The sequence below is a fragment of the Sporosarcina sp. Y1011 genome, from assembly GCF_057669885.1.
On sequence record NZ_JBYHFP010000020.1, the window covers coordinates 1 to 57,671 of the forward strand.

57 protein-coding genes, 5 tRNA genes, 2 pseudogenes and 1 riboswitch (1 of these 65 running past the window's edge) are annotated in these 57,671 nt (G+C 42.1%); of the genes and pseudogenes, 46 read left to right on the forward strand and 18 right to left on the reverse strand.

Going from position 1 to position 57,671, the window contains the following annotated elements; translation table 11 throughout:
• Positions 1-90 precede the first annotated feature (90 nt).
• Entirely contained in the window at positions 91-753 is a 663-nt protein-coding gene (locus tag AC25Y5_RS16125) for a polysaccharide deacetylase family protein (protein ID WP_488141194.1), read from the reverse strand.
• 193 nt (positions 754-946) lie between these two features.
• Here AC25Y5_RS16125 and AC25Y5_RS16130 point away from each other — a divergent pair.
• The 13 genes and pseudogenes from AC25Y5_RS16130 to AC25Y5_RS16190 all read left to right on the forward strand — a co-directional run bounded on the left by AC25Y5_RS16130 (position 947) and on the right by AC25Y5_RS16190 (position 9,793).
• Positions 947-1,021 (forward strand) — tRNA-Asn (locus AC25Y5_RS16130).
• A gap of 3 nt (positions 1,022-1,024) precedes the next feature.
• A tRNA-Thr gene (locus AC25Y5_RS16135) sits at positions 1,025-1,100 on the forward strand.
• A gap of 121 nt (positions 1,101-1,221) precedes the next feature.
• Positions 1,222-1,293: transfer RNA gene (locus AC25Y5_RS16140), tRNA-Glu, on the forward strand.
• A gap of 96 nt (positions 1,294-1,389) precedes the next feature.
• A tRNA-Tyr gene (locus tag AC25Y5_RS16145) sits at positions 1,390-1,473 on the forward strand.
• 120 nt (positions 1,474-1,593) lie between these two features.
• Positions 1,594-1,668 (forward strand) — tRNA-Gln (locus AC25Y5_RS16150).
• 246 nt (positions 1,669-1,914) lie between these two features.
• Positions 1,915-3,511 (forward strand): annotated as a pseudogene (locus tag AC25Y5_RS16155) (putative bifunctional diguanylate cyclase/phosphodiesterase).
• Positions 3,512-3,591: 80 nt separating this feature from the next.
• Positions 3,592-4,497: an arginase gene (rocF, locus tag AC25Y5_RS16160; RefSeq protein ID WP_488141195.1), complete on the forward strand. Its 906-nt coding sequence runs from the start codon at positions 3,592-3,594 to the stop codon at positions 4,495-4,497.
• 170 nt (positions 4,498-4,667) lie between these two features.
• Positions 4,668-5,231 (forward strand): RNA polymerase sigma factor SigW, encoded by a 564-nt coding sequence (gene sigW / locus AC25Y5_RS16165; protein WP_488141196.1) that lies wholly within the window; start codon positions 4,668-4,670, stop codon positions 5,229-5,231.
• An 11-nt stretch (positions 5,232-5,242) separates the two neighbouring features.
• Complete coding sequence (locus AC25Y5_RS16170; protein ID WP_488141197.1) at positions 5,243-5,878, forward strand: anti-sigma factor family protein; 636 nt, start codon at positions 5,243-5,245, stop codon at positions 5,876-5,878.
• 129 nt (positions 5,879-6,007) lie between these two features.
• Positions 6,008-6,844 carry a diadenylate cyclase CdaA gene (gene cdaA / locus AC25Y5_RS16175; protein WP_482101557.1) on the forward strand — a complete coding sequence of 279 codons (837 nt, stop codon included), beginning with the start codon at positions 6,008-6,010 and terminating at the stop codon, positions 6,842-6,844.
• Positions 6,837-8,156: a CdaR family protein gene (locus AC25Y5_RS16180; protein WP_488141198.1), complete on the forward strand. Its 1,320-nt coding sequence runs from the start codon at positions 6,837-6,839 to the stop codon at positions 8,154-8,156. The genes cdaA and AC25Y5_RS16180 overlap by 8 nt, the downstream gene beginning before the upstream one ends.
• A gap of 39 nt (positions 8,157-8,195) precedes the next feature.
• The gene (gene glmM / locus AC25Y5_RS16185; RefSeq protein ID WP_488141199.1) at positions 8,196-9,545 is read left to right on the forward strand and encodes a phosphoglucosamine mutase; all 1,350 of its coding nucleotides are present in this window, start codon (positions 8,196-8,198) and stop codon (positions 9,543-9,545) included.
• 83 nt (positions 9,546-9,628) lie between these two features.
• Positions 9,629-9,793 carry a diguanylate cyclase gene (locus tag AC25Y5_RS16190; RefSeq protein ID WP_488141244.1) on the forward strand — a complete coding sequence of 55 codons (165 nt, stop codon included), beginning with the start codon at positions 9,629-9,631 and terminating at the stop codon, positions 9,791-9,793.
• A gap of 234 nt (positions 9,794-10,027) precedes the next feature.
• On the opposite strand, the gene pstB is transcribed toward AC25Y5_RS16190, so the two are convergent.
• The 5 genes from pstB to AC25Y5_RS16215 form a co-directional block, all read right to left on the reverse strand.
• Entirely contained in the window at positions 10,028-10,801 is a 774-nt protein-coding gene (pstB, locus tag AC25Y5_RS16195) for a phosphate ABC transporter ATP-binding protein PstB (RefSeq protein ID WP_488141245.1), read from the reverse strand.
• 61 nt (positions 10,802-10,862) lie between these two features.
• A complete protein-coding gene (gene pstA, locus AC25Y5_RS16200) occupies positions 10,863-11,735 on the reverse strand; it encodes a phosphate ABC transporter permease PstA (RefSeq protein ID WP_488141200.1) in 873 nt (290 codons plus the stop codon).
• 1 nt (position 11,736) lies between these two features.
• On the reverse strand, positions 11,737-12,675 hold the full coding sequence (gene pstC / locus AC25Y5_RS16205; RefSeq protein WP_488141201.1) for a phosphate ABC transporter permease subunit PstC: 939 nt from the start codon (positions 12,673-12,675) through the stop codon (positions 11,737-11,739).
• Positions 12,676-12,763: 88 nt separating this feature from the next.
• Positions 12,764-13,720, reverse strand: a complete 957-nt coding sequence (locus AC25Y5_RS16210; protein ID WP_488141202.1) for a PstS family phosphate ABC transporter substrate-binding protein — start codon at positions 13,718-13,720, stop codon at positions 12,764-12,766.
• 648 nt (positions 13,721-14,368) lie between these two features.
• On the reverse strand, positions 14,369-14,809 hold the full coding sequence (locus AC25Y5_RS16215; protein ID WP_482101550.1) for a YtoQ family protein: 441 nt from the start codon (positions 14,807-14,809) through the stop codon (positions 14,369-14,371).
• 107 nt (positions 14,810-14,916) lie between these two features.
• Between AC25Y5_RS16215 and AC25Y5_RS16220 the strand changes: the two genes are divergently transcribed.
• From AC25Y5_RS16220 to AC25Y5_RS16290, 15 genes and pseudogenes are all read left to right on the forward strand, one after another.
• A complete protein-coding gene (locus tag AC25Y5_RS16220) occupies positions 14,917-16,542 on the forward strand; it encodes an amidohydrolase (protein WP_488141203.1) in 1,626 nt (541 codons plus the stop codon).
• Between the two features lie 191 nt (positions 16,543-16,733).
• Positions 16,734-16,925 carry a YwbE family protein gene (locus tag AC25Y5_RS16225; RefSeq protein ID WP_340793105.1) on the forward strand — a complete coding sequence of 64 codons (192 nt, stop codon included), beginning with the start codon at positions 16,734-16,736 and terminating at the stop codon, positions 16,923-16,925.
• Positions 16,926-17,030: 105 nt separating this feature from the next.
• A complete protein-coding gene (locus AC25Y5_RS16230; protein WP_488141204.1) occupies positions 17,031-18,188 on the forward strand; it encodes a PstS family phosphate ABC transporter substrate-binding protein in 1,158 nt (385 codons plus the stop codon).
• 312 nt (positions 18,189-18,500) lie between these two features.
• Positions 18,501-19,049: a copper resistance CopC family protein gene (locus tag AC25Y5_RS16235; RefSeq protein ID WP_488141205.1), complete on the forward strand. Its 549-nt coding sequence runs from the start codon at positions 18,501-18,503 to the stop codon at positions 19,047-19,049.
• Positions 19,046-20,134: a copper resistance D family protein gene (locus AC25Y5_RS16240; RefSeq protein ID WP_488141206.1), complete on the forward strand. Its 1,089-nt coding sequence runs from the start codon at positions 19,046-19,048 to the stop codon at positions 20,132-20,134. Before AC25Y5_RS16235 ends, AC25Y5_RS16240 begins: the two co-directional genes overlap by 4 nt.
• Positions 20,135-20,246: 112 nt before the next feature.
• Positions 20,247-21,239 (forward strand): annotated as a pseudogene (locus tag AC25Y5_RS16245) (NAD(P)H-dependent flavin oxidoreductase).
• A gap of 61 nt (positions 21,240-21,300) precedes the next feature.
• A complete protein-coding gene (locus AC25Y5_RS16250; protein ID WP_482104699.1) occupies positions 21,301-22,182 on the forward strand; it encodes a DMT family transporter in 882 nt (293 codons plus the stop codon).
• An 86-nt stretch (positions 22,183-22,268) separates the two neighbouring features.
• Positions 22,269-23,282 (forward strand): STAS domain-containing protein, encoded by a 1,014-nt coding sequence (locus AC25Y5_RS16255; protein WP_488141207.1) that lies wholly within the window; start codon positions 22,269-22,271, stop codon positions 23,280-23,282.
• Positions 23,283-23,340: 58 nt separating this feature from the next.
• Positions 23,341-23,760: a GyrI-like domain-containing protein gene (locus AC25Y5_RS16260; protein ID WP_488141208.1), complete on the forward strand. Its 420-nt coding sequence runs from the start codon at positions 23,341-23,343 to the stop codon at positions 23,758-23,760.
• A 148-nt stretch (positions 23,761-23,908) separates the two neighbouring features.
• Positions 23,909-24,715, forward strand: a complete 807-nt coding sequence (locus tag AC25Y5_RS16265) for a hypothetical protein (RefSeq protein WP_488141209.1) — start codon at positions 23,909-23,911, stop codon at positions 24,713-24,715.
• Positions 24,716-24,790: 75 nt separating this feature from the next.
• On the forward strand, positions 24,791-25,513 hold the full coding sequence (locus AC25Y5_RS16270; protein WP_488141210.1) for a MerR family transcriptional regulator: 723 nt from the start codon (positions 24,791-24,793) through the stop codon (positions 25,511-25,513).
• Between the two features lie 361 nt (positions 25,514-25,874).
• Entirely contained in the window at positions 25,875-26,477 is a 603-nt protein-coding gene (locus AC25Y5_RS16275) for a hypothetical protein (RefSeq protein ID WP_488141211.1), read from the forward strand.
• A gap of 106 nt (positions 26,478-26,583) precedes the next feature.
• Positions 26,584-28,650, forward strand: coding sequence for a DUF2339 domain-containing protein (locus AC25Y5_RS16280; protein ID WP_488141212.1), 2,067 nt, complete (start codon positions 26,584-26,586; stop codon positions 28,648-28,650).
• A gap of 102 nt (positions 28,651-28,752) precedes the next feature.
• Positions 28,753-29,949, forward strand: a complete 1,197-nt coding sequence (locus AC25Y5_RS16285) for a class I SAM-dependent rRNA methyltransferase (protein ID WP_488141213.1) — start codon at positions 28,753-28,755, stop codon at positions 29,947-29,949.
• Between the two features lie 118 nt (positions 29,950-30,067).
• Positions 30,068-30,688, forward strand: a complete 621-nt coding sequence (locus AC25Y5_RS16290) for a LysE/ArgO family amino acid transporter (RefSeq protein WP_488141246.1) — start codon at positions 30,068-30,070, stop codon at positions 30,686-30,688.
• Between the two features lie 43 nt (positions 30,689-30,731).
• Here the strand turns inward: AC25Y5_RS16290 and AC25Y5_RS16295 are convergent, their stop codons facing one another.
• The 4 genes from AC25Y5_RS16295 to AC25Y5_RS16310 are packed head-to-tail and all read right to left on the reverse strand — an operon-like array spanning position 30,732 to position 33,121.
• On the reverse strand, positions 30,732-31,142 hold the full coding sequence (locus AC25Y5_RS16295; protein ID WP_488141214.1) for a DUF3021 domain-containing protein: 411 nt from the start codon (positions 31,140-31,142) through the stop codon (positions 30,732-30,734).
• Complete coding sequence (locus AC25Y5_RS16300) at positions 31,139-31,597, reverse strand: LytTR family DNA-binding domain-containing protein (protein WP_488141215.1); 459 nt, start codon at positions 31,595-31,597, stop codon at positions 31,139-31,141. The genes AC25Y5_RS16295 and AC25Y5_RS16300 overlap by 4 nt, the downstream gene beginning before the upstream one ends.
• A 47-nt stretch (positions 31,598-31,644) precedes the next feature.
• On the reverse strand, positions 31,645-32,388 hold the full coding sequence (locus AC25Y5_RS16305; RefSeq protein WP_488141216.1) for an ABC transporter permease: 744 nt from the start codon (positions 32,386-32,388) through the stop codon (positions 31,645-31,647).
• A 13-nt stretch (positions 32,389-32,401) separates the two neighbouring features.
• Positions 32,402-33,121 carry an ABC transporter ATP-binding protein gene (locus AC25Y5_RS16310; RefSeq protein WP_488141217.1) on the reverse strand — a complete coding sequence of 240 codons (720 nt, stop codon included), beginning with the start codon at positions 33,119-33,121 and terminating at the stop codon, positions 32,402-32,404.
• 199 nt (positions 33,122-33,320) lie between these two features.
• Between AC25Y5_RS16310 and AC25Y5_RS16315 the strand changes: the two genes are divergently transcribed.
• The 12 genes from AC25Y5_RS16315 to AC25Y5_RS16370 all read left to right on the forward strand — a co-directional run bounded on the left by AC25Y5_RS16315 (position 33,321) and on the right by AC25Y5_RS16370 (position 45,629).
• Positions 33,321-34,136: a VanW family protein gene (locus tag AC25Y5_RS16315; RefSeq protein WP_488141218.1), complete on the forward strand. Its 816-nt coding sequence runs from the start codon at positions 33,321-33,323 to the stop codon at positions 34,134-34,136.
• A gap of 2 nt (positions 34,137-34,138) precedes the next feature.
• On the forward strand, positions 34,139-35,689 hold the full coding sequence (locus AC25Y5_RS16320) for a GNAT family N-acetyltransferase (RefSeq protein ID WP_488141219.1): 1,551 nt from the start codon (positions 34,139-34,141) through the stop codon (positions 35,687-35,689).
• Between the two features lie 147 nt (positions 35,690-35,836).
• Entirely contained in the window at positions 35,837-36,217 is a 381-nt protein-coding gene (locus AC25Y5_RS16325; protein WP_488141220.1) for a hypothetical protein, read from the forward strand.
• Positions 36,218-36,456: 239 nt separating this feature from the next.
• The gene (locus tag AC25Y5_RS16330) at positions 36,457-37,068 is read left to right on the forward strand and encodes a TerD family protein (protein ID WP_488141221.1); all 612 of its coding nucleotides are present in this window, start codon (positions 36,457-36,459) and stop codon (positions 37,066-37,068) included.
• A gap of 30 nt (positions 37,069-37,098) precedes the next feature.
• A complete protein-coding gene (locus AC25Y5_RS16335; protein ID WP_482101524.1) occupies positions 37,099-37,677 on the forward strand; it encodes a TerD family protein in 579 nt (192 codons plus the stop codon).
• A gap of 64 nt (positions 37,678-37,741) precedes the next feature.
• Positions 37,742-38,320: a TerD family protein gene (locus AC25Y5_RS16340; RefSeq protein ID WP_488141222.1), complete on the forward strand. Its 579-nt coding sequence runs from the start codon at positions 37,742-37,744 to the stop codon at positions 38,318-38,320.
• Between the two features lie 109 nt (positions 38,321-38,429).
• Positions 38,430-39,608, forward strand: a complete 1,179-nt coding sequence (locus tag AC25Y5_RS16345) for an HpcH/HpaI aldolase/citrate lyase family protein (RefSeq protein ID WP_488141223.1) — start codon at positions 38,430-38,432, stop codon at positions 39,606-39,608.
• Complete coding sequence (locus tag AC25Y5_RS16350; RefSeq protein WP_488141224.1) at positions 39,571-40,947, forward strand: phosphoribosyltransferase family protein; 1,377 nt, start codon at positions 39,571-39,573, stop codon at positions 40,945-40,947. Before AC25Y5_RS16345 ends, AC25Y5_RS16350 begins: the two co-directional genes overlap by 38 nt.
• 16 nt (positions 40,948-40,963) lie before the next feature.
• The gene (locus AC25Y5_RS16355; protein ID WP_488141225.1) at positions 40,964-42,064 is read left to right on the forward strand and encodes a cysteine protease StiP family protein; all 1,101 of its coding nucleotides are present in this window, start codon (positions 40,964-40,966) and stop codon (positions 42,062-42,064) included.
• Entirely contained in the window at positions 42,061-42,864 is an 804-nt protein-coding gene (locus tag AC25Y5_RS16360; protein ID WP_488141226.1) for an HAD family hydrolase, read from the forward strand. The genes AC25Y5_RS16355 and AC25Y5_RS16360 overlap by 4 nt, the downstream gene beginning before the upstream one ends.
• Positions 42,865-42,924: 60 nt before the next feature.
• Positions 42,925-44,544: a YceG family protein gene (locus tag AC25Y5_RS16365; protein ID WP_488141227.1), complete on the forward strand. Its 1,620-nt coding sequence runs from the start codon at positions 42,925-42,927 to the stop codon at positions 44,542-44,544.
• A 68-nt stretch (positions 44,545-44,612) separates the two neighbouring features.
• A complete protein-coding gene (locus AC25Y5_RS16370) occupies positions 44,613-45,629 on the forward strand; it encodes a toxic anion resistance protein (RefSeq protein WP_488141247.1) in 1,017 nt (338 codons plus the stop codon).
• A 54-nt stretch (positions 45,630-45,683) separates the two neighbouring features.
• Here the strand turns inward: AC25Y5_RS16370 and AC25Y5_RS16375 are convergent, their stop codons facing one another.
• The 6 genes from AC25Y5_RS16375 to AC25Y5_RS16400 form a co-directional block, all read right to left on the reverse strand.
• On the reverse strand, positions 45,684-46,700 hold the full coding sequence (locus tag AC25Y5_RS16375) for a ThiF family adenylyltransferase (RefSeq protein ID WP_488141228.1): 1,017 nt from the start codon (positions 46,698-46,700) through the stop codon (positions 45,684-45,686).
• Positions 46,697-47,470, reverse strand: coding sequence for a thiazole synthase (locus tag AC25Y5_RS16380; RefSeq protein WP_488141248.1), 774 nt, complete (start codon positions 47,468-47,470; stop codon positions 46,697-46,699). Before AC25Y5_RS16380 ends, AC25Y5_RS16375 begins: the two co-directional genes overlap by 4 nt.
• Positions 47,467-47,673 carry a sulfur carrier protein ThiS gene (gene thiS, locus AC25Y5_RS16385; RefSeq protein ID WP_482101516.1) on the reverse strand — a complete coding sequence of 69 codons (207 nt, stop codon included), beginning with the start codon at positions 47,671-47,673 and terminating at the stop codon, positions 47,467-47,469. The genes AC25Y5_RS16380 and thiS overlap by 4 nt, the downstream gene beginning before the upstream one ends.
• The gene (gene thiO / locus AC25Y5_RS16390) at positions 47,636-48,736 is read right to left on the reverse strand and encodes a glycine oxidase ThiO (RefSeq protein ID WP_488141229.1); all 1,101 of its coding nucleotides are present in this window, start codon (positions 48,734-48,736) and stop codon (positions 47,636-47,638) included. Before thiO ends, thiS begins: the two co-directional genes overlap by 38 nt.
• Positions 48,720-49,322 (reverse strand): thiamine phosphate synthase, encoded by a 603-nt coding sequence (locus tag AC25Y5_RS16395; protein WP_488141230.1) that lies wholly within the window; start codon positions 49,320-49,322, stop codon positions 48,720-48,722. Before AC25Y5_RS16395 ends, thiO begins: the two co-directional genes overlap by 17 nt.
• A 731-nt stretch (positions 49,323-50,053) precedes the next feature.
• A riboswitch (TPP riboswitch) is annotated at positions 50,054-50,162 on the reverse strand.
• Positions 50,163-50,235: 73 nt separating this feature from the next.
• Positions 50,236-50,955 carry a YebC/PmpR family DNA-binding transcriptional regulator gene (locus AC25Y5_RS16400; protein WP_488141231.1) on the reverse strand — a complete coding sequence of 240 codons (720 nt, stop codon included), beginning with the start codon at positions 50,953-50,955 and terminating at the stop codon, positions 50,236-50,238.
• Between the two features lie 318 nt (positions 50,956-51,273).
• Between AC25Y5_RS16400 and AC25Y5_RS16405 the strand changes: the two genes are divergently transcribed.
• From AC25Y5_RS16405 to AC25Y5_RS16425, 5 genes are all read left to right on the forward strand, one after another.
• Entirely contained in the window at positions 51,274-51,957 is a 684-nt protein-coding gene (locus AC25Y5_RS16405) for a phosphoribosylaminoimidazolesuccinocarboxamide synthase (RefSeq protein ID WP_488141232.1), read from the forward strand.
• Positions 51,958-52,105: 148 nt separating this feature from the next.
• The gene (locus AC25Y5_RS16410; protein ID WP_488141233.1) at positions 52,106-52,588 is read left to right on the forward strand and encodes an RrF2 family transcriptional regulator; all 483 of its coding nucleotides are present in this window, start codon (positions 52,106-52,108) and stop codon (positions 52,586-52,588) included.
• A gap of 24 nt (positions 52,589-52,612) precedes the next feature.
• Complete coding sequence (locus AC25Y5_RS16415; RefSeq protein ID WP_488141234.1) at positions 52,613-52,852, forward strand: DUF896 domain-containing protein; 240 nt, start codon at positions 52,613-52,615, stop codon at positions 52,850-52,852.
• Positions 52,849-53,841 carry an LLM class flavin-dependent oxidoreductase gene (locus tag AC25Y5_RS16420; RefSeq protein ID WP_488141235.1) on the forward strand — a complete coding sequence of 331 codons (993 nt, stop codon included), beginning with the start codon at positions 52,849-52,851 and terminating at the stop codon, positions 53,839-53,841. The genes AC25Y5_RS16415 and AC25Y5_RS16420 overlap by 4 nt, the downstream gene beginning before the upstream one ends.
• Positions 53,842-53,951: 110 nt before the next feature.
• Positions 53,952-54,506 (forward strand): superoxide dismutase family protein, encoded by a 555-nt coding sequence (locus AC25Y5_RS16425; protein ID WP_488141236.1) that lies wholly within the window; start codon positions 53,952-53,954, stop codon positions 54,504-54,506.
• 463 nt (positions 54,507-54,969) lie between these two features.
• Here the strand turns inward: AC25Y5_RS16425 and AC25Y5_RS16430 are convergent, their stop codons facing one another.
• Together AC25Y5_RS16430 and AC25Y5_RS16435 are read right to left on the reverse strand one after the other, a co-directional pair.
• On the reverse strand, positions 54,970-56,109 hold the full coding sequence (locus AC25Y5_RS16430) for a zinc-dependent alcohol dehydrogenase (protein WP_488141237.1): 1,140 nt from the start codon (positions 56,107-56,109) through the stop codon (positions 54,970-54,972).
• 71 nt (positions 56,110-56,180) lie between these two features.
• Positions 56,181-57,308 (reverse strand): CAP domain-containing protein, encoded by a 1,128-nt coding sequence (locus tag AC25Y5_RS16435; protein ID WP_488141238.1) that lies wholly within the window; start codon positions 57,306-57,308, stop codon positions 56,181-56,183.
• A gap of 175 nt (positions 57,309-57,483) precedes the next feature.
• Here AC25Y5_RS16435 and AC25Y5_RS16440 point away from each other — a divergent pair, with 175 nt between their 5' ends.
• On the forward strand, positions 57,484-57,671 hold the 5' end (the start) of the coding sequence (locus AC25Y5_RS16440) for a methyltransferase domain-containing protein (RefSeq protein WP_488141239.1). 682 nt of this gene lie beyond the right edge of the window; only the first 188 of its 870 coding nucleotides appear in the window; its start codon is at positions 57,484-57,486; the stop codon falls past the right edge of the window.

A 57,671-nucleotide genomic window follows, 5' to 3' on the forward strand; every position in this document is an offset into this window, starting at 1 on the left:
CCCAAAAGTTAGATTTTGACTCTAACTTTTGGGGTGCACAACAGAACTGTACTGTTTTTTAAAATTCGGGGTATAATACAACCGAAATGGTCATTTGGGTATCTTCTTAACCTTCACTTTTGTTTCAAACAGCATTGTTTCCACCGAAATAAATGTTCGATCTTTGTTTAGTTTCTTCAATTCGGCTAAATTTATACGATCTTCACGATGGTGGGGAATAGATAGAATTTCCCCTTTAGTAACTGGTGGAAGATCACCACCTCGCCAAACTACAGATGAACCAAGAGCATTAATTTCCGCCTCCCAGAGCATGTTATGTAATGCTACTGGAAATACTTCATCACGCGTTCGAAACCAAAGAGGTTTAAGACCGAATGTTTTTTCAAAACGCTCCAGCTGATCAATGAACAATGGTGTATTTTGTTCGTAAGCCATTCCTTCGTCCCCAAGAAGTCCGACTGGAATATTTTTTTCTTTGATAAGCTGTACAGTTTCAGGGAAGCGATCAGCCCACTTCATATCTACAAAAATGAGTGGATAAGGTTTACCTAATTCTTGGAACCACTGCTCGACTTCACTATCTCCAAATGAAATATTCACGGTTAGTGCAGAGCCGCTAGCACCGCGTACGATTACGGCAGGCTCCTCCGTTACTCGGAAGACAGATACTAAGGACATCTGTTTAGGTAAAGCAGGGAGGAGCAGGAGAAGCGCACAGCAGACGATAGCGGTGAAGAAGTATTTGTTTCTCATATGTTGTCCCCTTTAAACAATGTATAATATACTTTATGAAAGACAGTTGACTAATATGAAAAAGATGTGGTAATATATAAAAGTTGCTGTCGGGAACAAGCATACAAACAAATTTTAAAAAAGACTTGATATTTATTTTCTTCTTGTTATAATGGAATTTGTCGTAATGGCAATAACGTCTATACTTAATTATTCCGCAGTAGCTCAGTGGTAGAGCAATCGGCTGTTAACCGATCGGTCGTAGGTTCGAGTCCTACCTGCGGAGCCATATGCTTCCATAGCTCAGTAGGTAGAGTGCTTCCATGGTAAGGAAGAGGTCGTCGGTTCGATTCCGGCTGGAAGCTCCAGAGAAGTACTTGTTCCTATAACTATATCTTCATTAGGACTGGAGTAAGAAGACGCAGGAATGCGCCGCAAATTATAATTATTACGACTAGTAACACTTAGTTGAAAGTTATTATTTAATGAGGCCCCTTGGTCAAGCGGTTAAGACACCGCCCTTTCACGGCGGTATCACGGGTTCGAATCCCGTAGGGGTCATTAAAACTTTTTCATTACGTTGTAGTGAAATTAGTTTACCTTAAGTACTTAAATCTAATTTGTTAGGTTTAAAACTTAATTCTTTATACTATACTTGGTGGGGTAGCGAAGTGGCTAAACGCGGCGGACTGTAAATCCGCTCCTTCGGGTTCGGCAGTTCGAATCTGCCCCCCACCACCAAAACTTTTTCAACGCGTAGCGTTGAAAAGAGTTTACCTCGAACTTAGAGCACGAAGTGTTGAATAGAGTTATCCCTGAATTATTTACACAAAGTGTTGAAAAGAGTAATCCTTCTATCATTGGGGTATAGCCAAGCGGTAAGGCAACGGACTTTGACTCCGTTACTCGTTGGTTCGAATCCAGCTACCCCAGCCATTTTTTTTGCTTTACCAAACCATGTGAAATCCAAATAGCTTTATTAAACCCTTCTGGAAATTTGAGAAGGGTTTTTTTGTTTTATTTCAGTCTAGTACTTTAGCATTCATTTAATATACACTATTGAAAAGTATTGTTTTTTGTCGAATTGTAAAGGAAACCTTAGAGAGAAGTGATTGTATGCCAGAAAATAATAAAATGATAGACGATTTAATACGTCATGATAGCAGTCACAGTCCGGAAAAAATGCTCAGAGATTTAGCCTATGCACTTGATCAGTCAGCCATTGTGGCCATTACAGATCGCACTGGCAAGATAGTCTATGTCAATGCGCTATTTACAAAAATAGCACAGTACAGCGTTGAAGAGCTTGTTGGTGCCAACCACCGAATTATTAACTCAGGCTATCATTCGCGTGCGTTTTTCAAGGATATGTGGGGCACCATAGGTCGCGGGAATAACTGGCGCGGTGAAATCTGTAATAAAGCTAAAGACGGGTCACATTATTGGGTGGATACGACAATCGTTCCGTTTCTGAATGAAAAAGGAAACCCTTATCAATACATTTCAATTCGCTATGATATCACAGCGCGTAAAGAGTCAGAACAACTGGTACGGAAACTGGCTTACAATGATCAATTAACAGATTTGCCGAACCGGACTTCCTTTAGGAAGATATTTCCAGAAGAAGTAGAGAAGTCTAAGGAACATCGTACAAATCTGGCAATTGTCTATCTAAATATCGATCGACTACGCTATGTCAATAATTCACTTGGTCATGAGGCAGGTGACTATGTTTTGTCTGTTGTTGCAAAGAGATTAAAAGATAGCCTCCAAGGAGAACAAGTTGTTGGCAGGATTTCGGGTGACGAGTTTGCAATACTTCTAAAGAATATACGAAATGCAGCACATGCAGAACAGCTTACACGAGAATTGCAACAATTGCTGGAGGAGCCGATTGAAGTAATGGATCAGCAGCATACACTTTCATTTAGTTTTGGCATCGCTCTTTATCCTGAGCATGCTAAAAAGTCTTCTGAACTGAGGATAAAAGCGGAAAAGGCCCTATCCATCGCAAGAGCGAATGGCGGCGGTGGCGTTGAAGTCTATCAACACGGCACAGCGTCTAATACCTTGGAACGGATTTTATTGGAGAATGAATTGAGAAAAAGTGTCGTTCTCGGTCAATTGCATTTAGATTATCAACCTAAGGTAAACTTGAAGACTGGAAAATTAGTGGGTGTTGAAGCACTCGTACGGTGGAATCATCCGGATCTCGGCAGGATTTCGCCAGATAAGTTCATCCCGGTCGCGGAAGAAACGAGGATATGCGCCTTTACCGATTGCTGTCAATATGTCCGCCGTCCAATTGGAAGAACCGGAGATTGTCAAAACCGTAAAAATGATACTCGATGAAACTGGCCTTTCCGCGAATTTAATCGAAATTGAATTAACGGAAAGTGCGTTTGCGGATAGGCAAGACATGCAAGAGAGAATTAGGGGAATAAGGGATTTAGGTATTACAGTATCCATTGATGATTTTGGGACGGGCTATAGCACGTTCAGTTACCTTAAAGAATTGCCGGTGGATACAGTGAAAATTGACATGTCTTTCGTACGGGATATACATATGAATGAAGACAGCCTTGCAATTGTCAAGGCCATTGTAACACTTGCGGATACATTTGGTCTGAACGTCATTGCTGAAGGCGTTGAGCAAGAAGAACAAGTGACCATTTTGAAGAATTTGGGATGTCGTGAAGGGCAGGGGTATTATTTCAGTAAACCTACCCCGCCAGATGTGTGTGAAAAGTTAATGGGAAAAGTAGATAGAAACGAATAATTATTCAGTTACTTGTCGAGTTGAGCCAAACCTAATTGTAGACTTACAATAGATATATAGAAAAGGGGGAGGTACTTGTCATGAAACGTTTAAATATATCGATAATAGGTGTTCCGCTCGATTTTGGACAAAGCCGTCGTGGAGTAGATATGGGTCCAAGCGCAATTCGATATGCAGGCATTGTTGATAGAATGGAATCGATAGGGCATGAGGTGACGGATGAAGGGAATATCCGTGTAAGTGTTGTGGAACAGAAAAAACATAATGATTCGAATTTGAAGAATTTAGACGAAGTCGTACAAGCGACCACGGATCTTGCGATGAAAGTAGCTGAAGTCTTGGATGCAGGTCGATTCCCACTCGTTTTAGGGGGGGATCATAGCATTGCAATCGGTACATTGGCGGGTCTTGCAAGTAAGTACAACAACCTTGGTGTAATTTGGTATGATGCGCATACTGATTTTAATACAGCTGAAATCTCACCATCCGGAAATATCCATGGGATGCCTCTTGCTGTAAGCGTAGGTCTTGGACATGAAAGTCTCGTCAATATACATAGTAAAGGGCAAAAAATTAAACCGGAAAACATTGTCGTTATTGGTGCGCGTTCGGTTGATCCTGAAGAACGTCTATTGATTAAGGAATCGGGTATTAAAGTTTTCACAATGCACGAAATAGACCGTTACGGAATGACAACAGTGATAGAAGAAGCCATCGCTTACTTACGCTCACGTGAAGTTGACGGTGTCCACTTGTCCCTGGATCTTGATGGATTGGATCCGCTATACACACCGGGAGTCGGGACGCCTGTGCCGGGTGGTATTAGCTACAGAGAAAGCCACCTGGCAATGGAGATGCTGGAAGACTCAGGAATAATTACTTCCGCCGAATTCGTAGAAGTAAATCCAATTCTTGACGAAGGAAATAAAACTGCTGATGTTGCAGTAGGTTTAATGGGTTCATTGTTTGGAGAAAAGCTACTTTAATCGGTATTGAAAGCCCATCCGGCTCCTAAGATGGGCTTTTTTCTTTTTTCCATTAATGGAGGAAGTATTTAGTAAACTCTGGTAAAATAAAATTAATATAAAAAATGAAACCTGTCGCCACCTTCAAACGTATAGAAGGGACAGCCGCATAGAGCGGAGGATGAAAAACATTGGATGAACTTATCAATAAACGAATAAATGAAGTTCTGAAAGGCGATCAAAATGCATTTGAGGAGATCGTAACGTTTTTTCAGCATCGCTTGTACCAAGTGTGTTACAGGATGCTCGGAAATGCGCAAGAGGCGGAAGATATTTCACAGGAAGCATTTGTCCGTGCATATATCAATATTCATACATTTGACCAAAAGCGGAAGTTTTCAACTTGGTTGTTTCGAATTGCAACGAATCTATGCATCGATCGTATCCGCAAAAAGAAACCTGCTTATTATCTTGATGCTAATGTACCAGGTACGGATGGTCTGAATATGTATTCGCAACTTGCTGCAACGGACGAACTTCCGGAAGATGAAGTTGAAAGAATGGAATTACAGCAACGTATCCATTATGAAATTGGTAGGCTCCCGGATAAATATCGTTCTGTCATCATTTTAAGATATATCGAAGAATTACCGCTGCAAGAAATTGGTGACATTTTAGGGCTACCTTTAGGGACCGTAAAGACCCGTGTTCATAGAGGACGGGAAGTGCTTCGGAAACAGATGGGTACCATGTAGGAGGGAATAATATGAATACGTGTCCGGAACAAATCGTTCACTATATGCACGCGTATTTAGATGGCGACATTAGCCGCGATGAAGAGCGGCAGTTGAAAGAACATTTAGATAGCTGCTCAGAATGCAGAGAAATTATGAATGGGTTAACCGAGTCCATTGCTTTTATAGGAAGTGCTGCTCAAATAAAAGCACCAGATAAATTTGTTGACGCTGTCATGGCGCGTCTTCCAAAAGAAAAGTCCCAAGCAGGTGCTCAGCGCTGGTTGCGAAAACATCCACTATTTGCGGCTGCTGCCTTATTTTTAGTCTTGATGAGCGCAACGCTTTTTTCAAGTTATGGGAATGAACAGCAATTTTCAGTGACAAAACAACCGAATTTAATCGTTGAGGGACAAACGGTACTCGTTCCTGCTGGGGAAACCATTGAAGGTGATATTGTTGTTAAAAACGGTAAGCTCCGAATTGATGGTAAAGTAGATGGCGATGTAACCGTTATTAGGGGTTCTAAATATATGGCATCTACGGCGGTTGTAACAGGCAAGAATGAGGAGATTGATAAAGTCTTTGATTGGCTCTGGTACAAAATGAAAGAAACAGCCAAGGCAATCATCCCATCGTCAACTGAAAAGAACCAAGACGGGGAGTAAACAGAGCGACCGATGCTACTGCCGCGAGCAGGGACGGTCGCTCTTTGTGTCTTGTGAGGAAAGACAGTCGAGTTACTGTTATGCTATACTGTACGCATAAGAAACTGTTTATGAAGGTAGGCGGAGCACATGCCCAAATGGCAAGAATTAATTGATTTCAGTCCAGTAGCGGCACTTATTAATATCATAGATGTGCTTCTAGTCTGGTTTGTTTTTTATAAACTGATTACGATTATAAAAGGAACGAAAGCCGTTCAACTTTTAAAAGGGATATTTGTGATTATCATCGTTCGATTTCTGACAGATATATTCGGTCTTGATACGCTCAGATTTTTAATGGATCAAGTACTCCCGTTCGGATTTTTGGCAATCATCATCATCTTCCAACCTGAGCTCAGGCGTGGACTTGAACAACTGGGACGAGGACGACTATTCGCTCGGACAAATATACAGGAAGAGGAAGAGCGGGAACGTCTCGTTGAAGCAATCATGAAATCGGTTAGCTATATGGCTAAACGTAGAATTGGTGCACTCATTTCCATTGAAAGGGAAACGGGGTTAAGTGAATATATTGAAACCGGTACTCGTATGGATTCCGCGATTAGCTCGGAACTTCTTATCAACCTATTCATCCCGAATACGCCACTTCATGATGGTGCAGTGATTATACAGCGTAACCGAATTGCGGCGGCAGGCTGTTACTTACCATTGTCAGAGAGCCCGTTCATTTCAAAAGAGCTCGGAACTCGACATAGAGCGGCAATCGGAATTAGTGAAGTAACGGATGCCGTGACAATTATCGTGTCGGAAGAAACGGGCGCGATCAGTTTAACTGCGAATGGAGATATTGATCGGAATCTTGAAATGGAGGAGTTTGAAGAACGACTGAAAAGAGTGTGGTTCGGTTCAACTCCTGAACTGAAAGAATCTTCTATCTGGAAGTGGAGGAGGAGAAATAATGGATAAGTTTATGGATAGACCATGGTTTCTTCGCTCCACAGCCTTAATCCTTGCACTCATCTTTTTCTTCTTCGTGCAAGCGGAAGAGAACTCCAATGGCAAAGCGGTTGGGGATGCGAGAGACAGCATTCGTGACGTGAATGTAGAAGTTTATTATGACAACGAAAACCTTGTTGTCACCGGAGTACCAGAAACGGTCAATATGACAATTGAAGGTCCGGCAAATATTGTACAATCAACGAAGTTAGTAAAAGATTTTACACTACGGGTTGACTTGTCGAGTTTGCCAATGGGTAAACATACTGTCAAGATCAAACATGAAAATATTTCCGAAAAGCTGGACGTACAGATTGATCCTGCGGAAATCGACGTTGTTATTGAAGAAAAGATAACACAGTCATTCCGCGTTGACCCTGAAATGAATGAGCGTTTGCTCGCAGAAAACTTCCATGTTGTAAAAATAGATGTTGATCCAACAACAATCGAAGTGACAGGTGCCAAGAGCGTGATTGAATCCATCAGTTTTGTAAAAGCCTCGATTACGGGGGACAAAGAAATTAACAAGACATTCGAGCAGGAAACTAGGGTCCGGGTGTTGGACAAGGATTTGACGAAGCTGAATGTGACAATTGTACCTGAACAAGTTAATGTCAAAGTCGAGATTGCAGAATACAGTAAAGAAGTGCCAATCGTACTTAAGTTGCAAGGGACTCCCGCTGAAGGTGTAACTGTCGATTCTATTGCGACTGAGAACAAATCAATTAGCTTATTCGGGTCACGTAAAGTGCTGGATCAAATCAAAGAATTCATCGTAGATGTGGATGTATCTAAAGTGAAGAAATCTGAAACATTGGATCTTGAGTTGAAAAAACCTAAAGGCGTTTCAGGGATGTCGTTGGATAAAATCAAAGTGAAAGTAGCGGCTAATGAAACGAATCCGGATTCAGAATCGGATTTAGAAGAGACCAATCCGGATGACTTGGAAGAGACAGATGATGCCGCTAGCACACCGAAGCCGGACGAGGATGTGAAAGTCTCTTCGAAAGATTTACGCGATATTCGCGTTGAGGTACAAGGATTGGACGAGAAATTCACCAGTTCATTTATAAAGCCGGCAGACGGGTTAGTCGTATTGACTGTCACTGCAGAACAGAATGTAATCGATGCATTGAAGAGTTCAGATTTTACTATCTATGTCGACGCGTCGGGAGCGACGGATGAAGGGGAACAGATTCTACCTATAGTAGTAGAAGGCCCTTCAGATGTACGATGGGAAATTTCCGATAAAGAAGTAACGATGCAAATTGAACTTGCCTGACATTCAGTTGAATGGATAGGATTGAAAAGGAGAATGAAAATGACAAAGTATTTCGGAACCGATGGTGTTCGTGGGATTGCAAATAAAGAATTGACGCCGGAGCTTGCTTTTAGGCTAGGAAGATTTGGAGGGCATGTGTTAACGAAAGAATTCCAAGGGAAGTCACAGGTACTTGTTGGAAGGGACACTCGTATCTCTGGTCACATGCTTGAAAATGCGCTAATAGCGGGTCTTTTATCAACGGGCGTTGAAGTGATGACTCTAGGGGTTATCAGTACACCGGGGGTCGCTTATTTGACACGTGTCATGAACGCCCAGGCCGGAGTTATGATTTCAGCTTCACATAATCCAGTCGAAGACAATGGCATTAAATTCTTTGGTGCGGATGGCTACAAACTGACGGATGAACAAGAAGAAGAAATTGAAAAATTGTTAAATGAACAGGAAGATACATTGCCACGTCCGACGGGAGCAGCAGTTGGTTCAATTACGGAATACTTTGAAGGCGGCCATAAATACATTCAGTATTTGAAACAGACAGTCGATGAAGAATTCGCAGGAATTCACGTTGTACTCGATTGTGCACACGGCGCTACGTCGACACTGGCGACGCATGTGTTTGCTGACCTTGATGCAGATCTAACAACGATGGGCGCTTCGCCGAATGGTTTGAATATTAATGATGGTGTCGGTTCAACACATCCAGAAGTATTGGCAAAACTCGTTGTTGAAAAAGGTGCTAATATCGGCTTGGCGTTTGATGGGGACGGGGATCGCCTCATTGCAGTAGATGAGCACGGAGAGGTTGTTGATGGTGATCAGATCATGTTCATCATTGCCCGCCATCTGAACTCGGAAGGCCGTTTGAAACAAGGCACGATTGTATCGACTATCATGAGCAATCTAGGCTTTTATAAAGCACTTTCAGATTACGGCATGAAAAGTGTGCAAACCGCAGTTGGAGATCGATATGTTGTCGAAGAAATGAGAAAAGGGAATTATAATTTGGGCGGAGAACAATCCGGTCATATTATATTCCATGACTATAATACGACTGGCGATGGTCTCCTCACAGGACTTCAACTTGTGAACATTATGAAGATTACTGGACGGAAGCTATCTGAACTAGCGGCTGAAATGAAAATATATCCACAGAAACTCGTGAACGTACGCGTACTGGATAAGCATGCAGTAACCGACAATGTACGTGTTGCAGGAGTAATAGCGGATGTGGAGAAAGAGCTTGCTGGAAACGGTCGCGTACTTGTACGGCCATCTGGTACTGAGCCACTCGTCCGGGTCATGGTGGAAGCACCTAACGAAGAAGAGTGTGTTCGCCTTGTTGACAGGATTGTTGATGTAGTGCGTGAAGAAATGGGAACGGAATAATTAACGAAAAAATTAATTGGAAACACCTAAATCTAGGGTGTTTCTTTTTTTATTTAAGTATTACAAAAGGGCAGACTAGAAATATCTTTTTTACGGAAAGGTATAACCAATCGGCTATTCCTTTTTCATGTGTCATGTTGGATCTTGACCATTTTAAACAAGTGAATGACTTGTTTGGCCACCTGACCGGAGATGAAGTGCTCCGAAAATTAGGAGAAGTGTTAAAGGCAAAAAAAGGAAACGGATGATGTGTTCAGGTATGGGGGAGAGGAATTCATTATACTATTGTCTGGAGTGGAATCCGTATTCAATTAGAAAGCGAATGAAAAAGGTCAACTGTACATTAGTGTAGTAGTTACTAATGTACAGTTGACCTTTTCTATTTTCCCTGCATTATCGAGGATGCCCTCTTGAAACACCGCTTAAATCTCAAACAAAAAAACAGTGGGGATGAGCCCCACTGATTGCGTATCACTTTTTAATTAACCAAATCTACCGTTAATGTAGTCATCCGTACGCTCGTCAGAGGGCGTGCTGAATAGGGTAGAAGTGCGGTCACATTCGACGATTTCACCATTTAAGAAAAAGGCGGTACGGTCTGAAATACGTGACGCTTGTTGCATGTTATGTGTGACGATTGTAATGGTCACATCGTTCTTGATATTGCGAATCAATTCCTCTACTTTATGTGTGGATACAGGATCTAGTGCTGACGTCGGTTCATCCATTAGAATTACTTCCGGGTCAATTGCGAGGCAGCGTGCAATACAGAGTCGCTGCTGCTGACCGCCGGAAAGACTGTAAGCACTTTTGTTAAGACGGTCCTTTACTTCATCCCACAAAGCCGCTTTACGCAAGCTGTCTTCTACAATGATGTCTAACATGGCTTTGTTGCGAATACCGTGAATTTTAGGTCCATACGCAACGTTTTCATAGATTGATTTTGGAAAAGGATTTGGCTTTTGGAATACCATACCAACCTTAGAACGAAGCAGTTCAACAGGCATTGATTTACCTAGGATATTATTGCCCATAAATGTAACGTTACCGGAAATCGTAACGTCACCTACATTTTCTACCATCCGATTTAATGTTTTTAAATAAGTTGATTTACCGCAACCAGATGGCCCGATGATTGCTGTTACTTCTTTTTCATTGATGGACAAGTCGACATTTTTAAGTGCGTGCGCCGTACCATACCAAAGATTTAAACCGTTTGTTTCATAAACCGCTTTTGTCCAATTTTCATTCTTCATGACTCGTAACTTGGCATCTGTATTCGTTCGGATGAGTGTTTTTGTCATCATAATCCTCCTATCAATTTTGAAGCTTTTTTTGTGATCTGTTTCTAAAGTAGATGGCAATTCCGTTCATGGTAATAAGCAAGATCATCAGGACGATAATACCTGCTGAAGCGGTATCCGCAAATTCGGGTTGGGGACGTTTTGCCCAATCGTAAATTTGCATGGGTAGCGCTGCAAATGTGCTGAGTGGACCAGTTGGTAGGAATTGAACAATAACCGGAATCCCCAGAACAATAAGCGGTGCTGTTTCACCGATTGCACGTGAGAAGGATAAGATACTGCCCGTCAAAATAGAACCGATTGCTGATGGGATAATCACATGGATGATTGTCTGCCATTTCGTTGCGCCCATACCGTAGGAAGCTTCACGAAGTGTATCTGGAACCGATCTCAAAGCCTCCTGAGTAGCGACAATGATAATGGGTAAGATAAGCAGACTCATCGTCAGTCCAGCAGCTAAGATGCTATTGCCAAGGGATAATGCACGAACAAAAACAGTTAATCCGAGAAGTCCGAAGACGACAGAAGGAACTCCGGCAAGGTTACTGATATTCATTTCAATAAAAGATGTCCATTTATTTTTTTTAGCATACTCTTCAAGGTAAATAGCCGAACACAGACCTAAGAACATGGATACCGGAATAACAACGGACATGAGGGCGAGTGTACCGACAAGTGCTGCTTTAATGCCCGCTTTTTCAGGGAAACGGGAACCGAAATTCGTAAAGAATGAAAGGTTTAACCGATCTACACCATCTGCACCAATACCGTAAAATAAGAAGAAAGTGATACCTAGCACTGCAGCGGCAATTGCACCAAACAGCCATTTCATCGCCGAGTCTTTGGATAGACGGCGATTTGTTTTTGATAGGAGAACGCGGTCCATATTAGTATTCCTCCCTATATTTCGTCTTGATGTATAAAGCAGCCCGATTCATAACGAACGTGAACAGGAACAGCATGAAACCGACAGCGTAAATGGAATAATAGATTGTAGTACCATAACCTGCGTCGCCAGTTGCGACTTGAACGATGTAGGAAGTCATTGTTTGAATGGAACCCGTAAAGTCCATATTAAATACCGGTGTGGAACCGGCAGCAAGAGAAACAATCATTGTTTCACCAACAGCACGTGAAGCTGCTAGGATAATGGATGCGGCAATCCCGGAAATCGCTGCTGGAAAGACGACTTTGATAGCTGTTTCAAATTTAGTGGAACCAAGTGCATAAGAACCCTCGCGGAATGAATCAGGAACAGCAGAAAGTGCGTCTTCCGAAAGTGAGATAATCATTGGCAAAATCATAATACCGACAACAATACCAGCACTTAGTGCGTTAAATAACTTTAATTGTGGAATGAATGACTGAAGCCATGGTGTCACGACTGCTAATGCGAAGAATCCGTAAACAATCGTTGGAATACCAGCCAGTAACTCAATAATTGGTTTGGTAAATTTTTTGACTTTGGGTGATGCATATTCACTGAGGAAAATCGCACATGCAAGACCGAAAGGGACCCCGATGAGAAGTGCGACGGCTGCAATTTTTAATGTACCGAGTACTAAGGGAAGTACCCCGAATGCCTGATCAGCATTGGAGAAAGGTGCCCATTCTGTGCCGAAAAGGAAGTCAGTTATCTTTATTTCTTGAAAGAAGATGAATGTTTCTTTCAGCAGTGTGTAAATGATCCCAAATGTCGCAAGTACAGCAACAGAGGTAACAGCGAGTAAGAGATGGGGAATGATTTTTCCGAAATGCTCTTTCTTCTTGGCAGCAGCAATGACATCGCGTGTCCGCATCTTTTCTGTCGGTTTAAATGAAGTCAATCGATGGACCTCCTACTTGAAAGTGTGATGGCTGCCCCTACAATGCGGGGCAGCCGAGAATGTTTATAGGTTGAATAGAGTTAGGTTATTATTTAATAGCATCTAATGTTTTACGTGCTTCTTCGTAGTCTGCATCAGGAAGTTGTACATAACCGACGGCTTCTGCCATTGCTGCCGAGTTGTCGATAACGAATTCCATGAAGTTACGAACTTCTTCTTTTTCTTTTACTGCTTCGTTACTAACATAAACGAATAGCGGACGTGAGAACGGTGTGTATTCGCCGGACTCGATTGTTTCAGCGTTCGGTTCAACACCATCGATCAATACTGCATTCAAAGCATCTTTGTTTGATTCATAATACGCATATCCGAAAAATCCGATTGCATTTTTGTCGCCTTTAATGCCTGTTACAAGGACGTTGTCATCTTCAGAAAGTGTTGCAGATTTTACAAGGTCAGTATCTTCTAAGACAACTTCATTGAAGTAGTCATATGTACCAGAATCTGTACCTGGTGAATAGAAGACGATTTCTTCTTCAGGCCAGCTAGGATCGATGTCAGACCATTTTTTTGCTGTTCCATCTTCTGCCCACATTTTCTTAAGGTCTTCAACAGTTAGTGAATCGACCCAAGTGTTTTCTTTATTAACAACGATTGTCAAACCATCGTTTGCAATTTTAAGTTCAGTGTAGTCAACGCCTGCTTCTTCAAGCTTAGTTTTCTCTTCATCTTTAATTGGACGAGATGCATTTGAAAAGTCTGTTGAACCAGCGATGAATTTCTCAAATCCGCCACCAGTACCAGAAACACCTACAGAAACTTTAACGTCTTTTTCAGCTTGTGCATATTCTTCAACAATCGCTTCCATGATTGGTGCAACTGTTGACGATCCGTCACCTGCTATACTACCGCTTAGTGCAGGAGTATCGCTATCGGAAGAACTGCTTCCGTCGGTATCTGTATTTCCTGTATCTGTACCACCACAAGCTGCTAGGAAAATCGAGCTTGCAAGTCCAAGTGTTGCTAGAAACTTAAAGTTCTTCATCTGTTGTTGTCCCCCTAAAGTGTGTTTTAACTACAACTCATATGATAGAGGTGAAATGTTGAGGATGTGTGAAGGCATTGTAAAGGTTTTGTAAATGGGGCGTGGGTCTATATGATTGGCGCGCTAGGTTATATGATCGGTCTTTTGACATGTATGGTTGGTGTAGAAATCATTCAAAAGAATGTGTATGTAAGTAGATATCCACATCACACAGTCATCCCTGGATGAATCTAGGGACTTCTGAGGATCAGAATTTCTGCCCTGATGAGTGATCCAACAATAGCTAGTTGACGTATACGTTACCGAAAACTGCGGTTTCATGGTCGCATTTTCTTCCTTACGGGTATAGTGTGCCATTGCCAATTATTTATCCACTGTTCGAATGATAAATCATTTTCTTCAAGATGAAATAACTTTTTCGAGCCGAACGTGGCCGTATAATTTCTTGGAGAATAGTCATCTTAATTGTCGAATTATATATTCAGATACCCATTACCCTAGCAGGTTAAACACCATTTCTATTGAATAACTAGATCGGTAATTTGGAATTTCTTCGTATGTCTATTTAAAATGGTAACTTCTGTAAACCTTCTTAAACGCAAAAAAAGGCAAGCCCTTGAGAGGGGCAGCCCGTATGAAGGTATAGGTTCATTCGAAAATATAATGCAATGCTTTTACAGCCTGATCGACCGTTTCGACGGTGGCGTTTGCTTTGCGGGATAATTCCTTCAGTGCGTGATGATGTGTTTCATTGCGAATAAGGATAAGTGGTTTGCCAAACGCGACGGCGGCACTCGCGTCCATGGCGGTGTTCCACTGCTTATATTTCTCCCCGAATAAAGCGATGACAAGATCGGCTTGCTTCATCAATAGCTCAGTGCGCAAATTGTTAAAGCTCGATGCCGCTGCATCTTTGGATATTGCATCTTGCTGCTTGCCTAGAATATCTTCCCCGATGTTATCAGAACGGTCGTGATCTTCCATGGGACCGACGAAATCGATTGGCAAATTAAGTGCCGCAACTTTCATCTTCACTTCCTCGCGCCATGAACTATGAATTTCCCCTGCTAGGTAAACAGTTAATCTCAACTAAATCCCTCCTAATCATTAGTCTTAATTGTAACATTGATATTCAAAATGTTGCTCACTAATGACCGAAAGTTTAGACTATACCTATAGAGATAGGGGGAATTTGGATGAAAACACTTTGGTATAACGGCACAATGTATACAATGGAACAAGAAGGCGGCCAAGTTGAGGCGCTGCTCACAGAAAACGGTAAGATTAGCGCAGTTGGTGCGTATGAGGATTTAAAAGTACTAGCAGATACTGCAATAGATTTACAAGGTACCGTTCTATATCCAGGATTCGTCGATAGTCATATGCATATGATTGGTCACGGCGAAAAATTACTAAGTCTGGACTTATCGGAGGCATCGTCCGCTGATGACATGATGGATATGCTGATGAATGCTCATCCTGATTTGAAATCAGACGAATGGTTTATTGGGGAAGGATGGAATGAAAACAATTTCCCAGATAAAAAGATCCTTACGCGACATGAATTGGATAAAGTGACGGATTCCCCTATGATTTTAAAACGGACATGCCGGCACGCGGCACTCGCCAATTCGAAAGCACTTGAGCTAGCAGGTATTTCAAAAGATACAGTAGATCCCGAAGACGGTGTCATTATGCGCGATGCAAGCGGGGAACCAACAGGCTACTTGAAAGAAGGAGCGCAGGAGATCGTGTTTGCCTTAATCCCGGAGCCGACGGAAGAATCATTGACACGGGCCTTACAGAAGTCAGTCGATGATTTGCTGTCACTAGGGCTGACAGGGGGAGTAACTGATGACCTTGGGTATTACGGTGACTACAAAAAACCGCTGCAAGCATTCAAGAACGTCATCGGCGAACAAAAGAAATTCCGTGCACATCTACTGCGACGGTCAACCGTTTTCAAGCAATTGATGGAAGAACAAGCCGTTTACAATGAACCTTGGATAGACCCTGGCGAGATGAAGTTTTTCATCGACGGAGCGCTTGGTGGTAAAACAGCCTTGTTAAGCAAACCGTATACGGATACGCCGAAAACGTCCGGTATGGCAGTCGTGACAGATGAGGAAATCGATGCACTGGTGGCGCTCGCACGAAAAAATGGGGAAGCGATTGCTGTCCATGTCATCGGGGATGCAGCCGTTGAAAAAGCACTCGATGCAATCGAGAAGTACCCGGTACCTACTGGCAAACACGATCGGCTTATCCATGTCAACGTATTGCGTGAAGATCTTGTCGAGCGAATGGAAAAACTACCGATTATCTTAGATATTCAACCGGTGTTTGTATCATCCGATTTCCCTTGGGTGATGGATCGTTTAGGGGGAAATCGTCTTAACTGGGCTTATGCGTGGGAAAAACTACTCGACCGCGGATTCATTTGCGGAGGTGGTTCGGATGCGCCGATTGAAGAGGTTGACCCATTACTCGGCATTTATGCAGCGGTGACACGGAGGAAGCCTGGGGAAAATCACGAAGGCTATTTGCCTGATGAAAAACTAAGCCGCTTTGAGGCAGTTGGTCTGTTTACGATGGGGAGTGCGGGCACAATTGGCAAAGAGGATGTCCGCGGTAAGATTGCGCCTGGATTTGATGCTGATTTCACTGTTCTCGACAGGGATTTATTCCACGTGGAAGAGGAAGAGATAGTAGATGCGAACGTTGTGATGACCGTTGTTGCGGGCGAAGTAATGTATAGAGGCTCATCAGCGGCAATCAATCATGAAGCTCCTCAAAACCTAGCTAAGAATGTGGTAAGCTAGAACCAACCAAGTAAAAGGGGTCTGACGAATGAAGAACATTTTCTGATCCTGTAAAAATGTTTGAGCACTTCGACGGTTACTTCGTCAAACACTTCCATATTGGAGAAGTCAATCGTGTGGAAGGTCAGCTGCATACAGGCACCGCACACGTCGTACAAAGTATGTTTCAAAAAAGAGAGGAAGAATAATTTATGAATGGACAAAATCGTGCAGATGTAACACCAGGCTTAAAAGTGGCGGTCATATTGAAAAAAGATCAGCGTTCGGGCGCTAAGACAGAGGGGGTCGTGAAAGATTTACTGACGAACTCAAGCTTCCACCCACATGGTATTAAAGTACGCTTGGAAGACGGACAAGTCGGACGGGTTTGTGAGATTTTATAACATATAGATAGTCATCACCAGTCTGCCATAGCCTATTAGGTTGTGGCTTTTTTTAGGGTACAGATATTTGGCGACTGTCACCATCATTTAAAGGGGGAGAATGGGTTGGAGAAAAAGAAAACAAGATTAGGGGATGTTGTTTTCGTTCTTATGATCATGGGCTTATTGTTGCCTTTTGTACTCATTGGAGCAGCCTACTTATGGTTTTCGGGGTTATCGTTTTTGCTACCGCTGCTGTTGTCACTTTATGTATCATTGGGTGTTGTGTTAGTAGTCATTGGTTTTAATCGGAAAAAGCATAAAAAGATAGTTTATCGCGTGATTTTTGCGGTGAATGCGCTTTTCCTCATTATTGCAATCCCAGGGATTTACGATAAAACAAGGCCGGTCCTTCAAGATGGCTATGTGGAAACGAATGCGTATGCACCTTTTAGTGCCAATACGAAAGCCGTGTCGCTAACCGAGCCTTCAACGTTGAAGTTAGAGGACAATCTCCCGATCCTTGACGGAGCAACTGCTCTATACCCGATGTATTCTGCTTTCGCACAGGCTGTGTACCCTGAAAAAGAGTATGATCAGTTCAATAGTGAAGTGATGTCGAATCGCACGGGGGAAGCTTACAATAACCTAATAAATGGTAGGGTTGATATTGTTTTCGCGAACGCCCCATCTGACCATCAGTCGGCGATGGCAAAACGATTAGGAAAAGAGCTAGAATTAACGCCAATTGGGAAAGAGGCTTTCGTATTTTTTGTAAATGAAAAAAGTCCTGTAAAGAATTTGACAGTTGATGAGATCAAAGGAATTTATTCGGGGACAATCCAAAATTGGAAAGAGGTAGGCGGGAAGAGGAAATCGATTCGTGCCTTCCAACGGCCTGAGGATAGCGGTAGTCAGACGGCTCTTCAACTTTTTATGGACGATGTGCCGATTATGGATCCGCCTGTCGAGGATATTGCATCATTGATGGGCACAGTTATCGATCAAGTGTCTGATTATAAAAACTATAACAATGCCATTGGCTATACGTTTAGGTATTATTCTACAGAAATGACGGAAAACAATGCGATCCGTTTACTCAACGTGAATGGTGTTGAACCAACGAAGGAAACGGTTCGTTCGGAAGAATATCCGATTACGAACGAGTTATATGCCGTGACTGCAGGTAGCGATAATCCGCATATCCAAGAATTCATCGATTGGATTTTGTCGGAGCAAGGACAGGAGCTTATTGAGAAGACGGGGTATGTACCGATTCAGTGATGAAAAGAACTAGCAACTATATGAGTCGAACTAATGATTAGTGCATACCCGAGCGCCGAACGTTGTTGGTAGGATTCTTTATTTCAACATATATATTTTAAACTCTGCCACAGCCTGTGAGGTTGTGTTTTTCATTTGGAAATAGCGATAGGACGGACGATGGTCCAATCCGATAAGTTGAATATTACTAGTATAATGAATTTAAACACATTATTAATTCCTCACAAAGAGGGCTTATACTGCACTTAATTAATCTATTTTCAAGTTTTTTAAAACGTAGTTTTATCAACTAATATTTTAGGAGGAATCATAGTGAAAAAAATTGTACTCATTACATTTGCCTTCATATTTATTCTTACTAACAACGCTTTGGCACATACAGAGTTAGACACGTCTTCTCCTGAAAATGGAGGGATTGTTACAGAGGAATTGCGTGAAATCGTCTTAACCTTCGAAGGGAAAATAGAGCAGGGCGGTACGTTAGAAGTAAGTGATTCAAATGGTCAGTCTATCCCTGTTGAAGATATATTCATTGAAGACACGCAAATGACAGGTAGCCTTCCAAACGCCTTAGTAAATGGAGACTATACTGCAGTTTGGAACATTATTGGTGCAGACGGTCATCCGATTCAAGGAGAGTTTTCTTTTACCGTAATTGTTCCAGGATCTGAAATGCCGGCTGAAATTGAAGATAATTCACAGGATGCAAGCCAAGATGGAGCACCTCTGGAAGATGTCGAAGATACTAAAACAAATGAACAAAGCCAATTACCTTCGTACCTCATTCCTGTAATCGTTATTGGACTAGTTGCAATCATTGTAGGGATTTTTGTAGGGTTAAGGAGAAAAAATAGTAAATGATAATGGTAGTTGTTAGTGAAACTCTTTTATATCTTTGTGTGTCGCTTCTTTTAGGTAGTTTCCTGATAGCCCTTGTGCCGAGTTCTCACAGGCCAGAGGTAAACATACCGAGAGCAGTACAAATCATCGCTACAATCGGCATCGCGGTTTTCTCATTCGCGCCTGTTTTAGTGTTAATCATGTATCTGTATGAGCATATGGGCTTTTCTGGAGCGTTCAAAAGAGTTCTTCTTACGTTTGAAGTGGGCAAGGCGTGGATTTTTATTTTTCTCGTTGTCAATATACTGTTCATTTTTATCGTTTGGTTTGATGATCGCCAGAAACCTGTTTACTCATATATAGGAATCGTTTTTGTTGTCATGTTAATTATGGGGATTGGTTGGGCAAGTCACGCTAGCTCTTTAGATCAAGTCAAAGGATTCTTAACGCATATAGGCCATTTTACAGCAGTGAGTATTTGGGTAGGAATTCTGCTGGTTGTTAGCTGGTTTTCAAAAGATCACTCCAACTGGTTGAATTTCTTAAAATGGTTTTCACCTGTTGCTATTAGTTGCTTCCTTATCATTACTGCATCAGGGATAATATTAATGACATTCGGAGTGGAGCTTACTGAATACACAAATGTATGGATGTTGCCGTATGGTCAATTATTGTTACTAAAACACCTAACGATTATTCCGTTACTGGTATATGCAGGGATCAACAGCATACTCATAAGAAAGAAGTTACTTAAAGATCAGGACTTCAATCCAATCCCGTGGACAAGAGTGGAAAGTGTACTCATCCTAGTCATTTTTTCGATAACGGCTGCATTGGGCCAACAATCACCGCCTAGCGGAAACACATTGAAAAGTGAAGGACCTTCAAAATTATTCAGATTCTTTTATCAAGGACAGTTTCAGCAGGGAATGAATGTCGAACTTGTAGCAAATGCCACAGGTCTTTCTCTTCTATTGTTAGCAATTCTTTTCGTCTCTTTAACTGTGTACTCATTTCTCATGAAAGCCCCGCTGATCGTAACATTCATCTTGAGCATTCTTTTCGTCTTTTCAAGTTACTTAGCATTAATTCTAAGTATTCAATAAAAAAGCACGAGGTAGCTGACATAGCTGCCTTTTTTTCGTTAGAATATAGGATATTAGTGGTACTTTCGTTGAAGTAGAAGGACTGGAGGTAAGTCGAATGAATATAACGGAAATGTTAGGAATCAAACACCCGATTATCCAGGCGCCCATGGCGGGAGTAACGACGCCGGAGTTTGTATCAGCGTCAGCGGAGGCGGGGATACTTGGATCGATCGCTGCTGGATATCTGTCTGCGGAGGAGACGCGGAAGTTCATTCGCAAAGTGAAAAGTCTTACCGGGAAGCCATATGCTGTGAATTTGTTTGTTCCGGAAAAGGTGGAGCCTAGTGAAGAGCAATTGCGGCAAGCGTATTAGGCACTCAAACCGATTGGAATTGAACTCGGGTTGTCTTCTTGGAATACACCGTTTTCAAAAACGGAATTTGAAGCACAAGTTCAGGTATTAATAGAAGAAGGTGTGAAGATTTGTTCATTCACTTTCGGTCTACCGAATGAAAAAACTTTGCGATTATTAAAGAAAAACAATATCTTCTTAATCGGGACAGCGACAACAGTGGAAGAAGCAAAACTGTCGGAGCAGTTCGGAATGGATGCGGTTGTTGCGCAGGGAAGTGAGGCGGGCGGTCATCGCGGGTCTTTTTTCGGTGAATTTAGAATGACAAAACTAGATGAATTGATTCCCGACGCAGTTAAATCCGTCAAAATTCCAGTCATTGCGGCAGGTGGTGTAGCAAATAAAAAAATGATGGATGATATGATTTCTGCCGGAGCACAAGCTGTCCAAATTGGAACTGCCCTCCTTGCAACTGATGAAAGCGGCGCACATCCGCTGTATAAACAGGCCGTTTTAGAAACTCAAGAAGGCAGTACAATTTTAACAAAGGCATTCTCCGGTAAAACAGCACGTGGAATCAGCAACCGGTTTATAATCGAAATGGCAGAAAGCGCAATTGCACCGTACCCATTTCAACATGAGTTGACAAAAGAAATTCGAAAAGTAGCCGCGTTGCAAGGAAAACCTGAATTCATGTCGCTATGGGCAGGTGAAAATGTACATCTCAGCAACGCTGGAAAAATAAATGCAATTATTGAACAATTTTGCTAGCAACTTCGTCCTTTAGCCATTCAGATTTGGTACACTATGTATAAAAGCGGCGGTGGATTACATGCGGAAATATATTGGAGAAATAGGACTTATCATAACAGCAATCATTTGGGGCAGCGGGTTTGTGGCAAGTGCCGTCGCATTGGAACACTACACGCCGTATCAAATTCTGGCGGGACGATTTTTAATAGGTGTACTCATTTTAGCAATCGTCTTTCATAAACGGCTGAGGTCGATAAAAAAAAGCACACTCATAAAAGGATCAATCTTAGGCATTTTCCTATATATCGCTTTCGTTCTTCAAACGGTGGGCCTTCAATTTACCACACCATCGAAAAATGCATTTTTAACCGCAGTCAATGTGGTAATCGTCCCTTTCATAGGGTTTGTCATCTATAAGAAGAAAATAGACATCTTTGAACTCAGCGGAGCAATTTTGGCAATCATTGGAGTTGCGGTATTGTCACTTAAATTTTCTTCTGAAATCAACATTGGGGATATGTTGACGTTATGTTGCGCTGTGGCGTTTGCATTCCATATTTTTTACACTTCGAAGTTTGTAAAAGAGGAGGATCCTGTCCAGCTGACAATTATTCAAATGATGGCAGCGGCAATCATTGGATGCACTGTAATCATTTCTAAAGGAGAAACGACCTTTTCTGTGGAAACGGAGGGGTTACTGCCGCTTCTTTACTTGGCGGTATTCTCCACGACAATTGCATTTTTGTTGCAGACAATGGCTCAGCAATTCATAACAGAAACGAAGGCTGCAATTATCCTATCCACCGAATCATTTTGGGGTATGGCATTTTCTGTAGCCATTTTAAGTGAAGTGATGACTGGTAAAATGATCATCGGTGCAATTCTTATCCTTGCTGCAATTATCATCTCGGAAACAAAGTTCCGTTTTCTGAAAAAGAAGAAGTTGATTGAAGAAAATTAGATAGTTCACTGATTCTACTAACTATGAAACTCCCTCGACTGAAATCACGGGTGTTCTTGGCTTAAACATAAAAGGAGGTTTCATAAATGGAAACAAAGCAAAATGTAGGCGGGCTTAATTTTAAGTGGGATCTTGATAATGGACGGTTCATGTTTGAGGAGGAGGATTCCATTATTTTTTGGATTTCTTCGGCCATGGAATCATTTTTCGACACGATCGAAGAAATTTCAGGTGAAGAAGCGTCCTGTTTAGTTTTTGAGACTACAGGATATCGACAAGGAGTCGGGGTAGGGGATTATTTTCAGAAAATGAAGGATGTAAGTGTAGAAGAGGCATCGGCTTTAATTACGAATACGTATGCCTCTGCAGGATGGGGTCAAACAATAATTGAAAACTTGAACCGTGAATCAAAAACGCTGACTGCTAAATTTAAAAATAGTTGGGAGCATAAAATAAATATAGCGCAAGGTAGGAAGGTGGGGAGTAACTTTATCCCGGCTCACTTTGCAGGTATCTTTACTACTATGTTTAACACGAATATGTGGTATAAAGTGATACACTACCAATCAGAAGGATATGAATACACGGAAGTAGCGTATTTTGAGTCTGATGTAACTGCGAATAGTAATATTCATCAGCTATCCAGAAAAAAGGAATCCGATGCCATTTTGCAATTGGAGGCTTTAGTAGAAGATAAAACGCGTGATCTGACAGAACTTATAAAAGAAATTTCTTCACCAATTATACCTGTTCATGATGGAGTCGTCGTAGTGCCTCTAATCGGACGATATGATGAAGACCGTGCCGAAGCGTTAGTTGAAAGAGTATTAGCTAATTTACCTTCATATAAGGTGAAATACCTGATATTGGACTTAACGGGACTTCATAAAGAAATTAGTAATTATACGGCACGCCTTATCGAAAAGATTGTAGCTACTGCTAGACTGATTGGAACAGAAACGGTGCTCGTAGGAATTTCTCCGCAATTAAGCACCGCTATCATCCAATCAGGCGTAGAATTGTCTAAAATTGACTGTTTCCAAACGCTTCAACATGGGATTCACTATTCATTAGGGCAACTGGGAAGAAGAATAATCTGAGTTACTTAGTTAAGAAGGTAAGTTCAATTCAAGAATTTCGGTGGGGAGCGTTGAGTATATGGAAACACGTATCGTTGAAGTCCAGGAATTCGCAGTGACAGGCTACGGGCTGAAAGGGCCGCTTTCTGAAATTCCGGGTAAATGGGATGTGTTGAATGCAGAAATTGCAGAGCAAGGTGTCTTGGCAGAAGAATCATTCGGACTTTGCCTGTCGATGAAAGGTGGAGAAATCCACTATATTGCTGGCGTCAAATCTCATCTTGCCGAAGGTTTTTTGGACACAGAAGCAGCTGTAGTTCCAGCTGGCAAGTTTATTGTAGCCAAGGTTGAAGGTGGAGTTTCCGAGATAGCGACCGCGTTTAACAATATTATGAAAATAGACGGTATTCAACTGCGAAATTCTTTCAGTTTTGAACGTTATATTCATCCTGAAGGCTCGAATGGGTATGACATTGAAGTTTGGTTGCCGATTGAGTGATAGTAAGGGCAGCTAAAGAATAATGTATACAGAAGAGATTACGGAGTGTTCCGGGGGTCTCTTTTTTATTTTTGAAAAATTTTGAATTTCGATTGACAATTAGTAACATAACCCAGCACTATGAATGGAAGGGGTGGTGAGGTACAAAGTGATAGAGATTTATAAAAGGACATGGATTTTCGGTTTAATCATCGGGATAGGGATTGCTCTTTTTTGCATTTTGTTTTATTTCATCAGTTATACAAGTTTCAGGGAAAATGGGGATGTATTAATCATAACCGGTTTGGCTGCATTGTTTTCAATTGGAGCAGGGTTTCATTTCAAAAGTGTGCATGAGAAATTACTCAAAGAAACAAGCGAAATACCAGAAAGTACGTTGAGCTTGGAGGGTTTAAACGAGCTGATTCTTGAGCGAATTCCTTCTTTTTTGCTCAAAATGTATAACGTTGATTCAAATGGCAATCCACTGTTTGTCATTGAACCATCCAAAGGTCAATTGTTAAGATGGCTTACATTTTTCGAACTATTTGAGAAGGGATTAATCATTCCGGTGCACTATGACATCGTAGATATGAACGGACAACTGCTAGCAACAATTACAATCAGAAGTAATATAAAACGTGACGAACTTACCTTAAATGAACCTGATGGTACAGTAATGGCCACTTACATACAGAAACATTGGACAGCAAAACTCAAAAATCAAGGAATTTTGTATCATGCGGATGGTTCGGTTTGGCGAGAGCTTGAAGCAAAAGCAATTGCGGGCGACATCGATGTAAAAGATGAGGAGGGGCGTATGACGGCTAAATACCGCTTTGGTATTTTCCCATATACAATGAGACCAGTTTTTCAAAGCGATGCCCATCATGAGCATGTTCAGTTCGGGTCACACATTTCTTCGGATGAAAAGCTGGCCTATACGATGATATTTTTCTTGTGGCTCAAAGGGTAATTTAATTCTCTTTTATGTGTTGACTCTTACGTTACGTCATACTTTATAGTTAGTTTTGAAGGGGGGCTAGAAGCGATGAAAGTGAAAGAAGTATCGCAGTTGACCGGTGTTAGTGTGCGCACACTTCATCATTATGATGACATCGGTTTGTTAACGCCGGACTGTACAACAGAAGCAGGGTACCGGCTTTACTCGGACGATAACTTGGCGACGTTGCAGCAAATTCTGTTCTTTCGCGAACTTGGCTTCTCTTTGAAGAAGATTAAGGAACTGCTTACGAATCCTAGGTTTAGTCGTCAGGAAGCTTTTGAAATGCAGCGTACAATGCTACTTGAAAAGAGACTTAAGCTTGACGGTATGATTGAAACGATTGAGAAGACAATTCAGCATGAAAGAGGGGAAATAGCAATGACGAATGAAGAGAAGTTTAAAGGGTTTGACTTCGGTGAGAATCCATATGAACAAGAAGCAAGGGGCCGTTGGGGTGACGAGGCGGTTGATGAATCGAATAAGAAAGTTGCACAGTTTGGACCAGAATTAGGGGAGGAAATGAACCGTATTTACTTCAGCTTGGCGAAAATACGTCATATGGATCCATCTTCTGATGAAGCGCAGGCTGGAATTGGTGAATGGTTTACTTTTTTGAATAAGATGGGAAGCTATTCATTGGAAGCATTCCAAGGTCTTGGTGAAATGTATGTTGCGGATGAAAGGTTCACAAAGAATATCGACCAGTTTGGCGAAGGGCTTGCGGTGTTTATGAGGGACGCAATGGTGGTTTTCGCCGGGAATAAATAGAACTCAATACAGTTAATGCAGCGGGGACAATTTGTTCGTGCTGCTTTTTTTTGAGTGGTAATAGGGTTTACAAGCTCAATCACCATCGCTATGATTGCAAGGAAATTTGCGGACAAACAAGTATTGAGCAGTAATTAATGTTAATTGTTAATTGCTTCGGAAACCGAATGATTAAAATAGATGAAACTCCATCGCTCGTTTCGACGTATAATAGATATAGATATAAAAAAATCCTTAACTGTCTTGAATTCCCGTTACCCTGTAGGTCCCGGGTCGTAGACAGTTTCCATCCGCAGCCGGTTTTATTTGCTGACCGAAATGCACATAATGGATATAAGAGAACGGCAAGGGGTTGGGTACAGTGAAGAAATTCATCTATATCGTGCTGACTGACACAGGAACCCTGCTGTCAAAAGCGATTGGGATGTACACGGGGAAAGAGTTAAATCATACATCGATTGCATTCGATAATGAGCTGATTGAAATGTACAGTTTTGGGCGCAAACAGCCGCATAATCCTTTCGTCGGAGGGTTTGTGAAAGAAAGCGCATCAGAAGGAATATTTCGGCAAGCAACGTGTGCAGTTTATCGCTGTGAAGTCACAGCGGAGGACTATATACGGATGCTCGATAAAATCCGTTTGATTGAACAGGAAAAAGAACTTTATAAATATAATTTTATCGGATTATTTGGTGTTGCCGTAAATAAAGGAATTCAGCGTGAGCATGCATTTTTCTGTTCGCAATTCGTGGCGATGGTTGTAAATGAAGGCAATTTACAAATGTTCAATATCGCACCAAGTTTAGTGCAACCGCATCATTTCTCGCAGCTTCCTTGTTTGGAACGTTTGTTTGAAGGAGATTTACAAACCTATTTGAATCAGACGAGAAATCAGCAGGAGCAAGAGCGCGCACCTATCCGTATGGGAATGTGGAAAAGTTTGGCGTTCCGATTGCTTGCCTAAATAAACATATATTTAGTATGAGAGCACTTCTAACTAACGGGAGTAGCTCTCTTTTTTCACTTAAATTTACTCTGTGAAACTACTAACGGGGGAAGGAGTGATTAAGTTGGATGAAGAAATGAAGAGCATTCTAAAAAGAGTAACTGATCTAGAAGGGAAAGTCGACTCGTTAAAACGGCAACTAGCGGACATGAAACCCGCAACAAGTTTCACTACGGAGGAAGTGAAAAAGGTACATTTGGCCTCCGTAATGGAACGCTTGCCTAAGCAGCCAGTTAGGGATGAAAATCCGAGTCAGCAAAAAGTTAGGAAAGAGTTCAATCTTGAGAAAGCATTAAGCAACTGGCTTCCGCGTGTATTTATGTTTATTTTACTGCTTGGTGTCTTATGGGGACTGAAAGTTGGAATGGATAATGGGTTTATCACCAATCCAGTACGAGTCGTAATGGGTTACGCAGGAACGATTTTGCTCTACTTTCTAGGGATGCGCTACTACAATGGTGGAAAAATAGGGTTTGGTCTAACATTGCTTGGCGGTTTTATCGGGCTCGGAATCTTGACCACATTTGCGGCACATCTTTTATATGGTTATTTAAACTTTACGATCGCATTTACAATAGGTGTAGCATACATCATTGCAGGACTAGTTTTGTCGAGAAAGATGAAATCAGAAACGCTAACCATTTTTTCAGGAATAGCAGGTTTTTTACTTCCATTTTTATTGGAAGGGGAGGGTGCTACTGCCGTTCAATTCTGTTCATACATCCTAATATTATTTCTATCACTGTTTTATGTATCCCTTAGTCAAAAACAAAAGTATAGCTTCTATATAACATTCTTCTTATTCCATGTAACACTACTGGTTTTCACACTTCTTGAAGGTGTAAATGCGGAGGCGTCCGTACTAGTAGTGACGGTGCTCATTCAGCATGGTGGGATTCTATTCTTCTATTTTAAAAATCGTATTTCAAGAGATGTTTTCTCAGAAGCACTCCTTTACTCCAATTTTGTCTTTACGATGGGCTGGATAAAGTTGCTTGACCAAATGCAAGAAGTCGCTGTGTATGGCATGTTGGCAACATTATATATTGCACTTGCAGTGTATTCAATTTGGAAGAAGGACCATGTGTTGCGTGGAATTCTATCCGCAGTTGCGGTACTTGCGGTCACTGTTTTCATCCTATCCTTCAATATGGAAGATGAACGTGTTGTGTTAATGTTGCTGCTATTAAATGGGGCGATTGGAATAGGGGTCGGTTTGCGTTATGACACGCTTCGGACAATTGTTACAGGTTCAGTAGTTTACTTATTCACGATACCTGTAGTTCTGACATCGATACAAATAAATGGATTTTGGTCTTTGGAACATGCAGTTTGGCTTATTTTTATCGGGACAATCGGTTGGATATTTTATTCGCTATACCGATTTGAACCAACTATTTTAAAAGGGAAAACGATATTGATTGATAAAAGTTTGATCATCGCTCAAGTGTTTGTTCTTCTATATATTTATGAGCTGACAAAGTTAGGGCTAGATAATGTCTATGTATCGTTTGAAACAGGCATTCATATTCAAAGATTTGTGTTGCTTGTGGTGCTAATCGCAATGTATAACGTCTATAAATGGAGTAAGGGCCTGTACTTGACCCATGCAATAGTCATTCTATTTCTAGTAGCAAGTTTAGGAATGCTGCTTCAAGGTTTAGGTTCTTTTTATAACCAAGGCGAGTTTTTGTTTAACTTCTTCGTGCAGCTAGCTTATGGAGCGACCTTAACGGTTATGATTCGGGCAATGATAAGGGAGCGTTTCTATTTAACTTTAAAAGAGCTGAAGTTTGAGACACCGCAGCTAGCTGTTTTTATGCAAGTTATTTATTTTATCTTCATAAATAAATGGTATTTTGCATTCACGAAAGCCTATGAGTGGGATTTGGACTATGTTTTATTCGCGCATACATTCCTGCTATTCGCATTTGCATTCCTGTCAATAAGTCTAGGGGGGAAATTGAATTGGAAATATGTTAAAGTCTTCGGTGCTGTACTCCTGGTTGTTTGTGTACTCAAGCTTTTCATCGTAGATTTGTCGAGTATTTCCATTCTAGTTCGTGCGATTTTGTTTATTGTCATTGGCGTTGTTGGGCTGCTTTATTCCAGAACGTTATTGAAGGACTAGTAAGCAAAACGGGTTTCGACAATACTTACGATGTATTGCGTTTGTCGCAATTCCTGCTAAAACGTGCGATAATAAGGAAAACAGTGAAGTAAGGATGACAATATGACAAAAACAGTCGATTTACAAGTAAATGCAAGAAATATTGCAGATTTCAAAAAAGGCTATCCGCTAATTCTAAAAGATGCGATTATTAATGCCAACGTTCTTACAACGGAAGGCACTATCGTTCGATTAGTGGATAAAGACCGTCGATTTGTTGCAAAAGGGTATTACGGTTTGCAAAACAAAGGCCTTGGTTGGGTATTGACGAGGAAAGAGGAAGAAGAAATTGATTTCGATTTTTTCGAATCTAGAATCGCAGCAGCACTTGCGAGACGTGAAGCGTTATTCGCGGATGCCTATACGACAGCTTTCCGCGTATTCAATGGAGAGGGCGACGGTATCGGCGGCCTGACAATCGATTATTTCGATGGCTACTTTATGGTGAGTTGGTATAGCGAAGGAATTTATTCGCTCAAGCATCATGTTTACAGCGTGTTCGATAAAATCATTGATTACAAAGGGATTTATGAGAAGAAGCGCTATGATACCAAAGGCGGATACATCGAACAGGATGATTTCGTTAAAGGAGAGCAAGGCGATTTTCCGATTATCGTCAAAGAAAATGGTATGAATTTCGCGGTCAACTTGAATGACGGTGCAATGACTGGAATTTTCCTTGATCAGCGTGATATGCGTAAAGCGATTCGTGACAAGTATTCTGAGGGTAGAAATGTCTTAAATACGTTCTCGTATACAGGTGCATTCTCTGTTGCGGCAGTCCTTGGTGGCGCGATGAAGACGACAAACGTCGACTTGGCGAAGCGCAGCAATGCAAAAACGATTGAGCAGTTCAGTGTAAACGGGATCGATTATGAACAACAGGATATTAAAATAATGGACGTCTTCGATTATTTCCGTTATGCAAAACGAAATGATTTGAAGTTCGATCTAGTTATTCTAGATCCGCCAAGCTTTGCCCGTACTAAAAAATATACGTTCAGTACTGCGCAAGACTATCCAGCATTGCTAATGGAAGCAATTGCGGTTACCGAGAAAAACGGCATCATTGTTGCGTCAACGAACAACGCGAGTTTCGGTATGAAGAAATTCAAAACGTTCATCGAACAGGCATTCAATGAAGCAGGGTCTAGGTACAAAATTCTTGAGGAATCGACATTGCCAAAAGATTTCCGGACCAACCGTGATTACCCAGAATTCAATTATTTGAAAGTTGTTATTATACAGAAAACGAAATAAGTTAAGAATAGAGAAGCCGTGCCGAGGTTAACTTGGTACGGCTTTTCGCATGCGAAAAAAGAGGATAAAGCCTGTCAATCGAGAATAGATAATGGTAGAGATTGAATGGGGTGGGAATGTGACTGAGGCGATTTTACACGGAATCATTCTGGCATTCGGCTTGATTGTTCCGTTAGGAGTCCAAAATGTGTTCGTATTCAATCAGGGAGCGTTGCAACCTACATTTATGAGGGCCATGCCGGTTGTCGTCACAGCGGGGATTTGTGACACGCTCTTGATTGTGGCGGCGGTATCAGGCGTTTCACTTCTAGTATTGACGTTCGCCTGGTTGGAAAATGTTGTTTTTAGTATTGGAATTCTTTTTTTACTCTATATAGGTTTTGTTTTATGGAGAAGTGACACGATGTCGATGAAGGTAGATGGAGAGCGGTTTTCAACTAAGAAACAAATCATCTTTGCAGCGTCGGTATCTTTAATGAATCCTCATGCAATCCTCGACACGATTGGAGTTATCGGGTCAAGTTCACTGAATTACGCGGGGAATGTACGAATGGCATTCACGCTGACGACAATCATCGTTTCGTGGCTTTGGTTTTTCGGGCTTGCAACGGCCGGGCGCTATTTCGGGAAGCTGGATTCGACAGGCAAGCTGATGGCGTTGTTGAATAAAATCTCTGCTTTAGTCGTCTGGGGAATCGCTGTGTATATGGCAATCAGATTGGTCGAAAATATGATGTGAAAAGCCGTACTGGTCATGACCAGATACGGCTTTTCACGTGGAATCAAAGCTCATTGAGTTCCGCATTCAACTTCTTCGCCTGGCTTCTGAAATACAGATAGAAAGAAGACCAAAATACTGAGTAGGATACAATGAATAATCCCAATGCGAGTAAAAAGCTTCTTAATGTAAATGGAACCCAACCGATTCCAAATGCAAGAACGAAATACAGAATTACCACTGTCGCAAAATGCAGTGCGGTTTGTTGGGACAATCGTAAATCGACATTTTCAAAAAAGAGTGGCGTAACTGTGAAAAACCAGCCGCAGAAAATGGAGCCGAGCGAGTTTTTCAAGAATAATTGTCCGTCCAGCATATCTATATCACTGAATAACACAACTGAATTGGTCAGAATCACAGCGATGAATGCACCGAAGAAAACACCGATGATGCTTCTGTATAAGAAGGTTTTCATTCGCTTTTCCTCCTGTTCATTTTCAAGGAATCTTTAATGGAATTGACGTATGTCCTAGAAACATATTCCTTTGCCCCCGACTTGAAATACAGACATAATGTTCCGTTAAATGAAGCTTCAAAACGGCTCATTTCATGGAGATTGGCAATAACTGATTTGGATAGCCGTACGAATTTAGTCGAAGGAAGTATAGCTTCTAGTTCATATAACTTTTCTTTTAATTTAAAGGAACCGGCAGTAGTCACGGCGACAACGCTGTCTTTTTCAGTATGGAAATAATGGATATCACTCGGCTTCAAAATGTGCTGCATATCGCCGTTTCTACCAACAAGAAAATCCGTATCCTGACCTTTGATAAAATCAAGAATTTCTTGCACGGAATCGTCCAGTTCCGGGCATTCAATCGTCACTTTGGTTTCTTCGTAATCACGATCAATGTTCAATGATACTTTCATTGCGAGACACCCCTCTCGACAATAGTTTATCTGTTTACGCAAGTCTGTCAAATGCGTCTTTTTGTTGAAAAACTGACAACGAACAAAGCGGTAATGGCAAGACAACAAATATAGGCGAAGGAAATGAGCGTGCCGCTGTCAAAAATAAGTCGGTCATTCCAAATGGCAATGAACAACGTATTCATATGATAGAGCGGATTGAAATCGGCAATGACTTGGATGAATTTCGGCATCATATTGATTGGAAGCGTAAATCCTCCAGTGAAGATGACAACTTGGAAAATGACAATGGAGAATACCAAAGCACTTTTCACCTCGTTGAAAAAAGCGTAAATGGCAGAAGCAATTAGGAGAAGAGCGGCATTGAGTACGATGAAAAATCCATAGGCTGTGATGAAATTCAATACATGGAACTGCAAATCATACACAAGCATACCGATTGCATAAATGAATAGGTAACCGAAACTTGTAATTATGATGGAGCGAACGATACTTGATAGCAAAAGTGTATTTTTAGAAACAGGTGAGAGTCTGATTCGCTTTTCGACACCCGTTGCACGATGCGTCACTTGGTCGAACCCGAAAGCAAAAAATACGGTGGTGAATGTTATTAGTAAAATAAACGATGGTGTATACGTTTGTGCATAACTCAAGTTACCTGCGTATGTCTGATCTCCATACAATTGCCCCAGGAAAATGTACGTTACTGGCGGCACGATAATCGTGAAAACCAAATAAAACAATTCTCTTGAAAACATGAGTAAGTCGTACTTTAACTGTGTCGCTAACATATTTTCTCCCCCCTTATATGGATACTTTATCAAGATAAAATGCATTGACGGATGTATAGCCTGTTTCTAAAATACCTTCTGTTGTATCGAAGATTTCATTTACTCCATTATCAATAAGCATCACCTTATCGCAATACAATTCAATTTCATCCATATTATGTGTCGTTAAAATGACCGTCCCGCCCGTACGATTGTTATAATCGGTAATGTACGTCCATAAAATATTGCGCATATGTGGATCAAGCCCCGTCGTTGGTTCATCCAAAATTAGGAGCTTGGGTTGCGATAAAAAAGCGATGGCCAAACTCACAATCTGTTTCCAACCGCCGGAAAGTTTATCGAAATACTTTTTACGATGTGGTTGTAACTTGAAATCGGCAATGATTGTTTCAATGTCGATGGGCGATTTGTAATACGCTTTAAATAACCGCAGCAGCTCCTGCACCTTCAGTGTCTGATAGAACTGTGTCGGCTGCAGTACAACGGATATTTGTTTTCGAACTCGTTCCAGCTTGTTAGTTGAGAGTGCCTTTATATCTTCATTGAAAACGTACACTGTTCCGGCGTCATATTGTTTAATCGTCATAATGATTTCAAGAAATGTAGATTTACCGGCCCCGTTCTTTCCGATAACCCCGATGATTTCACCTTCTTGTGCTTGAAAATCCAAACCTTTTAAAACAGCATTTGCTCCGTAAGCTTTTTTCAAATTGCTAACCTTGATAATTGTCATTGCAATCCCTCCGTCTGAAAATTCTTTGTAATCAAAGTGTATGATGAAAGGGCCTTATTGTCTGCGGGATTTCGGTGACTGGCAACAAATTGAAGGTGACTTGCAGTAAAATAAGGATGAAATGCATTCGATTTTTGAGAAAATCCAAAGGACATAGCTATTTAAATAGAGAATAAGTAATGAAGAGGGGATGAAGTGGATGAATTCATTGAAGCCGAAAAAGCGCAGTAAGATACGTATATTTTTCGGGAAGAAAGTGTATCGGTTGAAACGGTATTCAGAGTGGTACATGGACGGGAAAAAGTATGCAATGAAGCGGTCGGTGGAGAAATTGAACCATGTTGTTTTCAAACACCGAACGCCGCTACTTCGTCAACTGAAAGATGTCGAGATGGAATTACAAACCAATAAAATTAAGAATTTGAAGATAGCAGCAAAACGATTGAACGGAATTATACTCAAGCCAGGACAAACATTTTCCTATTGGCGCTTGATAGGAAATACGACGAAGCGCAAAGGGTACGTCGAAGGAATGATATTGCATTACGGGCAAGTGACGACTGGAGTTGGTGGGGGTCTATGTCAGTTGTCAAATCTGATATATTGGATGACGCTTCACACACCGCTTACGCTTACTGAACGCTACCGCCACAGTTACGACGTCTTCCCGGATTCAAAACGAAATCAGCCGTTCGGCAGTGGTGCTACATGTGCCTATAACTATCTTGATTTACAACTAAAGAACGAAACGAGTGAATCGTATCAGCTTATCATCTATCTGACGGACACTTCGCTCGTCGGTGAATGGCGTGCGTCCACGGTGGCGAATCGAACCTACAAAGTGTACGAAAAAGACCACAGTTTCACGCGTGAATCATGGGGTGGATATGTGCGCCATAATACGATTTACAGGAAAGCGTACAACCTGAACGGCGAACTCATCGATGACGAATTCATTACAGAAAACCATGCGATTACGATGTATGAACCATTTTTGTCAAATGAGGAGTGTTGAATATGTTAGGACTGAACAAAGGTGAAGTCAGATTAGTAGCGCATGCTACTGACTGGGAAGAAAAGTTCATTGAGGAAAAAGAATTATTAAGCGAGGCCATTGGAATGCAAGTGGTGGATATCGAACATATGGGAAGTACTGCCATCAAAGGAATTGCCGCGAAGCCGATTCTAGATATTCTTGTCGGTGTTCGATCAATGGATGATGTAGCGAAATTTGATAAAAGGAGATTGAAAGAAGCTGGTTATTACCATCTTGGTCGTGTGGAATTAGAGGGGAAAGTTGTTTACGCTAAGTTTACAAACCTAGAGGATCTGACAAAAACGCATGTCCTTCATATTGTAGAATATGGCGGTGATTGGTGGCAGAAACATACATTCTTCAGGGATTATTTAAATGAACACCCCTACGTTGCGAAACAATATGAAACGTTGAAGAAAGAATTGGCCGCAACGTATCCGGATAATGAAAGTTTGTATACTGAAGGGAAGTTATGTTTTGTCGAAGATGTAATAGGCAGGAAAAAAACCAGGCCATTCATTATTAATGAGGGGAATTTGCAAGTTCGTGAATTGGAAAGGGTTGATAAGGTACTTCTCTCGAAATGGCTTTCAGATCCAGAAATCCTACAGTACTATGAAGGACGTGACAATCCATTTAATCTTGAAAAAGTGGAACAGCAATTTTTTGAAACTGAAGAGAATGTGACTAGATGCCTGGTTGAACTTAGCGGAATTCCAATCGGTTATGTCCAGTTTTACATAGTTGACGGAGATGAGAGAGAAGTCTATGGCTTTGGCGATTCGGCGGAGCTGATCTATGGCATGGATCAGTTCATAGGAGAGTCAGCTTATTGGAACAAAGGCATCGGAACGGAGCTCGTCCAAGCGATGGTGAAGTACTTACTTGAAGAAAAAGGTGCGGACCGGATTATAATGGACCCGCAAATATGGAACGTACGGGCAATACATTGTTATGAAAAATGTGGTTTTGAAAAGTTAAAATTACTGCCAGCAAATGAACTGCATGAAGGGGAATTTCGGGATAGTTGGCTGATGGTAAAACGTAAAGTCGATAAATTTGATGGTGGTCCGCGGATGAAATTCAGAAAATTGAGCAAGCATGAGACGCCACCCATGGATCTGCTCCTCTTTGCCGATCCATCGTGGGAACTGATAGAAAGATATATTGCCAATGGTGAGTGCCGTGTTGCTGAAGAAGAGAATAAAATCATCGGTGTCTATGTGCTAGTCAAGTTGAGTGATACAACGATGGAAATTATTAATATCGCAGTAGATGAACAAAAGCGGGGTCAAGGGGTTGGGCAGAAGTTAATCCGTGATGCAATCCTGACTGCAAAGATGCTAGGCTGTGAAACGCTTGAAGTGGGAACGGGTAATTCCAGCATCGATCAATTGGCATTTTACCAGAAATGCGGATTTCGTATGGAGGCTATTATCAAAGACTTTTTCACGGACAACTACGAGGATGAAATTTTCGAAAATGGTATTCAGTGCCGAGATATGATCAGGTTTTCGATGACTCTTTTATGATTTAGCAAAATACACCAGTGACATTAGTTGTGGTAGGGGCATTAACGAATAGACGTACTTGTCATAAATACGTCCCGTGACAAGTCTCTGCCCCTTTAGTAAAATGGATATAATATATGGTGGACTTTTTGTGGAGGAGATAACGCAGTGAAACGGATAATCATGCTTCTTTTCATTGTTGGTGTGATAGCAGGCTGTTCGAATGTGTATAGCGCAGAAGAAGGCTATCGCATGGCGGTCATTAACCAGGGTTTTCCGGTTCCTAAAAATGCAAGTGAGCTGAAACCTGAAGCGTGCACAGCAGAAATTGCGAAATCAGCAAAGTACAAGTTGAAGGCTATCGGCGGGGAACAGGGAGAACCTCCAAGACATTACTTGGAGGAAATTAAAAAGTGGGGTTGGACCGAGCTTGAAGATGAGCGAAAAGGAAATATCCACTTCTATGAAAAAGAAGGAAAAGTCATTTCACTCGTCTTTACCAAAAATGTCTTTGATGTGTTTGAAATGAGCAGCGGAGTGGAAATCTAAGGGAATCCAAGTGATTGGGATTTCCTTTTTTGAAACTAATTATATGACCGACCGTCCTACTAGTAGGAGAGGATTGAGTTAGCTCGATGTTAACTATTCTCCTTTCACGGTTCACAGACGAAGAAAATCCTTATTAATAGCCGTTGTTTTGGTAGTCCAGTGTCAGATGTAGTAAAATGAATAATGAAGTTGTTACAGCATAATAATGGGGATTTCCATTAAACGAAGGAGTGATTAATTTGGCGATTATCTTACAAAAAGGACAAAAAATTGATTTGACAAAAGGTCATCCTGGCCTTGAGAAGATTGTTGTTGGACTTGGTTGGGATCCGATTCAGAAAAAATCCGGCGGATTACTTGGCGGACTTTTCGGCGGCGGTAATAGCGGGGGTTCTAATATGGATATCGACGCCTCTGTCATAATGCTTCAAGACGACAAGTTTCTAGGTAAAGAAAACTTGGTGTACTTTGGTAATATGAAAAGTAACTGTGGTAGCGTAGTACATACAGGCGATAATACTACAGGACAGGGCGATGGAGACGATGAGCAAGTGGTTGTTGACTTGAATAAAGTTCCCGCGAATGTTAATAAGCTTGTGTTTGTCGTCAACATTTACGATTGTGTAAAACGTAAGCAAGACTTTGGTCAAGTGGAAAACGCATTTATCCGCGTCCTGAATTCTTCGAATAACGAGGAATTATTAAAATTCAACTTGTCCGAAAATTATGCAGGATCTACAAGCTTAACTGTAGGGGAAATTTACCGCAGTGGCAGTGAATGGAAGTTTGGCGCGGTTGGTTCAGGATCTTCAGATGCAGGACTGGCAGATATGGTTAAAAGATATTCATAAAATATAAAAATAGAAAAGAGGATGACTTAAATGGCTATTTCATTAAGCAAAGGGCAAAAAATCGATTTAACGAAAAGTAATCCAGGACTAACAAACATAACAATCGGCTTAGGCTGGGACACGAATAAATATGACGGCGGGAAAGATTTTGACCTCGATTCGTCTATATTCTTATTAAACGCAACAGGCAAATGTGGAGACGAAAAGGATTTCATCTTTTTCAATAATCTTGAAGGTGGAAACGGTTCCGTGGTTCATGCGGGCGATAACTTAACTGGTGAAGGTGATGGAGACGATGAACAAGTCAATATCAATCTTGCAAATGTGCCGGCTACAGTTGAAAAAATTGCATTCACGATTACGATTCATGATTCAGAGACACGCAATCAGAACTTCGGACAGGTTTCAAACAGCTATGTACGAATCGTCAACGATGCAAACCGTGAAGAGTTGATCCGCTATGATCTTGGAGAGGATTTCTCCATTGAAACAGCTGTTGTTGTTGGTGAATTGTATAGACATGGTAGTGAATGGAAGTTCAGTGCAATTGGCAGTGGCTATCAGGGTGGTCTAGCTTCACTTGTTAAGGATTATGGACTTCAGGCTTAATCATAATGGATGACGTTTGTTATAGAGCTTCTTCGTTCAATTATGATGGACAGGAGTGATTCAAATGGCGATTAGTTTATCAAAGGGACAAAAGATTGATTTAACAAAGTCGAACCCAGGTCTTGTAAGAGGGGTAATAGGGCTTGGTTGGGACACAAATAAATATACTGGTGGCAAGGAGTTTGATTTGGATACTTCTGCGTTTCTTGTGGATGTAAACAATCGTTGCCAGAATGATCATGATTTCATCTTCTACAATAACCTTAAGCATCCAAGTGGCGCCATTATTCATACAGGCGACAACCGGACGGGCGAAGGAGATGGCGATGACGAGCAGGTAATTGTTGATTTTTCAAAAATCCCTGCTTATGTTGACCGCATAGGTATTACGGTTACAGTTCATGATGCAGACGCGCGAAACCAGAACTTTGGGCAGGTGACAAATGCTTTTGTTCGTCTAGCGGATGAAGCTACGGGAGAAGAATTGCTTCGTTTTGATTTGGGAGAAGATTTCTCGATAGAGACAGCAGTTGTTTTTTGTGAGCTTTATAGGCATAAGAATGAATGGAAGTTCAATGCGGTCGCCAGTGGATTCTCCGGAGGTCTGGGAGCGCTTTGTCGGAACTACGGTCTAGACGTATAATTTCATGGTCACGACTATGAACCAGCGTAGGATGACTTAATATAAAAAGAGGAAGAAGGCTTGTACCTTCTTTTTTCTTTACCCTAAATAAATAAGGTTGGTGCTCTAATTGAAGTATTTTAATGACTTAGCCGCTGTAAGCGTGGACGATTTATTCTATCGTCAGCCGGCGACGGTTACGAAGCATACCGATAAGCAACGGCTGTCATACAGTCTCGGTGCAATGTTGTATATGCCTGCAACAAGGTTGGATATTGCTGACCTCATTATTACGAACAAATTTAAAGAACTTGTCACAATAGCCATCTGTCTTGAAGATGCGATAGGGGATCATGAAGTCGAAGAGGCTGAGAATAAGCTGATCCTTCATATGCAAACGATTAGTGCTGCAATTCAGGACGGTCGACTTACTGAAGAAACAACTCCGCTTATTTTTGTCCGGGTGAGAAGTGTAAAACAGATGGTAGACATAGCGGGACGGCTCGGTGATTCACTTGAAGACCTTGTTGGCTTTGTGTTTCCTAAGTTTTCTTCAGAAAATGCGGAAGATTTCTTATCTGCGCTTCGTTTGCTGAATGAGCAAGCAAATACGGTTCTATATGGTATGCCAATTCTTGAGTCACCGAGTGTCCTTTACAAGGAGCGTCGATTGGAAGAGTTGTTAAAGTTAAAAGAGATAGTCGATCGATATGCTGATTTCATTCTGAATATCCGTATCGGGGCAACCGATTTATGTGGGCTTTATGGGTTGAGGAGGGATAGTGAGACGACTGTCTATGAGATTTCCATTGTCAACGAACTGATTACAGATATTGTTAACTTGTTTTCCAGACAACATGATGGATTCGTCGTATCAGGTCCTGTATGGGAACATTTTTCTTCAAATGGCCGCATCTTGAAACCGCAGTTACGTGCGACACCGTTTCAAGCCAACTTTGGTTCGGAAGGGCTTTTGCTCAGAAAAGAACTGATTCGAAAGGACTTTGACGGTTTAATTCAAGAAACCCTATTGGATAAAGCAAATGGTTTAGTTGGAAAAACCATCATTCATCCTACGCATCTCTTGCCTGTCCAAGCATTGTATGTCGTCACTAAGGAAGAGTATACAGATGCGCTTAGTATCTTTCAGCAGGCGACTGGTGAAAAAGGTGTTTTTAAAAGTGAATTTATGAACAAAATGAATGAGATTAAGCCCCACTTATACTGGGCACAAAAAGTATTGATTAAGTCTGATATATACGGGGTGTATAATGAAAACATCACATTCATCGATTTATTATCCGAATAAATACACGCATGAAGTGTGCGATTCCATGAAGGTACATGTACAAATCGAACAAAATCCATTCGGACTTCCGGCGGAAACGTTATATGAGATGGCCGCGCGAATTAATAAAAAACGATCTTTTTTGTTCGTCAGCAAAGTACTTGGAAAGCACATCCCTATCCCTCCTCAAGTGCCATTGATTGCGTCGGCATTACTGGCATCCATTTATTATGAAGGTAAGACAGCTAAGCAAATACCTGGAAAAGAACAGTTAATCGAAGCGATGAAGGATGGCTCTGCTAAGAATTTACAAACGGCCTATGAGATTGTACGGAAATTGCGCTTCCAACTCGATGAGCCAGTTATTTTCATCGGTTTTGCGGAAACGGCGACGGCCCTCGGTCATGGCGTTTTTGACTGTTTTTCAGACTCTGTCTACATTCATTCGACAAGGGAAATGCTTGTCGATCAAGACGTGACCCTCTACTTTGAAGAAGAACATTCACACGCTACAGACCAGCGTTGCTATGCCCCAGAGCAGTCTTTGAAAAATGATCAACCAATTTGTCTAGTGGACGATGAGATTACAACAGGTAATACAGCTTTGAATATCATTGCATCCATTCAAAAGCGTTTTCCACGTAAGGAATATACGATATTATCCCTTCTGGATTGGCGGAGTGAAGAAGATCAGCAGCGTTTAAAGGAATTTGAGAAGTTGCATGGCATTCGCATCACGACGTATGCGTTAATGACGGGAACAATTCAAGTCGAAGGAACACCTGTTTTAACTGAGAGTACAGATGTTGTTGGTGAGTCGCATAGTGGAACACCAAATTTTGAGCGAATCAATCTACAGCCATTGTCCGTTCCTCTTCCTCACATTATGCATTCATCAATGGATTCCTCTGGATTTAAAATCGGACCCTATTATTCAGCACTGACTGGAAGGTTCGGTATTTCATCGAGCAACAAACAGGAAATTGAGGACTATTGTCAAAGTGCAGGAGAGTATTTGAAAAGACACAGAACAGGAAAAAGGACGCTATGTCTTGGTACAGGTGAATTCATGCATATTCCTATGAAAACCGCTGTTTACATGGGCGAGGGTGTAACTTATCATTCAACGACGAGGAGCCCGATTTACCCGATAGACCGGGAAGGCTATCCGATAAAAAACCGGTTGGCTTTCGAAAGTCCTGAGGATCCAGCAGTTATGAACTATGCGTATAATGTGTCCGGCATGGAATACGATGAAGTGTTCTTGTTTTTTGAACGTCCAATGGATGACGAAAGACTTGAACCGATGTTGCGTCAGTTCAAAGGAATACCTGTAATCCATGTCGTAGACTTCACTTGAAAGGTGTGAGTAGAAGATGCAGATACTGACGGGGAGTTATTCATCTGAAGATGTCGTTTTTCTATTGAAAGATCTTTCAGATGTAAGTCTAGAAAGAAGTCTGGATGAACGAGAAAAGGCTATTCAAGGTGGAGTTCATTATTCAGAAATGTTACCAGTTGAATATGAACCGACAGCAGCTTATTTAGATCTGTTTTACGAGTCACTTCAAGCTTCAAAACGACAAGTGGCTTCAGAAGTCGGTACAATTTCGGAACTACTTGTTGAGAAAAAGGGTAAGGAACTTGTTCTTGTTTCCCTTGCAAGGGCCGGGACGCCAATTGGCATTCTGATGAAGCGGTATATACAGATGAAATACAAAGTGGATTTACCTCATTATTGCGTGTCAATCATCCGTGGGCGCGGCATCGATGAAAATGCGTTGCTCTCTATTACAAATTGCCATCCGGATAAGCAAATTGTTTTTGTCGACGGGTGGACCGGTAAAGGCGCTATTTCCAAAGAGTTGACACGGTCTGTGGAAGCGTTCAAAGAAAAACATGGCGTCACGCTTGATGATGAACTTGTCGTCTTGGCAGATCCGGGTCACTGTTCCTCGCTATATGGGACGCGGGAAGATTATCTAATCCCAAGTGCTTGTTTGAATTCTACGGTGTCTGGTTTAATTAGTAGAACGGTACTGAACAGTCATTGGATTGGTGAGACGGATTTTCATGGAGCGAAAGTCTATTCGGAACTTCGTGATAAAGATGTATCGAATTATTATATTGATGAGATCACAGCGGAATTTGCAACAGTAGGGAAGTTAATCGAAGCGACTAAAGCAGCTTTGCAGAACACAGACATGACCCCGACGTGGCTAGGGCTAGAAACGGTCACATCGATTCAAAAGCACTTTGGAATTGAAGATATGAACCTTATCAAACCTGGCGTTGGAGAGACGACACGTGTCCTTTTACGGCGCTTGCCGTGGAAGATTTTAGTGAAGGATTTGAACGACTCTCGGCTCAAACACATTTTCCAATTAGCAAAAGAAAGGGATGTTCCCGTGGAGGTTTATGAACAGATGACTTATACTTGTTGTGGACTTATCAAACCCTTGGAGAAAAAATTATGATGTTTGCAAGTGATTTAGACGGGACGCTTATTTATTCGAACCGGCGCCTCGACAGGAATCCTGTGAGTGTACCTGTTCGATGTGTCGAAGTATATAATGGAAAAGAAGTTTCCTTTATGACGGAAAAGGCGATTACACTCCTACGCGAACTGTCTGAGGAAATGATGTTTGTTCCTGTAACGACAAGAACTGCTGAGCAGTATAATCGAATCTCGCTATTTCGTGAAGAAATCCGTCCTACATATGCGATTACAAGTAATGGCGCAGTAGTGCTAAAGGATGGAAATATAGATTTGCAATGGCAGGACTATGTCGGTGCTAAAATAGATGGAAGTATGGCTTCTGTGGAAGATGTAAAGCGGAAGATAGAAGAGACTCCGGGAGCTTCACAGACGGAAATGATTCACGTGGTAGATCGTTTTTTTGTATACATGATTATCAAACCGCCGCTCTCTCCTGAACGCATCAAGGATTTATCACAGTGGGCAGCTGAGTATGGTTGGATCTTTTCTGTTCAAGGCAGAAAGGTTTACTTCATTCCATCATTTATCAATAAATGGGATGCGGTAAACTATGTCGCGGAGAAAGAAGGAAAGAAGACGGTCTTTACAGCGGGCGATTCCAATCTTGACGTCTGTTTAATTGAACAGGCTAAATTCGGTTTAATACCACGGCACGGGGAAGCGGCAGTTAATTTTGGTCATCTTGGACTGACACAAAAATCAGGAGTTTTGGCATCGGAGGAAATCATTGAAACAATTCTTTCGAAGCGGTTCCAATCTATCCCTGAAATCCGTTGACGACATCGGACTAAGCCCCTTCCATTGACGCATAAAAATAGGTGATTGGGGGGAGTGAAGATGATAAGGAAACTGGTACTTGAGAAGGTTGAGCATTCTAATTGGGCGACCGAACTGAGTAAGTCGATACCCGACCGCCCTGATTATAAAGTTGAAAAAGACAGTGTACAATACAGTCAAATAGCTGCGCGTATTGTCGGATCAGGGTTCGATGAAACAGAGTATATGATTGAATTATACACAGCGAGCCAAGCAAATGGCGTGCATGTATTATCTGAAACACTCGATAAAACAATGCCGTCGGAACGCTTTCAAGCAATCCAACGCATTTATGATTTAATTCAGGAAAAACCGAATCTATCGATCAACCGGTTTGTCGCCTTTTTGGATGGTGCGCAACTACTCCCGAAATACGGGAAAGATCATGATTTCAACAGGTTAATCCGCTCTGCGCTTATCGACGTTTTCGAACGATTTAAAGAAAATCATTCAGGTGCATTTCAGCATCCTGAATTTCGACGCGTTTTCCTCGATATTATCAAATGGACGTGGAACCACATCGATCCATGGGTGAAGGGAACCCCGATTGAAAAGGATGTCCCACATATTATCTGGTACGGGGATATGAGCAAAAGTCAGATGTATTTTCTGTTTTATATAATTTTATTGGGGATGGATGTTGTCATACTTCATCCTGAAGGAAAAGACGATTTTAAAGAGATTGATCCGGAAAACAAATGGTCTGTTTTTACAGCATACCCGACAACGATGACGATCCAGCCTTTCCCACAAGAAGAGCCGAAACGGCAAGGGACTGTCGCATATCGTGCTTCGAAAGAAATTGATCACGTGCTTCACCACGAAGGGTCCGCCTATTATAAGCCGTGGCAGTTCCGCAATTATCTCCCCATGTCAGTCACATTGAAAACAACATACGATGAGATTTTCCTATTGGCGAAGGAAAAGGCCTTTATAAGACCTAACTTCTCGGCCAGCGGGAACGAAGTAAAGATTCCGTCGATATTCGCGAAGATTTCGGGCGTTTCTACAAACCGCAAAGAGTATTGGGATAAAATGCATAACCTCACAAGCCAACCAAATTGCATGATAGTGAAAAAATTCCCTTTCATGCAGGAAAAAAATGCGAATAACCAATATCATTACCAGCATGCACTTGGCAAAGATGGTCGTTTAAGTCCGGAACTAATGATGAAGAGCAACTGGTGGCAATATGGTTACCTTCATGATGGCGTTCAACTAGGACTGGCGGCAGCAATTGCGCGTATGTGTGCCAATCCTAAATTGAAGGCACTCGCAGGGGAAAGTCAGGAACAAGTGTCTCTCTACTTATTCACCCAGGCCATAAACCTTTCGGAAGAACTGCCCAATCTATTACAAACGTTTGATTATGCGCAGGAAATCCCGAAAATAGTTTTATATAATAATGAAATTAACGGCGTATTATCAAGAGCGGATGCAGCATTATTAATACTAGTAAATGAGTTTGGACTTGATATTATATTATACAATCCGCCTGGTCACAATGATTTAGAGCACTTTATCGAGAAAGCGTATTTTGACCATCATTTGCTGGAAGATATGGTGTTCGATTTACACTATCAGGAGAGTAAAAAGGATTTTTCAATTGTAAGCGGTTTTTTAAATCGATTTTTTAAATGAAGGGATTGATTGTCATCGAAGAAACGAAAAATTATGAAGTAGAAGTATTGACGGAAAACAAAGCAGAAATGATGCGCCTGGAGTTAAGGCAGGATCCAGAAGTGCAGAATTTAGTCCGGTCAATCGATACGAGAAATCAGAATGCATTATTAGAATTCGGGAAAGAACCGGCTGTTGAAATATCTACCTTTGCTGACCGTATATTGGCTTCTATGCGTTCGTCAAGTGTAACTGATTCAGGTGAAATGTTGAGAAAACTTGGAAAAACGATGGATAAATTCGATAAAAATGACTTTGACGAGCCAAAAGGTTTTATGGGGAAGTTTTTCAAACGTGGGGATAAGTTAATTGAAAAAGTGTTTGGCAAATACCAATCGCTCGGTAAGGAAATTGAAGGAATAAACATCGAAATTTCAAAGTATAAGGACGAGATGATTCGTTCAACGACAAATATGGATGAGATGTATGACCAAAACTATAACTATTACATGGCACTTGAAAAGTATGTTGTAGCTGGGCAGATTAAATCCGAAGAGTTGCGGGCGCTCGTTCCGGCCCTTGAACAAAGATCAGCTGGCGGTGATCAGTTAGCGCAGATGGAATTGGATACTATGAATAATGCGATTCAGGCACTTGAAGAGCGAGTGTACGATCTTGAAATGGCGAGAATGGTCGCACTGCAGACAGCTCCTCAACTCCGAGTCCTACAACGTGGTAATACGAAACTGATCGGGAAGATCAATTCGGCATTCATTACAACGATTCCAATATTCAAAAATGGTATCATTCAGGCAGTTTCTGCAAAACGACAAAAGCTAGTAGCAGATTCCATGGCTGAACTCGATAAAAGGACAAATGAAATGTTACTGAAAAACTCGCAGAATATTGCTAGACAAAGTGTGGATATCGCCCGTACTGCAGGGGGACCTAGTATTAAAATCGAAACGATTGAAGAAAGCTGGAGCACAATCGTAAAAGGGCTTGAGGAAACGAGAGCCATTGAAGATGAAAACAAACGTACAAGGGAAGACGGCATGAAGAGAATAGCTCAGTTGCAGGATAGCATGAAAAATTTTGGTAAGTGAACAAAGGAGAATCCACATACTATGGATTCTCCCCTTTTTTGTTTAGTAGAACAATTAACCGAGCAATCCTGCAGCAATCTTCTTCGCTATCACAACGTCTTTCGTTCCGTGGACGAGCATGCGGCCATCACGGAACAGAACGATGCGGTGCCCGTTGTATTCACAGGCAACGAGATGCGGATTGTGGATTAACTTCGTGACGGTTCCTTGGATAGAACCGGCAAAAGATACAAGCTCAAACTTTCTGCTTTCTGGCCAAGTTAGCTGGACAGTATCACGTCCGCATAATACTGCGGTTTTCATTGATTCACGGGCGGAAAGGAAGGGATATACGGCATTTTCTGAACAGCTTGGACAGCCTGCTTTCTTCATACTCGCAACCCCCATTGAAGCGCGATCACCGGTCCATAAATCAGCAGATTCGAGCTTCGGCTCAAACGGTGTTCCCGTTATATACTTCAATAAGTCTGCAACTTGTCGGGCGGCGGTTGTTACGACAATCGGGCTGATAACGCCGACCGTATCGCACGTCAATGTCTGGGAAGGCAATGTTTCCAGTAGACAATGCAGACAAGGCTGATGTTCTTTTACCCCAATCGGGAACGTCAGTCCATAACTGCCAACACAGGCGCCCATGAAAAAAGGGATCCCGAGTTTCAGCGCTGCATCGTTTGCCAGCAATCTAGTCTCAATATTGTCTGTCGCGTCCAAAATGACATCATGTCCGTCCATCAAGTCAAAGACGTTTTTAGGGGTCACATCGGCAACGATTCCCGTCACGAAGACATCGCTATTAATCGCTTTCAATCGCTTCTCCGCTGCAATGGCTTTCGGCAATTGTTCAACGACGTCCTGCTCGGTATACAGTTGTTGACGGTGAAGATTCGTCCATTCGATGATATCCCGGTCGACGATTGTTATTCGCCCGACGCCAGCACGGACGAGCATCTCGGCTCCGGACGAACCAAGTGCACCCGCCCCTAATATGAAAATACTTGCAGCTCGGATCCGTTTTTGCCCCTCTACACCAATCGGAGCGAACAACTCCTGGCGCGAATATCTTTCACTCAATTGGTTACAAGTCCTTCCGTGGGACTGCTTGCAACCGCGTAATCCCGCTCTGGCATACGTCCAGCTTCATAACCAAGCCTTCCCGCTTCTATCGCCAGTTTCATCGCAAGGGCCATTTTGACAGGGTCCCCAGCTTCAGAAACCGCCGTGTTCAATAAAACCCCATCCGCGCCAAGCTCCATTGCATATGCCGCATCTTTCGGCGAACCGATTCCGGCATCGATAATAACGGGTACATTGGATTGTTCAATGATGAAGGATAAGTTGAGTGGGTTTAAAATCCCGCGACCTGATCCAATCGGCGAAGCGCCTGGCATAATTGCATGGACGCCCATTTCGCATAATTTGCGGGCGAGCACAACGTCATCCGACGTGTATGGCAGGACGATGAAACCTTCAGCCAACAGCATTTCCGTCGCGCGTAGCGTTTCAACAGGATCGGGTAGCAAAGACCGGTCACAGCCGATAATTTCAACTTTCACCATATCGCAAAGTCCCGACGCTTTCGCTAATTTCGCGATGCGTACAGCTTCTTCTGCTGTTTTAGCCCCGGCCGTGTTTGGCAACAATGTATATTTCGACAAGTCGAGTTGCTCCAAGAAATTCGGCTGTGACGGTTCAAATATATTCATGCGCCTCACTGCAAACGTCAGAATTTCCGATTCCGACACACGCACTGCCTCTTTTTGTACATCAAATGACGGATATTTTCCTGTCCCTAAAAGTAGTCTTGAGTTAAATGTTTTATTACCGATTGTCAGCATAATTATCCTCCTCCTACAAAGTGAATGATTTCAATTTGATCCCGGTCGTTGATAGGCAAGTCATAGGCATCTTTCGCGAGAATATCCCTGTTCAGTTCGACGATGACAATGCGTTCCGCAAGTTCTAGGTGACGTAGCAGTTCCTCTATATTTCTAACCTCTGCCGGAATCTCATACCGGTTGCCGTTGAGTTCGATTGTTCGTTCCATGAAAAATCCCCCTTTTCGGATTGAATGCATCCATTCGCTCCGTGTTTATTTCATTTCCGACGATCATATCGCAAATCATACTGGCGGTAGCGGGTGCCAATAAAATACCATTTCTGAAATGACCTGCCGCGATATACATATTTTCTTTCCCGGGAACCTGTCCGATATATGGCAAATCATCAACTGTTTTCGGACGCATGCCTGCCCATCTAGCCAGGACAGGAAGTCGGGAAAGGCCGGGTATAAAACCTTCGGCAATGTCTTTTAGTGCCAGGTTTCCGGCATACGTCGTCTGCAAATCAAATTCATCTTGTTCCATCGTCGCCCCGACGACAAGTGTTCCATCCGGGCGGGGTACAATGTAACAGCCTTTATGGAAAAGTGTATAAGGCAATTGCATACCCATCGCATCGAGCTGCATGCATTGTCCTTTCACTGTCGTTATTTGAAGTTCGGGAATGATCTTTGCACTCGCTGCTCCGCCTGCAATGACGACTTGTTTTGCGGTAATCATGGATGAACCACTTCTTATCTGATAAGCGTTATGCAAATCTTTAATGCTATTCACATAAAAATGCTCTGAAACAACCGCTCCCAATTTTTTAGCTGCTTTACAAAATGCGAGGCAAGCCTTTTCCGGATGAACATGGACATCATCTTCAAATAGATAAGCACCGAAAGTAGGGGGGGCGACATTTGGAATACGTTTGCAAACCTGCTCGGCTGAAAGATAGGCGGCATCATTCCAGCGAGATAAGGCAATCCGTTCTTCATCCGAACGGGCAAGTTGGAGAATACCGCCGGTCGTATAGCCGATATCGTCTCCAAAATCATTGTGGAATTTCTTATACAGTGCTTGGCTATCACGCGCGAATGAATAAAACATATCATTCAGGTATTCAGAGTGTGCACCGAGCATGCCTCCCGCTGCTCGGGTAGTACCTTGCGCAATTTCATTCTGTTCGAGAAGGTGTACGGACAAGCCTTCTTTCGCTAAGTAATAAGCGATGCTACAACCGATAATACCGCCACCAATAATTGCTACATCAACGTTTTGAGGCATAGCTTGCCTCCTGGTAAGCAATTGCTGCAACTTCGGGATTATCACTTCCGAAAATCGACGACATCACCGCAACGCCTGAAACTCCGCCTTGGTTCAATTGTAAAAGATGATGCGGTTGAATACCGCCGATTGCATAGACCGGAATCGGAAGTGAAGCAGTCATTTGAAAAAGTTCGATTGTTCCGCGCGGAATCAAACCTTCTTTTGAACCCGTTTTGAACAAATGACCATATAAAAGCCAATCAGCACCGGCTTCATATGCGGCTTTTGCTTCCGCCAGTGAATGGACGGATTTGCCGAATGAAAGGTCAGGGAAGTCAGCTTTGGCGGTTGATAGTGGCATATGTCCGGGGAGCTGCACTTTTTTTAGCCCCATATTCGATGCGATTTCCATAGAACTGTGGACGATGATTTTAGTGTTGTCGAATCCATTGAATGTTAATTGTTGAATCAAATCAATCACTTCCGAATTCGATTTGGACTTTTCACGTAAGATGACAGCGTCGATAGCCGATTCGATTTTTAATAGTGTATTGACCAATTGCGTATTATCCATCCGGTCATTTGTTACGGCAATCACTTTCATCAAATTCCTCCTTTTTGAAAGATATATACGAGTGCAATAAAGAATCCCATTTAATCCGCTTTGGAGTACGGATTATATATCGCTTGGCGCTCTGGGGATGCCTCTCGCCATGAGCCTGGATAAGCGCTTCGCATTCAGTCTCAGGGCTTCGGCTACCCCTTTGCCGCGCCTTCGCTAGAGTGTTCCATTATTGAAAGGGATTTTGAGATGTATAGACTAGGATTATAATGTGATTACTATTTGATACTAACTTCATTGAAGAAAGACGCACTATAGGATGCAGGTCTAATCCCCAATAATGAAGTGTGCTTTCTAAAATAGACCATCCAGCGAAGGCGCGTCTTCGTGGTAGCCGGAGCGATAAGACTGAAAGCGGGCTTCTTTTTAGCTTATCGGAGGCCACTGAAAAAGTTCTTTATTATAATAAGAACTAGTTGATTGTAGTGGAGAGCGGCGACTCCAGCGGGAATAGCGCGAGCGGAAGACCCCACAGGAACGCAGTGACGAGGAGGCTGAAGCCGTGCCCGCGGAAAGCGTCCGCTCGGAACGGAAATCAACGGGATTGAAGGAAATCGGACTTTTTCAGTGCCCTCGGAGGCATCCACAAAGAGCGCCACGTCGCCGGATTGACTTATGCCTGTCGGGGCTAGACGGCGCCTTGCGCTTTTCATACAAAAAAACCACTTTCCTGGTATGGAAAGTGGTTTGTCATCGGCATTTGAATGCACTGAAAAGAAGACACGCCACTTCCCTACGCAGGTTCAAACCTGTTCAGGTGATAAGGGTAGCGGAGTGGAACTCGTTTCTCAGTCCTTTTAAAGGATTCCCCTAATGGTCGAATATGTTATGAAATTGTCAATCTAAGAGTAGCATAGCATGACACTTGAACGAATGAAAGAGCGAATATTTACAATTAGTCATCTAGGTGGACGTTATGATGCACTTGTTGAACATCTTCCAGATCATCCAGTGTATCAATCATTTTTTCGAATTGTACTTGTGCTTCTGGGGAAAGAGTCAAGTCATTTTGTGCAAGCATTGTTATTTCCGCAACGGTAAACTCTGTAATACCGGTGCTTTTAAGAGCTTCCTGCACAGCATGGAATTGGTCGGGAGCCGCATAAATGATGACGGATTCATCTTCTTCCAAAATATCACGCACTTCGACATCGGCATCCATTAACAGTTCGAGAATGTCGTCCGCCGATTTACCTTCAAGTCCGATAACGGCTGTCGCTTCGAACATATAGGCAACGGATCCGCTAACGCCCATATTGCCGCCATTTTTACCGAAAGCAGCACGCACTTCCGATGCGGTGCGGTTGACGTTGTTTGTCAGTGTGTCGACAATAACCATCGAGCCATTTGGTCCGAACCCTTCATAACGAAGCTCGTCAAAGTTTTCTTCTGAACCGCCTTTAGCTTTTTCAATCGCGCGGTCGATAATCGCTTTTGGGACACTATATGTTTTTGCGCGTTCTACTACAAACTTAAGCGCTTGATTCAATTCAGGGTCAGGCTCGCCTTGCTTAGCCACTACATAGATTTCACGCCCGAACTTCGCGTAAATACGGCTTGTATCTGCATCTCTTGACGCTTTCTTTTCTTTAATATTATTCCATTTACGACCCATATAGTTCCACTCACTTTCGAATGTGCATAGATTTACTAGAATAAGTATACAACAAATAGGGATATATAGACGAGTGGGAATTTTAAAAAGTGGGCTGTATGGGGAGGAAACTTTGCAGGCAGTCGATCAGTTACCAGAAACCGTTGAACAGTATTCACGATTAGGCCAGCAAAAGTGCATCCATGTCTATGGCACGAGGCGTTTGATGGGATGAAACCCTGACCTATCTCACGATAATAAAAAAATTATTGTTTCTTATTGTAAAAGTGACTTATACTAATGATGGAACTACATTTTCTTATGGAAGGAAACGTGGACATGAAACTTATTTATAAAGGGAAAACCAAAGATGTATACGAATTGGATGGCAGCAATGTCCTGCTGAAATTTAAAGATGATGTTACTGGAGAAGACGGAGTTTTTGATCCAGGCGCTAACACAGTTGGGTTGACCATTGAAGGTGCGGGTCAATCCGGGCTGCGTATGACGAAATTCTTTTTTGAGAAAATGGCTGAGAAAGGCATTCCGACACATTACGTCGATGCCGATATCGATGAAGTGACTCTGACGGTTAGATCTGCCAAGGTTTTCGGTAAAGGTCTTGAAGTCATTTGCAGATATCGTGCAGTCGGAAGTTTCTTACGCAGATACGGCGCGTATTGCGAAGAAGGACAGCCTTTGGACGCATTCGTTGAAGTAACGCTCAAAGATGATGATCGCAACGATCCGCCCATTAACAAAGATGCACTCGCGCAACTTGGATTATTGACAGCGGAGGAATATATTACACTGGAGGCCTTGACGAAAGAAATTTCAGACGTAGTCAAAGCTGAGCTCGCAGTGAAAGGTCTGGATCTGTACGACATTAAACTTGAATTCGGACGCGACAGTGAAACAGGCAACATCATGCTGATTGACGAAATTTCAGGCGGCAACATGCGTGTTTACAAGGACGGTATTTATATCACACCGATGGATCTAGAAAAACTAATACTCGCGTAAATGAAAAACCGCTGACAACTCCATGGTAATGGGCTGTCAGCGGTTTTTTTGTGAAATCAAATAAGTGTACTTTATGAGTACTGTAAGATAAAGTTTGATAAAGAGGATAATAGATATCTACATTAGTTTAATAAAAGAGGCGAACTTTATGCAAATGAAAACTGGCGTTGAGCAATCTGTTTATGCGATTCTGATGTTAAATATGCTGCCGGATAGGGCAGTCCTACCAGGAGAAGCGATTAGTCAGCAACTGGGAACCTCACCAACATATTTTCAAAAAATGTTGAGAAAACTGGTCAGTGCAGACTTGATTACCTCCGTGCCGGGTGTAAAAGGCGGTTTCAAATTAAAGAAAAAGCCTGAAGAGATTCGAGTATATGATATTTATCTAGCTATTGAAGGGCAGCAATCCTTGTATTCTGCGAGCGGTATCCTTGACGACATGCTTGATTTGGAAAAAGAAGATAGATGCTGTTTGTTAACGGATTTAATGGAAGAGGCTGAATCGGTTTGGAGATCTGTACTGAAGCGTGAAACAATCGCATCCCTGTCAGAGGGAATTCAGACAGAGCGCTTTCAACAGAACGTGGATTCACTACAAGAATTGATTCGCGAAAAAATGGTCTTGTAAGAGCAAGGAAAAGAGGGAGATAAAATGATTAAAGGTTTAAATCGCATTAATGAGCTAGCTAAAAAACAACGCGAAGAAGGTTTGACAAATGCTGAAATGGTCGAACAAACAGTATTGCAACAAGACTATTTACGAGAAATTCGTGGTCAAGTTCTCAACACCGTTTCAAGCATTACTGTAATCGATCCACTTGGAGAGGACGTTACACCTGAAAAGATTCGTCAACAAAGAAAAAGAGATGGAGAAGGGACGATAAAGATATGAGATTAAGCATACTCGATCAAGCTCCTATAACGAGCGGTAATACTGCTCCTGGTGCTTTGAAAAATGCAGAAGAGCTGGCAATCTTGGCAGATGAATTAGGCTATCACCGCATGTGGATGGCAGAACACCATGGCACAAAAGCATTTGCAAGCTCAGCACCTGAAGTAACGGCAGCTCATTTGGCCGCTAAAACGAAAAAAATTCGTATCGGTACAGGTGGTGTGATGATGATGCATTACTCACCGTTGAAACTCGCCGAAGTATATAAAACACTAAGTGCTCTTTCACCAGGAAGGATTGACTTTGGTGTCGGTCGTGCGGCTGGAGGCGATAACCATTCTATCTATGCGTTATCCGAAGGGCGCCAGCCGATGGTCAACGATATGTATGAAAAGTTTGAGACAGCACTGCAATTGATCAACGATGAAGTGCCTGAAAATAACTTATACAATAAAACAATTGCAACGCCCTCTCACGTTGTTTTACCGGAAGCTTGGCTACTTGGTTCGAGTGGCAATAGTGCCGTTCAGGCAGGACGAATGGGCGTAGGGTATTCATTTGCACAATTTTTCAATGGCGGCATGACGAAAGAAATTTTGGATGCTTATAAAAATAACTTTGAGCCATCGGTATTCCTGGAGAAACCAGAAATCAATGTATCCTATATGGTAACGGTAGCTGAAACGAAAGAAGAAGCGGAGTTCGAAGCAGTCCCTCAGGACATTTCACGCTTAATGCTGAGGAAGGGTCGCTTGGGTCAGGCATTAACGCCTGAAGCAGCTCAAGATTATCCGTTAACTGAAATGGACCGTATGACGATTAAAGAAAATCGCAAAATTCATTTAGTAGGAACCGCAAAAGAAATAGCACTGCGATTGCAGGAAGAGCAAGAAACTTACGGATTTGATGAAGCAATGATTTGCAGCATTCCCCACTCTCAAGAGAAGCGTTTAAATGTATATCGTTTACTGGCGAGAGAACTATTTTAAGTATGATGAGCGCTGTTGATTCCAAAGTTGGAGTCAACGGCGTTTTAATATGTATAAAATTTCAACTGGAAGCCATCCTCCTTAAGAAGAGATAATAGGGAGGAATCGTATTGAAACGAAAATTAGGAATATCCTTAATGCTGTGTGCTTTAGTAGTTGTAGGTGGCTGCGGTGGAGGTGGTTCGAAATTACAAGTCAGTGGAGAGGTCGTCCAATCGTTGAAAGCACCAATTCTAGATACACAAGGTAAAGAAATTGGTGAAGCCACCTTTGTTGAAGGAGATGGCGGTGTGACGATCAATATTCAGGCAGAGGGGCTGTCTCCCGGCATGCACGGCATCCATATACATGAAACAGCGGTATGTACTACGCCTGATTTTAAATCGGCTGGAGCTCACTTTAATCCAGAGGAAAAAGAACACGGATTTGATAATCCAAAAGGGTTTCATCTAGGTGATTTACCAAACCTCGAAGTCGATGCGCAAGGTAAAGCGATCGCCGAAGTGACATCAGCCTTTGTAACATTAAAGCCTGATTTAGATAATACCCTTCTAGATAGCGATGGCAGTGCGCTTGTCATCCATGAAAAAGCAGATGACTACAAAACGGATCCAGCGGGTAATTCAGGTGACCGAATTGCTTGTGCTGCGATTGGGAAGAAATAAGGTAAGGAGTGAGGGGCGTTGAATTCAAGGCGATACGACAAAACAGTCATGTAACTCCCCATGCCTGTTGATTAACCAAAAGTAACCAGAAAAAACATGGTCAAACATTGAGGAATACGTGTAGTGTTGTCTTTGGAGCGCTTTGAATGGAACAACTTCTATACCATTATCGAGACGTTTTGATTAGTAGGGATGCGACTTCGTCGCATCCCTACTAATCTTTTCGGTAATCTTATGGTGGTTGTCCATCCGTCGCTCTCCAAAGACACAATTACAAGAAGTTCCGAAGCTTTTTGGGACGAAAGAATAGCTTGCTTCTGACCTGGAGAGAAGCGGCTAAAGATATAATTCTAGCCACACTTGCCCCCCGGAAAAACTTTCGTGATTAATTCGTCGAAAGTGGGACGGAAATAGTCCAGTGAAAATACCGGTTTTCAAGCCTTTCTCGCTAGCGTTTTTAATATTAAGGTTTTAATATAACTTTTATGCACTCATCTTCGTGGTCGTGGAAATGTTGATAAGCGATGGGGGCTTCTTCAAGTGGAACCACATGGGAAATAATTTCTGTTGGATCGAATTCACCTTTTGTGATTTTATCAAACAGCATTGGCATGTAATGAATGACCGGGGCTTGTCCCATTTTTAGCGTGATGTTGCGCTCAAAGAGCTTGCCTAGGGGAAACATATTATAAAGAGAACCGTAAACGCCTGTCAGTTGGATGGTCCCGAATTTACGGACAGCGCTCTGTGCTATATTGACCGCACTTAATGTGCCACCTTGAAGCTTCAGTTTCTGCCCGGCTTTTTCGAACATATTCTTTTTACCATCCATTCCTACGCAGTCTATGACAATATCGACTCCGCCGCGAGTGATCTCTTTAATATGACCGCCAATGGAATCGAAGTCCTCAAAATTTAGTGCCTCGACCTTATTCATTTTAACCGCGTGGTTCAGGCGGTACGGCACGTGGTCAATTGCTATTACACGTTTGGCACCTTTCATCCATGCAAATTTCTGAACCATTAGGCCGACTGGACCGCACCCAAGGACGGCGACAGTATCTCCTTTTTTAACCCCTGCATTTTCTACACTCCAATAAGCGGTTGGCAAGACATCCGACATGAAAAGAAGTGCTTCGTCGGGGAGTTCACACGTTTCAGGAATGACGAAAGGGGTGAAGTTGCCGTACGGCACACGTAAATACTCAGCCTGTCCCCCGGGGTAGTTGCCGTAACGTTCTGTAAATCCGAGATATCCGCCCGTGTCTACATGTGGATTGGTGTTCGAATTGTCACACTGGCTTTCCATTTCATGATCACAATAAAAACATTGACCACATGCCAAGTTGAACGGAATAACGACTCGGTCTCCTTTTTTTACTTTAGTCACATTTGGACCGACCTCCTCAACGATGCCCATTGGTTCATGACCAATCACATAATCCTTATGCGTTGGCATTGCGCCCAAATAGATGTGCAGGTCTGAACCGCAAATTGCTGTGGAAGTCACTTTGACAATAATATCATCGGGTTTTTCGATATTAGGGTCATCTACTTTTTTCACTTTAATGTCTTTTGGACCTTGGTAAGTAACGGCTTTCATTGGATTTTCCCTCCTAGTTGTTACTAGTCTATCCAATTCCCTAAATTTGACTCACAAATTCTAATAGGTGTTTATTTAAGCAAGAAGTTTTCTGTGTAATAAGGTTGCAGTTTATCATTGAACGAAACACCCGTACCAAGATGGCTGTAGGTGTCGAGCAGAATGTTTTCGCGATGACCGGCTGAATTCATGAGACCTTCATGTGCAAAGATGCTGCTGGATTGACCGTAAGCAAGATTTTCACCTGCTCCACGGAATTTGACGCCGTCGTCTTCCATCCTGTCAAACGGGGACTTGCCTTGTTTGTTATCGTGACTGAAATAATTATTAACTGCCATATCGGCACTATGTTTGCGTGCTGTTATCGCTACGCTAGGCTCCCATTCTAGAATGCTCAGGCCATGACGGACGCGCGCTGCATTTGTCAAATCAAATAGCTGTTGCTCAAAACCATCACGCAAATCTGAATCACCTCTGGCATAGATTGCGCTTTTTTTATCTTCCAATGAATCAGCGATTAGCTGGATGGCTGTTACTTTTGAATTCTGATGCAGGTCATAAAAAACATATGTGTAGATATCGCCTGATTTAAAGACATCAAACCCATCGCTTTCCTGGAGAACGTAAATAGATAAGCCTTTACGAATTTCTTTGATAGGCTCACCAAGTGTTTCGCGAACGGTGGATTTAAGGGAACCGTATTTAATGCCGGCGACTGATGAAATTAAATCATCATTCGTATAAATGGCATTCACTTTACGCTTTTCATCAAATGAAACCATAACGAAATTTTGATAGTTGTCGTGATAAGTGAACCATTCGGTACCGTATTCATTCGTGGATTGAATTTTTGGCTGACCCAGTTCATCCGCGACGATCTTTTCTGTGCTCCCGAGTTCAATGTTATGGATGGATAGGCGTGTTTTCTCCGGTTTAGCCAGGACAGGTTTTTTAACTGCAACAGCAGTTTCTTCTACTTGGGCAGTTTTAGAAGTTACAAGACTGACAGCTTTATTTATCGTTTCGCTAATTTGCTGAACTGCAGTATCCAGTGATTCTTTCGTTAAAAGGGTTCCAATCTTTTCGTCAACAGGATCCAGAAAAGAGATATCAACATATTGTGAGACTGGTTCTTCCCAGTAAGGTTTTGTGAAGTATAGTGCATTCAAGAAAAGAATGAAAAGGAATAATCGTTTCATGGAATCGCCTCCTATCTGCTATTGTAACCCCCAACAGTGGGTTGAATACAGCGATAACCTATTTGAATAATGAACGATTTGGTAGCGATAGGCAAAATTCACTCCATTTCCAGTCCCCGCAAAATAGCGGTATACTGTTAGTGTTAGTACAACAGATGATCGGAGTTTTAATCGTATGACTATATCAAGAAAAATGATAAATGCACAAGTAATGGAAGCCAATTCCCAGTTGTTCAGATGCCCCATCTGCTCATCTGGTATGAGTATGGTGGACAATGCGCGTCTTGTCTGCACAGATAGCCATTCATTTGACCTGTCAAAAAACGGCTATGTCAATCTGGCTCCACAAGCCCATATAACAAA

Coding starts and splice junctions, on each gene's coding strand:
- AC25Y5_RS16125 (WP_488141194.1), bottom strand. CDS start 753: ATGAGAAACAAATACTTCTTCACCGCTATCGTCTGCTGTGCGCTTCTC.
- rocF (WP_488141195.1), top strand. CDS start 3,592: ATGAAACGTTTAAATATATCGATAATAGGTGTTCCGCTCGATTTTGGA.
- AC25Y5_RS16170 (WP_488141197.1), top strand. CDS start 5,243: ATGAATACGTGTCCGGAACAAATCGTTCACTATATGCACGCGTATTTA.
- cdaA (WP_482101557.1), top strand. CDS start 6,008: ATGCCCAAATGGCAAGAATTAATTGATTTCAGTCCAGTAGCGGCACTT.
- AC25Y5_RS16180 (WP_488141198.1), top strand. CDS start 6,837: ATGGATAAGTTTATGGATAGACCATGGTTTCTTCGCTCCACAGCCTTA.
- glmM (WP_488141199.1), top strand. CDS start 8,196: ATGACAAAGTATTTCGGAACCGATGGTGTTCGTGGGATTGCAAATAAA.
- pstB (WP_488141245.1), bottom strand. CDS start 10,801: ATGAAGAATGAAAATTGGACAAAAGCGGTTTATGAAACAAACGGTTTA.
- pstA (WP_488141200.1), bottom strand. CDS start 11,735: ATGGACCGCGTTCTCCTATCAAAAACAAATCGCCGTCTATCCAAAGAC.
- AC25Y5_RS16210 (WP_488141202.1), bottom strand. CDS start 13,720: ATGAAGAACTTTAAGTTTCTAGCAACACTTGGACTTGCAAGCTCGATT.
- AC25Y5_RS16220 (WP_488141203.1), top strand. CDS start 14,917: ATGAAAACACTTTGGTATAACGGCACAATGTATACAATGGAACAAGAA.
- AC25Y5_RS16225 (WP_340793105.1), top strand. CDS start 16,734: ATGAATGGACAAAATCGTGCAGATGTAACACCAGGCTTAAAAGTGGCG.
- AC25Y5_RS16240 (WP_488141206.1), top strand. CDS start 19,046: ATGATAATGGTAGTTGTTAGTGAAACTCTTTTATATCTTTGTGTGTCG.
- AC25Y5_RS16250 (WP_482104699.1), top strand. CDS start 21,301: ATGCGGAAATATATTGGAGAAATAGGACTTATCATAACAGCAATCATT.
- AC25Y5_RS16255 (WP_488141207.1), top strand. CDS start 22,269: ATGGAAACAAAGCAAAATGTAGGCGGGCTTAATTTTAAGTGGGATCTT.
- AC25Y5_RS16260 (WP_488141208.1), top strand. CDS start 23,341: ATGGAAACACGTATCGTTGAAGTCCAGGAATTCGCAGTGACAGGCTAC.
- AC25Y5_RS16270 (WP_488141210.1), top strand. CDS start 24,791: ATGAAAGTGAAAGAAGTATCGCAGTTGACCGGTGTTAGTGTGCGCACA.
- AC25Y5_RS16285 (WP_488141213.1), top strand. CDS start 28,753: ATGACAAAAACAGTCGATTTACAAGTAAATGCAAGAAATATTGCAGAT.
- AC25Y5_RS16295 (WP_488141214.1), bottom strand. CDS start 31,142: ATGAAAACCTTCTTATACAGAAGCATCATCGGTGTTTTCTTCGGTGCA.
- AC25Y5_RS16300 (WP_488141215.1), bottom strand. CDS start 31,597: ATGAAAGTATCATTGAACATTGATCGTGATTACGAAGAAACCAAAGTG.
- AC25Y5_RS16305 (WP_488141216.1), bottom strand. CDS start 32,388: ATGTTAGCGACACAGTTAAAGTACGACTTACTCATGTTTTCAAGAGAA.
- AC25Y5_RS16310 (WP_488141217.1), bottom strand. CDS start 33,121: ATGACAATTATCAAGGTTAGCAATTTGAAAAAAGCTTACGGAGCAAAT.
- AC25Y5_RS16315 (WP_488141218.1), top strand. CDS start 33,321: ATGAATTCATTGAAGCCGAAAAAGCGCAGTAAGATACGTATATTTTTC.
- AC25Y5_RS16320 (WP_488141219.1), top strand. CDS start 34,139: ATGTTAGGACTGAACAAAGGTGAAGTCAGATTAGTAGCGCATGCTACT.
- AC25Y5_RS16335 (WP_482101524.1), top strand. CDS start 37,099: ATGGCTATTTCATTAAGCAAAGGGCAAAAAATCGATTTAACGAAAAGT.
- AC25Y5_RS16340 (WP_488141222.1), top strand. CDS start 37,742: ATGGCGATTAGTTTATCAAAGGGACAAAAGATTGATTTAACAAAGTCG.
- AC25Y5_RS16350 (WP_488141224.1), top strand. CDS start 39,571: ATGAAAACATCACATTCATCGATTTATTATCCGAATAAATACACGCAT.
- AC25Y5_RS16355 (WP_488141225.1), top strand. CDS start 40,964: ATGCAGATACTGACGGGGAGTTATTCATCTGAAGATGTCGTTTTTCTA.
- AC25Y5_RS16360 (WP_488141226.1), top strand. CDS start 42,061: ATGATGTTTGCAAGTGATTTAGACGGGACGCTTATTTATTCGAACCGG.
- AC25Y5_RS16365 (WP_488141227.1), top strand. CDS start 42,925: ATGATAAGGAAACTGGTACTTGAGAAGGTTGAGCATTCTAATTGGGCG.
- AC25Y5_RS16370 (WP_488141247.1), top strand. CDS start 44,613: ATGATGCGCCTGGAGTTAAGGCAGGATCCAGAAGTGCAGAATTTAGTC.
- thiS (WP_482101516.1), bottom strand. CDS start 47,673: ATGGAACGAACAATCGAACTCAACGGCAACCGGTATGAGATTCCGGCA.
- thiO (WP_488141229.1), bottom strand. CDS start 48,736: ATGCCTCAAAACGTTGATGTAGCAATTATTGGTGGCGGTATTATCGGT.
- AC25Y5_RS16395 (WP_488141230.1), bottom strand. CDS start 49,322: ATGAAAGTGATTGCCGTAACAAATGACCGGATGGATAATACGCAATTG.
- AC25Y5_RS16400 (WP_488141231.1), bottom strand. CDS start 50,955: ATGGGTCGTAAATGGAATAATATTAAAGAAAAGAAAGCGTCAAGAGAT.
- AC25Y5_RS16405 (WP_488141232.1), top strand. CDS start 51,274: ATGAAACTTATTTATAAAGGGAAAACCAAAGATGTATACGAATTGGAT.
- AC25Y5_RS16410 (WP_488141233.1), top strand. CDS start 52,106: ATGCAAATGAAAACTGGCGTTGAGCAATCTGTTTATGCGATTCTGATG.
- AC25Y5_RS16415 (WP_488141234.1), top strand. CDS start 52,613: ATGATTAAAGGTTTAAATCGCATTAATGAGCTAGCTAAAAAACAACGC.
- AC25Y5_RS16420 (WP_488141235.1), top strand. CDS start 52,849: ATGAGATTAAGCATACTCGATCAAGCTCCTATAACGAGCGGTAATACT.
- AC25Y5_RS16430 (WP_488141237.1), bottom strand. CDS start 56,109: ATGAAAGCCGTTACTTACCAAGGTCCAAAAGACATTAAAGTGAAAAAA.
- AC25Y5_RS16435 (WP_488141238.1), bottom strand. CDS start 57,308: ATGAAACGATTATTCCTTTTCATTCTTTTCTTGAATGCACTATACTTC.